At 59.9% G+C, this 57,671-nt stretch carries 46 protein-coding genes (1 of these 46 only partly in view); 13 read left to right on the forward strand and 33 right to left on the reverse strand.

What is annotated here, in order from left to right:
* On the reverse strand, nucleotides 1-724 hold the 5' portion of the coding sequence (locus LK493_RS02470) for a glutamine synthetase family protein (protein WP_227790008.1). Its footprint begins 614 nt before the window's first position; 724 of the gene's 1,338 nt are visible here — the first part of the coding sequence; its start codon is at nucleotides 722-724; its stop codon lies off the left edge, out of view.
* A gap of 134 nt (nucleotides 725-858) precedes the next feature.
* A complete protein-coding gene (locus LK493_RS02475) occupies nucleotides 859-1,881 on the reverse strand; it encodes a LacI family DNA-binding transcriptional regulator (RefSeq protein ID WP_227790009.1) in 1,023 nt (340 codons plus the stop codon).
* Between the two features lie 235 nt (nucleotides 1,882-2,116).
* Here LK493_RS02475 and LK493_RS02480 point away from each other — a divergent pair, with 235 nt between their 5' ends.
* Nucleotides 2,117-3,151 (forward strand): sugar kinase, encoded by a 1,035-nt coding sequence (locus LK493_RS02480; protein WP_227790010.1) that lies wholly within the window; start codon nucleotides 2,117-2,119, stop codon nucleotides 3,149-3,151.
* 253 nt (nucleotides 3,152-3,404) lie between these two features.
* Nucleotides 3,405-4,046, forward strand: coding sequence for a bifunctional 4-hydroxy-2-oxoglutarate aldolase/2-dehydro-3-deoxy-phosphogluconate aldolase (eda, locus tag LK493_RS02485; protein ID WP_227790011.1), 642 nt, complete (start codon nucleotides 3,405-3,407; stop codon nucleotides 4,044-4,046).
* A 370-nt stretch (nucleotides 4,047-4,416) separates the two neighbouring features.
* Here eda and LK493_RS02490 read toward each other — a convergent pair whose 3' ends face one another.
* Nucleotides 4,417-5,109, reverse strand: coding sequence for a GntR family transcriptional regulator (locus LK493_RS02490; protein WP_227790012.1), 693 nt, complete (start codon nucleotides 5,107-5,109; stop codon nucleotides 4,417-4,419).
* Between the two features lie 156 nt (nucleotides 5,110-5,265).
* Nucleotides 5,266-5,700, reverse strand: a complete 435-nt coding sequence (locus tag LK493_RS02495) for an HIT family protein (protein WP_117743206.1) — start codon at nucleotides 5,698-5,700, stop codon at nucleotides 5,266-5,268.
* A gap of 490 nt (nucleotides 5,701-6,190) precedes the next feature.
* Here LK493_RS02495 and LK493_RS02500 point away from each other — a divergent pair, with 490 nt between their 5' ends.
* A complete protein-coding gene (locus LK493_RS02500; RefSeq protein WP_227790013.1) occupies nucleotides 6,191-6,871 on the forward strand; it encodes a YczE/YyaS/YitT family protein in 681 nt (226 codons plus the stop codon).
* Nucleotides 6,872-6,984: 113 nt separating this feature from the next.
* Complete coding sequence (locus LK493_RS02505; protein WP_117743204.1) at nucleotides 6,985-8,076, forward strand: ATP-binding protein; 1,092 nt, start codon at nucleotides 6,985-6,987, stop codon at nucleotides 8,074-8,076.
* A gap of 79 nt (nucleotides 8,077-8,155) precedes the next feature.
* Here the strand turns inward: LK493_RS02505 and LK493_RS02510 are convergent, their stop codons facing one another.
* Nucleotides 8,156-9,409, reverse strand: a complete 1,254-nt coding sequence (locus LK493_RS02510; protein WP_227790014.1) for an ATP-binding protein — start codon at nucleotides 9,407-9,409, stop codon at nucleotides 8,156-8,158.
* Between the two features lie 244 nt (nucleotides 9,410-9,653).
* Here LK493_RS02510 and LK493_RS02515 point away from each other — a divergent pair, with 244 nt between their 5' ends.
* From LK493_RS02515 to LK493_RS02525, 3 genes are all read left to right on the forward strand, one after another.
* Nucleotides 9,654-9,935: an FCD domain-containing protein gene (locus tag LK493_RS02515; RefSeq protein WP_227790015.1), complete on the forward strand. Its 282-nt coding sequence runs from the start codon at nucleotides 9,654-9,656 to the stop codon at nucleotides 9,933-9,935.
* A 158-nt stretch (nucleotides 9,936-10,093) separates the two neighbouring features.
* On the forward strand, nucleotides 10,094-10,903 hold the full coding sequence (locus LK493_RS02520) for a gluconate 5-dehydrogenase (RefSeq protein ID WP_195535999.1): 810 nt from the start codon (nucleotides 10,094-10,096) through the stop codon (nucleotides 10,901-10,903).
* Nucleotides 10,904-11,026: 123 nt separating this feature from the next.
* Nucleotides 11,027-11,668 (forward strand): RpiB/LacA/LacB family sugar-phosphate isomerase, encoded by a 642-nt coding sequence (locus LK493_RS02525; RefSeq protein ID WP_227790016.1) that lies wholly within the window; start codon nucleotides 11,027-11,029, stop codon nucleotides 11,666-11,668.
* Between the two features lie 127 nt (nucleotides 11,669-11,795).
* Here the strand turns inward: LK493_RS02525 and LK493_RS02530 are convergent, their stop codons facing one another.
* The 6 genes from LK493_RS02530 to kdpA form a co-directional block, all read right to left on the reverse strand.
* Nucleotides 11,796-12,161 (reverse strand): HepT-like ribonuclease domain-containing protein, encoded by a 366-nt coding sequence (locus LK493_RS02530; RefSeq protein WP_227790017.1) that lies wholly within the window; start codon nucleotides 12,159-12,161, stop codon nucleotides 11,796-11,798.
* Entirely contained in the window at nucleotides 12,148-12,636 is a 489-nt protein-coding gene (locus LK493_RS02535; protein ID WP_227790018.1) for a type II toxin-antitoxin system RelB/DinJ family antitoxin, read from the reverse strand. Before LK493_RS02535 ends, LK493_RS02530 begins: the two co-directional genes overlap by 14 nt.
* A 129-nt stretch (nucleotides 12,637-12,765) precedes the next feature.
* Nucleotides 12,766-14,715 carry an NAD(P)/FAD-dependent oxidoreductase gene (locus LK493_RS02540; RefSeq protein ID WP_227790019.1) on the reverse strand — a complete coding sequence of 650 codons (1,950 nt, stop codon included), beginning with the start codon at nucleotides 14,713-14,715 and terminating at the stop codon, nucleotides 12,766-12,768.
* A gap of 247 nt (nucleotides 14,716-14,962) precedes the next feature.
* Nucleotides 14,963-15,553, reverse strand: coding sequence for a potassium-transporting ATPase subunit KdpC (gene kdpC, locus LK493_RS02545; RefSeq protein ID WP_227790020.1), 591 nt, complete (start codon nucleotides 15,551-15,553; stop codon nucleotides 14,963-14,965).
* Between the two features lie 12 nt (nucleotides 15,554-15,565).
* Complete coding sequence (gene kdpB, locus LK493_RS02550) at nucleotides 15,566-17,626, reverse strand: potassium-transporting ATPase subunit KdpB (protein WP_227790021.1); 2,061 nt, start codon at nucleotides 17,624-17,626, stop codon at nucleotides 15,566-15,568.
* Between the two features lie 16 nt (nucleotides 17,627-17,642).
* Complete coding sequence (gene kdpA, locus LK493_RS02555; protein ID WP_227790022.1) at nucleotides 17,643-19,466, reverse strand: potassium-transporting ATPase subunit KdpA; 1,824 nt, start codon at nucleotides 19,464-19,466, stop codon at nucleotides 17,643-17,645.
* A gap of 334 nt (nucleotides 19,467-19,800) precedes the next feature.
* Between kdpA and LK493_RS02560 the strand changes: the two genes are divergently transcribed.
* Nucleotides 19,801-22,536, forward strand: coding sequence for a sensor histidine kinase (locus tag LK493_RS02560; RefSeq protein ID WP_227790023.1), 2,736 nt, complete (start codon nucleotides 19,801-19,803; stop codon nucleotides 22,534-22,536).
* On the forward strand, nucleotides 22,529-23,233 hold the full coding sequence (locus LK493_RS02565) for a response regulator (RefSeq protein ID WP_117583373.1): 705 nt from the start codon (nucleotides 22,529-22,531) through the stop codon (nucleotides 23,231-23,233). Before LK493_RS02560 ends, LK493_RS02565 begins: the two co-directional genes overlap by 8 nt.
* A gap of 97 nt (nucleotides 23,234-23,330) precedes the next feature.
* On the opposite strand, the gene LK493_RS02570 is transcribed toward LK493_RS02565, so the two are convergent.
* From LK493_RS02570 to aspS, 18 genes are all read right to left on the reverse strand, one after another.
* Nucleotides 23,331-24,548: an FAD-dependent oxidoreductase gene (locus tag LK493_RS02570; protein ID WP_227790024.1), complete on the reverse strand. Its 1,218-nt coding sequence runs from the start codon at nucleotides 24,546-24,548 to the stop codon at nucleotides 23,331-23,333.
* 103 nt (nucleotides 24,549-24,651) lie between these two features.
* The gene (locus LK493_RS02575) at nucleotides 24,652-25,488 is read right to left on the reverse strand and encodes a sugar phosphate isomerase/epimerase family protein (protein WP_227790025.1); all 837 of its coding nucleotides are present in this window, start codon (nucleotides 25,486-25,488) and stop codon (nucleotides 24,652-24,654) included.
* A 70-nt stretch (nucleotides 25,489-25,558) separates the two neighbouring features.
* The gene (locus LK493_RS02580) at nucleotides 25,559-26,797 is read right to left on the reverse strand and encodes a glycoside hydrolase family 88/105 protein (protein WP_195543847.1); all 1,239 of its coding nucleotides are present in this window, start codon (nucleotides 26,795-26,797) and stop codon (nucleotides 25,559-25,561) included.
* Nucleotides 26,798-26,904: 107 nt separating this feature from the next.
* The gene (locus LK493_RS02585) at nucleotides 26,905-27,573 is read right to left on the reverse strand and encodes an SGNH/GDSL hydrolase family protein (protein WP_227790026.1); all 669 of its coding nucleotides are present in this window, start codon (nucleotides 27,571-27,573) and stop codon (nucleotides 26,905-26,907) included.
* Nucleotides 27,574-27,642: 69 nt separating this feature from the next.
* Nucleotides 27,643-29,808 (reverse strand): pectinesterase family protein, encoded by a 2,166-nt coding sequence (locus LK493_RS02590; protein ID WP_227790027.1) that lies wholly within the window; start codon nucleotides 29,806-29,808, stop codon nucleotides 27,643-27,645.
* On the reverse strand, nucleotides 29,805-30,614 hold the full coding sequence (locus tag LK493_RS02595) for an alpha/beta hydrolase (RefSeq protein WP_227790028.1): 810 nt from the start codon (nucleotides 30,612-30,614) through the stop codon (nucleotides 29,805-29,807). The genes LK493_RS02590 and LK493_RS02595 overlap by 4 nt, the downstream gene beginning before the upstream one ends.
* Nucleotides 30,615-30,718: 104 nt before the next feature.
* Nucleotides 30,719-32,314: a glycoside hydrolase family 28 protein gene (locus LK493_RS02600; RefSeq protein ID WP_227790029.1), complete on the reverse strand. Its 1,596-nt coding sequence runs from the start codon at nucleotides 32,312-32,314 to the stop codon at nucleotides 30,719-30,721.
* Nucleotides 32,315-32,429: 115 nt separating this feature from the next.
* A complete protein-coding gene (locus LK493_RS02605; protein ID WP_227790030.1) occupies nucleotides 32,430-33,989 on the reverse strand; it encodes an MFS transporter in 1,560 nt (519 codons plus the stop codon).
* A gap of 355 nt (nucleotides 33,990-34,344) precedes the next feature.
* Nucleotides 34,345-35,829 (reverse strand): UxaA family hydrolase, encoded by a 1,485-nt coding sequence (locus tag LK493_RS02610; protein ID WP_227790031.1) that lies wholly within the window; start codon nucleotides 35,827-35,829, stop codon nucleotides 34,345-34,347.
* A gap of 81 nt (nucleotides 35,830-35,910) precedes the next feature.
* Nucleotides 35,911-37,425, reverse strand: a complete 1,515-nt coding sequence (locus LK493_RS02615; RefSeq protein WP_227790032.1) for a tagaturonate reductase — start codon at nucleotides 37,423-37,425, stop codon at nucleotides 35,911-35,913.
* 96 nt (nucleotides 37,426-37,521) lie between these two features.
* On the reverse strand, nucleotides 37,522-38,949 hold the full coding sequence (gene uxaC / locus LK493_RS02620) for a glucuronate isomerase (protein WP_227790033.1): 1,428 nt from the start codon (nucleotides 38,947-38,949) through the stop codon (nucleotides 37,522-37,524).
* Nucleotides 38,950-39,409: 460 nt separating this feature from the next.
* Entirely contained in the window at nucleotides 39,410-40,489 is a 1,080-nt protein-coding gene (locus tag LK493_RS02625; protein WP_227790034.1) for a substrate-binding domain-containing protein, read from the reverse strand.
* Between the two features lie 144 nt (nucleotides 40,490-40,633).
* Entirely contained in the window at nucleotides 40,634-40,834 is a 201-nt protein-coding gene (locus LK493_RS02630) for a hypothetical protein (RefSeq protein ID WP_006234772.1), read from the reverse strand.
* A 204-nt stretch (nucleotides 40,835-41,038) separates the two neighbouring features.
* Nucleotides 41,039-43,366, reverse strand: coding sequence for a ferrous iron transporter B (gene feoB, locus LK493_RS02635; RefSeq protein ID WP_227790035.1), 2,328 nt, complete (start codon nucleotides 43,364-43,366; stop codon nucleotides 41,039-41,041).
* 123 nt (nucleotides 43,367-43,489) lie between these two features.
* On the reverse strand, nucleotides 43,490-43,711 hold the full coding sequence (locus LK493_RS02640) for a FeoA family protein (RefSeq protein ID WP_227790036.1): 222 nt from the start codon (nucleotides 43,709-43,711) through the stop codon (nucleotides 43,490-43,492).
* A 40-nt stretch (nucleotides 43,712-43,751) separates the two neighbouring features.
* Nucleotides 43,752-43,994 carry a FeoA family protein gene (locus LK493_RS02645; protein ID WP_022094360.1) on the reverse strand — a complete coding sequence of 81 codons (243 nt, stop codon included), beginning with the start codon at nucleotides 43,992-43,994 and terminating at the stop codon, nucleotides 43,752-43,754.
* 235 nt (nucleotides 43,995-44,229) lie between these two features.
* Nucleotides 44,230-44,478 (reverse strand): HPr family phosphocarrier protein, encoded by a 249-nt coding sequence (locus LK493_RS02650; RefSeq protein WP_227790037.1) that lies wholly within the window; start codon nucleotides 44,476-44,478, stop codon nucleotides 44,230-44,232.
* A 357-nt stretch (nucleotides 44,479-44,835) separates the two neighbouring features.
* Nucleotides 44,836-46,623: an aspartate--tRNA ligase gene (gene aspS, locus LK493_RS02655; protein ID WP_117862452.1), complete on the reverse strand. Its 1,788-nt coding sequence runs from the start codon at nucleotides 46,621-46,623 to the stop codon at nucleotides 44,836-44,838.
* Between the two features lie 256 nt (nucleotides 46,624-46,879).
* Between aspS and serB the strand changes: the two genes are divergently transcribed.
* From serB to LK493_RS02675, 4 genes are all read left to right on the forward strand, one after another.
* On the forward strand, nucleotides 46,880-47,515 hold the full coding sequence (gene serB / locus LK493_RS02660) for a phosphoserine phosphatase SerB (protein WP_117862451.1): 636 nt from the start codon (nucleotides 46,880-46,882) through the stop codon (nucleotides 47,513-47,515).
* Nucleotides 47,516-47,629: 114 nt separating this feature from the next.
* Nucleotides 47,630-48,412, forward strand: a complete 783-nt coding sequence (larB, locus tag LK493_RS02665; protein ID WP_227790038.1) for a nickel pincer cofactor biosynthesis protein LarB — start codon at nucleotides 47,630-47,632, stop codon at nucleotides 48,410-48,412.
* A gap of 10 nt (nucleotides 48,413-48,422) precedes the next feature.
* Nucleotides 48,423-49,340 (forward strand): nickel pincer cofactor biosynthesis protein LarC, encoded by a 918-nt coding sequence (larC, locus tag LK493_RS02670; protein ID WP_227790039.1) that lies wholly within the window; start codon nucleotides 48,423-48,425, stop codon nucleotides 49,338-49,340.
* A 2-nt stretch (nucleotides 49,341-49,342) separates the two neighbouring features.
* Nucleotides 49,343-49,882 carry a TetR/AcrR family transcriptional regulator gene (locus LK493_RS02675; protein ID WP_227790040.1) on the forward strand — a complete coding sequence of 180 codons (540 nt, stop codon included), beginning with the start codon at nucleotides 49,343-49,345 and terminating at the stop codon, nucleotides 49,880-49,882.
* A 319-nt stretch (nucleotides 49,883-50,201) separates the two neighbouring features.
* Here LK493_RS02675 and larD read toward each other — a convergent pair whose 3' ends face one another.
* From larD to hisS, 4 genes are all read right to left on the reverse strand, one after another.
* On the reverse strand, nucleotides 50,202-50,933 hold the full coding sequence (gene larD, locus LK493_RS02680; RefSeq protein ID WP_227790041.1) for a D/L-lactic acid transporter LarD: 732 nt from the start codon (nucleotides 50,931-50,933) through the stop codon (nucleotides 50,202-50,204).
* Between the two features lie 49 nt (nucleotides 50,934-50,982).
* Nucleotides 50,983-52,260 carry a nickel-dependent lactate racemase gene (gene larA, locus LK493_RS02685; RefSeq protein ID WP_227790042.1) on the reverse strand — a complete coding sequence of 426 codons (1,278 nt, stop codon included), beginning with the start codon at nucleotides 52,258-52,260 and terminating at the stop codon, nucleotides 50,983-50,985.
* 863 nt (nucleotides 52,261-53,123) lie between these two features.
* Nucleotides 53,124-55,937 (reverse strand): phosphoenolpyruvate carboxylase, encoded by a 2,814-nt coding sequence (locus LK493_RS02690; protein ID WP_408583385.1) that lies wholly within the window; start codon nucleotides 55,935-55,937, stop codon nucleotides 53,124-53,126.
* 257 nt (nucleotides 55,938-56,194) lie between these two features.
* Nucleotides 56,195-57,508 (reverse strand): histidine--tRNA ligase, encoded by a 1,314-nt coding sequence (hisS, locus tag LK493_RS02695; protein ID WP_227790043.1) that lies wholly within the window; start codon nucleotides 57,506-57,508, stop codon nucleotides 56,195-56,197.
* Nucleotides 57,509-57,671: the final 163 nt, after the last annotated feature.

Raw genomic sequence — 57,671 nt, forward strand, 5'->3', positions numbered from 1 at the left:
ACAGGAACATAGCGCTGCCGTCCTCGCCCGCCAGCGGCTTGGGCATAAAGGAGGCGTGGCACCCGCTCTCGTAAGCCTGCTGCTTAATGATGAGTTTGGCCGTGGTGATGGCGTCGGACATGCTCAGGGCCTCGGCGTGGCGCAGGCTCATGCCGTGCTGCGAGCGACCGGCGGCGTGGAAGGTGTACTCCACGGGCACGGACATCTTCTCGAGCGTGAGGACCGTGTTGCGACGCAGGTCGCGGGCGGCATCGCTTACCGAAAGATCGAAGTAGCCCACGTTGTCGAGCGGCTCAGGGGTGTGCTCGTCGGGGAAGTAGTAATACTCCAGCTCGGCGCCCACGTTGAGCAGATAGCCAGCCTTCTCGGCCTTGCGGAACATGCGGCGCAGGGCATCGCGTGGATCGCCGGTAAAGGGCTTGCAATCGGGAGTGCACACGTCGCAGAACACGCGGGCGACGCCGTTGTGGCTCGGGCGCCACGGCAGGATCTGGAAGGTCGAAGCATCGGGAAACGCCAGCATGTCGGCTTCCTCGGGCGTGGCAAAGCCCTCGATGGCGGAGCCGTCAAAGCCAATACCCTCCTCAAAAGCGACCTCGAGGTCCTCGGGGCTAATGGCAAAGTTCTTGAGGCGGCCGAGAATGTCGACAAACCACAGACGCACAAAGCGGATGTCACGCTGCTCTACGGAGCGGAGTACGTAATCGATGTTCTGCTGGTTCATGTCGCTCCCCTTTCTTTCGGGCGGGTTTCGACTGGTCTATATCGCAGATACTATCGCAGAAAAATGTTTCCGCAGGGTTAAAGCGTATCAAGCGCTCAAAAAACGTGCGCGAACAGGCAGTTGCGAACGAGCGGCTAACGTGAGGTCGATGCGCGGTATTCGATGCGGCCGGGGATCTCGATGCGTTTGGGCGCCAGCTTTGCGGCCTCGCCCACGGTGGTGGTAACGACGTCGATGCGCTCGGACAGGCGCTCGACTACGCGCTCGGCAATGGTAAGGGTGTCTTGCGCGGCCGTGGTCACACCGCCAAAGAGCACATGGTTCCAGGGATAATCGTCAAACGTCGCGATTTTGAGCCCCGCCGGCAGCGAGGGACCAAGCTGCGCCAGCGCCTCGGTCAGACGCAGGAAAACCAGGCCGTTGACAGCAATGAGGCCGAGCTTTTTGCCTGCATAGCCGCGGATGGTCTCGTCCAAGCGGCCGACGCCCGAGGCGCCACCGTCGGCCAGAGTGACGACCTCACCCGCAAGGCCGCGTCGCGAAAGTTCGTCGGCAAAGGCCTCGGCACGCTCGCGACGCACGGGGCTGTCGTCGCTTGCCTCGGTGAGCAGGCACAGGCGCTCGCTGCCAACGGCGGCGAGCTCGTCTACCAAGCCAGCGACCAGCTCACGGTTGTTAGATGTCACCAGATCGACACCGCCGTCGGCAACGTCGCGGTCGAGCAGCACAACGGGCAGGCGCCCCGCGGCCGCGGCGATCGCCTTGTCGTTGCCTCCGCAGGTGTTGACGACCAGGCCGTCCACGTCAGCATCGATAAGTCTGGCGAGCGACTCGGCCTCCTTAGCGGGGTCGTTGCCGCTAATGGCCGTCATGAGCGAGCAGCCGCGCGCGGCGGCGCTGGCGGAAAGTCCTTCAAGCATAGCGCTCGAGAACGGGTTGGCGATGTCGGCCAGAATCACGCCGATGAGGTTGGTGCGTGAGCTGCGCAGATTGCGCGCGGCAGCACGTGGGCGATAGCCGGTGCGCTCGATAACCGCCGCGATGCGAGCGCGGGTTTCCTCGGTCATCTGCCCGGGGCGGTTGTTGAGATAGCGCGAGACCGTGGCCGGGCTCACGCCCGCCTCGGCGGCAATGTCCTTGATTCTCATCTGCGCCATGGCGCACCCCGTTTCCCAATTGTCAGCAGTCTGAGCCATTTTAGGCATTTTTTTAAAAATCTCGCTTGCAAAACGCTGTAGGTGAGTATACTACAACTCGAAACGAAACCGATTTCGTAAACCGATTTCGGCAAGCGTTGGCGCGGAGGTGCAAAGATGTACCCTACCGTCTTGGCACCTCCGCGCCAACGCCATATCAAAGGTGTACGCACGAGCAAGAAGGAGCTGCGCGACCATGGGTAAAACGGTTCTTACCTTCGGCGAAATCATGATGAGGCTCTCGCCCAAAGACCACCTGCGTATTGAGCAGGCAACCGAGTTTGACGTCCGCTACGGTGGCGCCGAGGCCAACACCGCTCTTTCCCTGGCCTACCAAGGCGACAAGGCCGCTTACGTATCCGTTGTCCCGGCCAACCGCCTAGGCGAGTGCGCGCTGCGCTCGCTGAAGGCCTACGGCGTCGACACAACGCGCGTCGTGCGTCAGGGCGACCGTCTCGGCTCCTATGTGTTTGAGGTCGGCGCCTCGCAGCGCGGCAACGGCTGCGTCTACGACCGCAAGTTCTCTGCCATCAACATGGCCAAACGCGACGTCTTTGACTGGGACGAGATCCTCAAGGGCATCGATGTCTTCTATTTCTCCGGCGTGACCCCCGCCGTCTCCGATGAGATGGCCGCCGCCTGCAAGGAGGCACTCGCCGCCTGCCGCGCCAAGGGCATCACCACCGTGTGCGACGTGAACTATCGCGGCAAGATGTGGTCGCCCGAGAAGTCGCAGGCCACCATGAAGGAACTCCTGCCGCTCGTCGACATCTGCATCGCCAACGACGAGGATGCGCCCGCCGGCCTCGGCATGACCTGCGTCTCCGGCTCCCTTGCCCACGGCATCGAGGAGCGCGACACCTACGTCGAGATGGCCCGTCAGATCTGCGCCGAGTACGGCTGCAAAAAGGTCGCCTCGGTCGTCCGCAACATCTCCTGCGTCGAGCGCTCCATCTGGATGGGCATGCTCTTTGACGCCGAGAGCGGCGAGCACTGGTTCTCCCCTGCTCACGACGTGCACGTGCTCGAGGGCGTTGCCGCCGGCGACGCTTTCAACGCCGGCCTCGTCCATGCCCTCACCAACGACTTTGCCCCGCAGGACGCCGTCAACTATGCCATCGCGGCCTCGATCCTCAAGCTCACCATCAAGGGCGATTCCAACTTGGTGACCGCAGACGAGATCGCAGCCGTGGCATCCGCCGCCGACGGTGGCACCCGCGTCGCGCGCTAATCCGTCCCCATTCCGCGGGCCGCAGCTTTCCAATCCCATACCCCTGCGGCCCGCTCCCCGATTCCTCCGGTCGGGCAAAACCACCAGTCCCATTCCGGTTTTGCCTGGCATTCCCTACATGACTGGTCGAGCAGCTGGTTTTGGAATTGCTTGAACCCCAAGCAGTGCCTCCGATAACCAATCCAAAATCGGCTCCTGACCAGCATATTTGGCAATCACGCGCCCATGCGCGCCATACATCGAAAGGAACATCATGTTCGATCAGTTCTACACCACGCTTGAGTCCCTGGGCATCGTGCCGGTCGTCGTGCTCGACAAGGTCGAGGACGCCGCTCCGCTCGCCCACGCCCTTATGGCCGCCGGCATGAAGTCCGCCGAGGTCACCTTCCGCACCGCCTGCGCCGCCGAGTGCATCGCCGCCATGGCCGAGGCCGAGCCCGAGATGTGCGTTGGCGCCGGCACCGTCCTGACTGTCGAGCAGGTTGAGCAGGCCCGCGCAGCCGGTGCCAAGTTCATCGTCTCCCCGGGTTACAACGAGGACGTCGTGAAGCACTGCATCGACATCGACCTGCCCGTCCTTCCCGGCACCGTGACCCCCTCCGAGGTCACCGCAGCCGAGAACCTGGGCCTCAAGGTCACCAAGTTCTTCCCCGCGTCCCAGTATGGCGGCCTGAACACCATCAAGGCCCTCGCCGCTCCGTTTGTCGGTCACCGCTTTATGCCCACCGGCGGCGTGAGCACCGCCAACGTCGAGGAGTACCTGAGCTCCTCCGCCATCATCGCCTGCGGCGGCACCTGGATGGTCAAGCCGGCCCTGTTCGCCGACGGCAACTTCTCCAAGGTCGAGCAGATCGCTCGCGAGGCCATGGACGTCGTCAAGAAGGTCCGCGCCTAATCCAGCTCTCTATCGTGGAGGGCGCGACCTAGACCGCGCCCTCTTTTTTGAAGCGGCTCGGAAGCGTGCCGTTTCCGTCACGGACAAGAACCGAAACCGTCTTGTATGCTGATAGAACGTGACGGAAGCGACACGCCCCCGAGCCGCTTTTTCTTCGGCTAAATCTTTGCCCTAACATAATCCAGAGCGCCAAAACAAACGCGGTGCCGTCTGGAGGAATCGACCCCTTGCTTCCGGTCTGTTCCTCCAAACGGCACCGCGTTTTTATGCCTCGGTCACGCCCCAACGCAGTTGCGGTGAAATAGGGACTGTTTGCGCCACCTGGACCGCACAACAATCCCTATTTCACCACAACTTATGAGGGGATAGATTAGATGGACGAGTCTTTGGGCAGCTCGAAGTAATCGGGATGCAAGGCGATAACTGGGCCCTGCTCTTCGGGCATCAGATGCAGGTGAGTCTCTGCCAGATAGCTCGCTGTATCAGTGTCGCCCTCCTTAATGGCCTCAAGAATTCGACGATGCTGCCGACGAATCGGCTCCCAATCCAGATCCTGCGACACCGCGCGCAGCCAGTTATATCGCTCAAAATGCGTGTTGATGCTCTTCATCCAATCCCACAGCATGTGGCGACCGGCAATCTCAAAGCACGTCTCGTGGAACAGGTTGTCCAGGTCAAAGAAGCGACGCGTCTCGCTGTGGTCGAGCGACTCGGACTCGGCGAGAATCTGCTCAAGCTGGCGCTTTTGATCAGGCGTGGCGGCCGAGCAGCATTTGATCAGCACGCTTCTCTCGAGCTTCTCGCGCAAAAAGCAGGCGTTCTCGGCACGCTCCATGCTGATCTTTGAGACATAGGTGCCGCTCTTGGGGCGCGTTTCCACCAGCTCTTGCTCACGCAGGCGCACAAAGGACTCGCGGATGGGCGTGCGCCCGATCCCCGTCTCCTTTTCCAAGCCAATCGCCGAAAGGCGCGTGCCGGGCTTGAGCTCGGCATAGATGATCTTGGAGCGCAATGCGTTGTATGCCTGGTCTTGCAGGCTCTGATAATGCTGGTGCTGTTCCATAAAGCCCTCGGATAAGTCCTCGGTTAGTCGAATACCAACACGTAATACTATCGCAACGCCGCCCCCCCCCATAAGTTGCGGTGAAATACGGACTATTGGAGCCAGCTAAGCCGCTAAACAGTCCGTATTTCACCGCAACTTATAGGGGACGAAGTTTTACAGGTTGTCGATGATTGCCTGGGCGATTTCGTCGTACTGAGCCGGCTCGAGCGTGACGCGACCGGGGTTCATGGCAAACACGTCGCCAAACTCAAACGGGTCGCTCTTGTACTTGGGGACGATATGCACATGCAGGTGATGCATGGTGTCGCCGTAGGCACCAAAGTTGATCTTGTCGGGGTTGAACGCCTTGTGCAGCGCGGCGGCGACGTGGCGGACATCGGCCATAAAGGCGGCAGCGTCCTCCTCGGACATGCAGGAAATGTCATCGACGTGCTGCTTGGAGGCCACGATCACGCGGCCCTTGTGGCTCTGCTCCTTAAACAAGATGAGCTTGCTGGCGGGCAGGTCGAGCATGGGGATGCCAAAGGCATCGACGAGCGTGTTGTCGGTCCCGCACATGCAGTACGAGCAATCGGTGTGCTGTTCCATGGTGATCCTTTCGATCCGGGTGAAGGCGTTCGCCGCAATGCGACCGGCGGGCGCGACCAAGCTGCCCGGCAATCTACGACGAACGTACAATGCACTCTCTAACCGTTGCGAAATCGGTTTCGAGTATGTCCTTGTCATAATACAGCCAACGAGTTGTTGCGATTAGGTGAACGTTCACCTTTTTATTATTTTTCTCTTTGCAAATAGAATCCCGTGCGTATACTAAGGCTCAAACGAAACCGATTTCGTTAAGCGTGGGCAATAGGATGCTAAGACGCACCCTACCATCTTGGCATCCTATTGCCCACGCTATGTCATTTGCTTTCCTCCCGTCTCGTTGGCCCTTCAGTCCCATTCCGGCACAGCGAGACATTTCCTAGACGACTGACCGTGGGGCCGGCTTTTCTGCTTTTACAGCAGTGCCTCCGATAACCCTCTTTTGCCGGCCCAGGTCAGCCTTTTCTTCACAACCGAAAGGACGGGTAGCAGCATGCGACCGCTCATCATTATGAATGGCGAGAAGATCAATTGGTGCCATACCGTCATCAGGATGTTGATGTATTTAGCAGGCGTCGCGACGCTCGCCCTCGGCATGAGCATCCAGACTGCGTCGGGCCTAGGCGTGGCAGCGCTTACCTGTTTTGCCACGACGCTGTCCATGCTCACCGGCAAGACGCTCGACTTTTGGATTACCGCGACCTATGTCGCCTACATTGCCGCACAGGCAGCCATCTTGCGCCGCGAGTTTCAGCCGCGCATTTTGCTCGAGCTCTTTTTCTCAACGCTGATCGGCGGCTTTACCGATTTCTTTATGAACGTTAACCCTCTGCACCCCACCGCGCTGCCGGCACAGGTCGTAACCATGCTGCTCTCGCTTGCCATCACCGCGTTTGGCGTAAGCCTCGTCGTCAATATGGGCGTCGTTCCCAACGCACCCGACGGCTTGGTACAGGTCATTGCCGAAAAGCTCAAATGCCGCTTTGGCGATGTGAAGGTCGTATTCGATTGCTCGCACGTCGCCGCCTCGCTCGCGCTGTCGCTGGTCTTTATGCACAACCTGGGCGGCTTTGGCGTCACGACCGCCATCTCGACACTGTTCCTGGGCCATGTCATCAACGTCGCCAATAAGCTCTTCGCCCAGCGCTTTATCCGCGTGGCCTTTGGAAAATAGCGCCACCGCAAGAACCCGCGAGCAGCGCTATACGTTGCTATATCTCACTATACTTTGCTATATCTTGCTATACTTTGCTATATCTTGCTATATTTTGAGCAAAGGTGGCTCGCATGCAAACAAACCCTTTTAAGCCCACAGCAGGCAAAACACCTCCCACGATTATCGGCCGCGAAGATGTCCTCGAGGAATTCAATGAAGGCCTCGTCAACGGGCCTGGCGCCCCGGGACGCCTTATGCGCATAGCCGGCGTCCGCGGAACGGGCAAGACGGTCCTCCTTGACGAGTGCTCACGTTTGGCGCAAAGCCATGGCTGGACGGTCATAAAAGAAGTCGCAACCGAAGGACTTTGTCAGCGCATTCTCGAGCAGCTGCAGCCCAAATTCCAGGCCAAACACGCCAGATTTGAGCCAAGCGTAGCTGGCATATCCATCGGCAGCATAGACATTGAGCGAATCGGCCCATCGCTGCGTGACGCCATGAGGCAGGCAATATCAAAGAACGGCAATGGTCTGCTCATCACCCTCGATGAGGTCCAAGACGCAGAGCTCGAAGAGGTCCGAACGCTCTCCATTGCGATTCAGCAGGTTATCGGCGAAGACCTTGATATCGCCTTTGTTTTTGCGGGGCTGCCTTCGATGATAGAAAGCGTCATCAACGGAAAGACACTTACGTTTTTGCGCCGTGCCCTCCCCTTTGACCTGAAGGCTGTGGCAGTAACCGAAGTGTCGTACTCCCTCGAAGAAACCATTGAAGCGTCTGGCATGGAGCTGCAACCAGGTATTGCCGGCCAACTTGCCGAGGCAACGCAAGGCTACCCCTTTATGATTCAGCTCGTTGGATATTACGCATGGCAACTGGCACGACGCGCCCATACAACTGTAATTGGAGAGGAAGAGGCAAAGCGAGGCATCGCAACAGCACGCGAACGCTTCTGCGCAATGGTGATTGAGCCCGCGCTGCAGCGCATTCCGCCCACGTGCATCGCTTATCTGCTGAGCATGGCGTCCTTAGGGCAGACGAGCTCGACCAGCATGGTTGCCGATGACTTAAACAAGACACCTCAACAGGTAAGTTCCATCCGCAGTCGTCTGCTGAGAGAGTCGATCATTGAGGCGCCCTCGTACGGCAAGGTCTCATTTGCCATCCCCTACATGCGCGACTACCTCAACGAACACAAAGCCGAACTGGAAGCTGAACTGTAGAGGCGCCAATATCCCAGAGGACAGCAGGCCCCAAGCCGGTGTAGGCTTGGGGCCTGTTTTGTAGCTTTGCTCTTTTGAGCTATGCGCGCTCGTATTTCGTGGCGCGTCCTGTCCCCCGCCTTACGATCGAGTTTCGGTTGAGCAAAGATTCAAGCGCCGTCAACGTGCGCGTGCGGCTCAATCCCGTCTGTTGCTCAATCTCACCCCGCGACAGTATTCGTCCGCCTGACAAAACCTTGAGAACCTGGACCTCTTCCTCAGACCCTTCAAAGGCATCGATAACGGGCAACGTGACGGCCACCATGCCGCCGCGAACATCAAATACCGGCTGGCTCAAAGAATCTCGATACGCTCGCCTGATTCGCGCGATTCCCGTACCGAACTTCTCGATGTAATCCAGCTTTAAAAAGACCTCGGCGACAATTGGGTTTCTGAGCACGGATATCTGCCCATACAGGTATTGTTCCGTCGTCAAACCGGCGGGTAGCGATCCGGGGGAAGTCACAACGACGCGATCATCGTACAAAGCGATTTGAACATTCGCCCGAACGTCCCATGTCCGATGCACCAAAGCGTTTGCGACAGCTTCGCGGAACGCCTCAAGAGGAATTCGATCGGTTTGGACGCGTTCCATCCCCTCGATACGCTCATAACGGTAGTAGCGTGCAAACATAGCAACCGCCCTGTCCACCTGCTCAATTGCAGATAGACCTGTCGCCGTCTCACGATCTAAGAGAACGTCCTCGGTCTCACCAAACCGCACACAGTCGATGCCCGGAAAATCGTTTTTATCCGCCAATATCGCCGCGGCATTGGTATAGCCGTCCTTGCCGAGCAAGCGAAGCGTACGCATGATATCCGGCGTTAGCTCGGAAATACCAAGGTGTTCAACACACTTATGCTCGAGCGTGTGAAAACTCAAGTCCTGAAAAGCCGACGTGAGCGCATCGAACGTCAGGTTACTGCCCTCGAGCGTTAGTCTGCCATACTCAAACCGATCGACCTCCACCGTTGCCGAATCGTTACGCCTATATGCCTTTCCTTTGCTTCGATAGGGTTTGTCCTGGCCCTCATAGACCGTAAGGATTACGGTCCCGTGTTTCTCATCGGGCTCAAGCGAGTAACGGGGGGCTGGATCTAAGCTGTCATTAATCATATTTTCGATGCGCAGACATTCGGCAACCGGATCTGCAAGACCGACAGCAACGCCCTCGTCATCAACGCCAAACTCAATCTTGCCCGTCCCGTAGTTTGCATAGGCGCTCACCGTTTTAAGAAACGTCGGCGTAACGCTTTCCTTGTATTCGACTGTAGGGCTCTCTCTAACAACCATATGCACCGCACCTCTCTATTCATACTCATCTGAATCGTATTATAAGACGAAAACCGTTTGCGTACGGATTTCAGACAGACGCAAACGATTTTCGTCTTGATTTACGTCCGGAATTAAGACGCAAATTGCGCTTTCGTACGGCTAAATGCCAGACGCAATTCGTTTTCGTCCGTCAATACGTCCGCAATCCAGACGAAAAAGCCCCGAGCTCGTATGAACTCGGGGCTCTTTGTGCCGCGCATCTATGAGAGGAGAAATTCGATGCGTACGGGCGCTACTCCATGTAGTCACCCTGAATGGCGGCAACCTCGTCGTTCCCCGCCTGATGGGCGTGCTCAAGGCATCCGTTCCCCTCTTTATCGACGTTACGGGCAAAAAGCTCGTCGAGGAGACCATCCGCACGCACCGCGGCGTGGCCGACGCCATCGAGGCGCGCAACCCCACCGCCGCGCACGACGCCATGTATCTGCACCTGGTCTACAACCGCAACATGATCGCGGAAGGCGCGATGGCGAAAAGCGAGTAAGGGCATCGCGACAACCGATTTCAACCGTTCACCTTTTAAAAGTGAACGTTCACCTATTTTTAGGAGAATAGGGGCGTCAATTCCTCCGCTTCTCCTATACTGAGCTTGTATTAAAAGCAAGACTTATATAGATGAACGTTTCTTTTGAAAGGATCGCTATGTCTGATCTTATGGACAGCTTCCGCCTGGATGGCAAGGTCGCACTCGTGACCGGCGCCACCTACGGCATTGGCATGGCCATTGCCGAGGCGCTCGGCGAGGCCGGCGCCAAGATCGCCTTTAACGCCCGCCACGCCGACAAGGTCGCCGAGGCAGAGAAGCACTACCGCGAGCTGGGCTTTGAGGCTCACGGCTACGTGGCCGATGTCACTGACGAGGCCGTCGTCGCCGAGCTCGTCGCCAAGATCGAGGCCGATTTTGGCACCACGCCCGACATCCTGGTCAACAATGCAGGTGTTATCCAGCGCACCCCCATGCTCGACATGAGCGCCGAGGACTTCCGTCGCGTCGTCGACATCGATCTTAACGCCCCGTTCATCGTCTCCAAGGCCTGCCTGCCCGGCATGATCGCCAAGGGTCACGGCAAGATCATCAACATCTGCTCGATGATGAGCGAGCTTGGCCGCGAGACCATCGCTGGCTACGCCGCTGCCAAGGGCGGTCTGAAGATGCTCACCAAGAACATCTGCTCCGAGTTTGGCGAGGCCAACATCCAGTGCAATGGCATTGGGCCTGGCTACATCGCCACGCCGCAGACCGCGCCGCTGCGCGAGACGCAGCCCGACGGCAGCCGTCACCCGTTTGACCAGTTCATCATCGCCAAGACCCCGGCCGCCCGTTGGGGCACGCCCGAGGACCTGAAGGGCCCCGCTGTGTTCCTGGCCTCCGATGCCTCGAACTTCGTCAACGGCCACATCCTCTACGTCGACGGCGGCATCCTGGCATACATCGGCAAGCAGCCCCAGTAGGCGCTGCGCTCCCACATTTAGGTTCATTTAGTAGTTGCGGTGAAATAGGGATTGATTTTGACTTCTACCAGGCAAGACGGTCCGTATTTCACCGCAAGTTAGAAATAGGAAAGGTATTTCGCAATGAAGATCGCTCTCATCAACGAGAATTCTCAGAACTCCAAGAACCCCATGATCGAGGCTGCCCTTAAGAAGGTCGTCGAGCCCATGGGCCACACCGTCTTTAACTACGGTATGTATGCCGATGCCGACTCCAAGCCGCTCACCTACGTTCAGAACGGCATCCTTGCCGCCGTGCTGCTCAACTCCGGCGCTGCCGACTATGTCGTGACCGGCTGCGGCACCGGCGAGGGCGCCATGCTCGCCTGCAACTCCTTCCCCGGTGTGCTCTGCGGCCATGTCGCCGACCCGCTGGATGCCTACACCTTCGCCCAGGTCAACGACGGTAACGCCGTCGCCATGCCCTTCGCCCTCAAGAACGGCTGGGGCCAGGAGCTCAACCTCGAGTACACCTTCGAGAAGCTCTTTGGCTTCGGTTCCGGCAACGGCTATCCTGCCGAGCGTGTTGAGCCCGAGCGGCGCAACAAGAAGATCCTCGACGGCGTCCGCGCTGTGACCATGCGTCCGCTCGTCGACGTCCTGGGCGAGATCGACCAGGATCTGGTCAAGGGCGCCCTGGCTGGCGAGCACTTCCAGGAGTACTTCTTCGCCAACGCCACCGACGAGGCAATCATCGCCAAGGTCAAGGAGCTCCTGGGGCTCTAATCGCACGACCCATCGCAGCGAACGCAAGCGGCGGCCGCCCCAACACGGGACGGCCGCCGCTTTTTGCTATCAAATGGTGCAATGGGGTCAGGTTATCTCACACCATGTTGGCTCAAAGAGAGCAAGATTAGGATTCCTCGATAATCTGTCGGCATGCCGCTGCAAGAGCGGGAAACTCTGATGTCACCGCGTCCCAAACCACGGCGCGATCGACGTTGCCGTAATCATGGGCAAGATAGTTACGCATCCCCACTATACCGCGCCACTCAATCTCGGGATGTAGTCGCTGCGCCTTCTCGGACAGCTTACCCGCCTCCTCCGTCACCCTGAGGGCACACATAAGGAGAGAATCGGCGAGTGTCCTGGCCTTGATGTCATCCGCATGGAGGAACTCGTCTTCCGTCACACCGAACGCTTTGATTCTCTCGGTCGTCTCATCAATCGCCTCGAGAATCTCCTGGGCGCGCAACGCATCTGATTTACGGGCGAACATACAGCACCACACCCTCCCTCTCGATGGCATGCGCAATGTCTTCTCGCAAGTGTTCGCTCGAAACGACGTCGACCTGCTTGCCTGTTGCCTCTTTGATCTCCTCCGCGAACGAGGAAAGAGCGAATAACCCAAATGTCGCATCGGAATCGACCTCTATACGCAGGTCGATATCGCTATCGGTATTTGCGTCACGTCGAGCATACGAGCCGAACAACGTGACCGACCGAATCGCCTTTCGAGTACCCGCCGCGCGAGCAACGGCATCCCTGATTTCAGCAACGGTCAAAACGTCGGTCTTCGCCTCGTCCCGTTTGACTGAAAGAGAAGGGGTAAATGGAAGCGACCGCTCCCGCAGCATCTGACGCATGAACATGTTGACCGCCACGGAAGACGTCATGCCGAGCTCCTCGCAGAGCTCGGCAAACGATTCCTTAATTGATGCATCAACACGGACGCTCAAAACTGAAGCACTCATCTTAGCCTCCTGTATGACAGTAGCTATACAATATCATACAGAGAAGCAAGATGACTGGTGCAAAGGGGTCAGGTTTGTATGCACCAGATTGGTGCAAAGTAACCTGACCCCCATGCACCAAGGGGTTGACTAGAGTTCGCAGGCAACCTTGTAGCCATCGCCGATGGCATCGCGGATGTTGCCGCACTTGTTGGCATCGCCCAGCACGTGGGTGGCAACGCCGGCAGCGGCAAGGTCGTCGGCCAGCTTGGTATTGGGACGATAACCCATGGCAAGCACCAGCGTATCGGCATCGGCGATGGTGTGGATCTCGCCATCCTTCTCATAGCTGATGGCATCCTCGGTAATCTCGGTCACCTTGGCCTCGGTCAGCACGTGGACGCCCTTGGAGAGCATGCGCGTGATGAGCACCGCGCGACCGGCGCCACCTTCGTTGGCGGCGAGCGTCTTGGTCATCTCGATGACGGTGACGTCGCGGTTTGCCGGCGACAGGTCGTTGACCAGCGGAGCCAGATAGTCGGCCGTCTCGCAGCCGACGGTGCCGCCGCCCACGATGACGATCTTCTTGCCCGGGAAGGCATTGCCGCCCAGCAGGTCGTCAGCCGTCATGACCTGCTTAAAGCCCTGCATAAAGGCCGGAGCGATAGGCTCGGCGCCATAGGCCAGGACAACCTCATACCCGGCGTAGTCGCGCTGAATGTCCTCGGCAGTAAGCTCGGTGCCAAATACGCACTTCACGCCGGCCTCGGCCAGGCGACGATACTGATACTTGATCACGCGGGTGAGTTCCTGCTTTGCCGGCGGAACGGCTGCGATACACATCTCGCCGCCCGGCTCGTCCTGCTTATCCACGAGCACCACGTTGTGACCGCGCTTGGCGGCAATGAACGCCGCCTCCATGCCCGCGGGACCGGCGCCCACAACCAGTACGTTCTTGGCCTCGGCGGCAGGCTCGTAGCCGGCCTCGTCGCGCTCCACGTCCGGGTTGACGGTGCAGGAGATGCGCTTGCCGAACATAATGCCGTTCAGGCAGCGCAGGCAGCCAATGCAGGGACGGATATCATCGGCGTTACCGGCAGCGGCCTTATTGCAGAACTCGGCATCGCACAGATTGGCGCGGCCCATCATGCAGATGTCGGCAGCGCCGTCCTCGATCAGCTCCTCGGCAATCCATGCCTCGTTAATGCGGCCGACGGTAGCGACGGGAATGTTCACGTGCTTCTTAATCTCACGCGAGCAAGCGGCGTGCGAGGCCTGCTGCGTGCCAGCGGCGGGAATCGCAGAGCCGCGCTTGATGGTGGTGCCGCCCGACACGTGGATCATGTCGACGCCGGCCTTCTCCAAGCGACGCGAGACGTAGATCATGTCGTTGAGGGTCAGACCGCCATCGGTGTACTCGTCGCCCGAGATGCGGACGTCGATGATGAAGTCCTTGCCGCAGCGCTCGCGAATCTCGGCGATAACCTCGAGCAGGAAGCGCATGCGAGCATCGAGCGAGCCGCCGTACTCGTCGGTACGCTTGTTGTAGAGCGGGGTCAAGAAACCGCCGAGCATGCCGTGGGCGTGCGCCGCATGGACTTCGACGCCGTCGACGCCAGCCTTCTGCATACGCACGGCAGCGTCGCCAAACTGATGCGTGAGCTCGTGGATTTCATCGACCGTGATAGGACGCGGCGCCTCGCGGGCATAGGACGGGCCCACAAAGGACGGAGCGATCAGGCGCGGCGTGCCCGGAATGTTAAAGGCCATGTAGGCGGGGTGGAAGAGCTGCGGCATGATCTTGCAGCCGTACTCGTGAACGGCTGCGGCGAGCTTTTCCCAGCCGGGGATAAACGTGTCGTCGTAGCAGCACATGTCACCCGGCAGATAGGTATAGGTGGGCTCGACCGTCACGACCTCGGTGATGATGAGGCCCACACCACCCTTGGCGCGGGCGCGGTAGTGGTCGACCAAGTCGTCGGTCACATAGCCATGATCGGCCAGGTTCGTGGATACCGGCGGCATAAAGACGCGGTTCTTGACCTCGGTCGTACCGACCTTGATCGGGCTAAAGAGCATCGGGTAGGCGGATGACTCCATACAGGCTTCCTTTCGTTTGAGCCGCTCGGCGGCAGTTGCTAACGTACCTATCGTATCAGCAACCGCCGCGTCCGTACCCGCTCGCACTCCCCCGCCTTTAATCCGATCCCCACAAAAAGTTGCGGTGGAATACGGAGTAGATGAGGCTTTTGACAGGCAAAACAGTCCGTATTTCACCGCAACTGATGGGCGGAGTGGAATTGAGGGCTCAGGTAGTCAGTCATGCCCTCATCCGCCACTCCCTCACCTACAGCGCGCCGTCCAGCATAAGGTTCACCTTGAGCACGTTGACCGTGGGCTCGCCGAAGACGCCCAGGAATCGGCCCTTGGTGCACCGGGCGATGATCTCGCGCACCTCGCCTTCGCTCTTGCCCGTGGCCTTGGCAAGGCGCGGGACCTGGTACTCGGCGGCATCCGGAGAGATCTCCGGGTCGAGGCCGGACCCCGAACACGTCACCAGGTCGACGGGCACAGCGTCCATATCGGCATCGGGGTTGGCGGCGCGGATCTTCTTCACGCGCGCATCCACAAGCTGCCGATACTCATCACTCGCCGGGGACAAATTGGACGGGGCACCATACGCCATGAGCCCGCCATCTTCGCCTTCGACAATTGACACGTTCTGGATACGACCCCACATGTGGGCTTCGTCATCGAAGTTCTGGCCGATGAGCTCGGAACCCACAACCTTGCCGTCGACCGTAATGAGCGAACCGTTCGCCTGATACGGGAACGCAACCTGGGAGATGCCGGTCACGACGAGCGTATAGCCCAGGCCGCAGACAACGGTAAACAGCGCGAACACGCCCAGTGCGCGCGATGCAACACCTTTGAACATACATACCTCCGTCTACATCATGCCAATGCCGAACAAGGCCAGCAGCATGTCGATAATCTTGATGAATACGAACGGCGCCACAATACCGCCCAGGCCCCACACCAGCAGGTTGTGGGTCAGCAGCTGGCCGGACGAAAGCTCGCGGTACTTCACGCCTTTCAGGGCGGCAGGAATCAGCGCGACGATGACCAGCGCGTTGTAGATAATGGCGGACAGCACGGCAGTCAACGGGCTGGTGAGCCCCAGGATGTTGAGGGCGTCCAACCCGGGGTAGATCGGCGAGAATAGCGCCGGGATGATGGCGAAATACTTGGCGACGTCGTTGGCGACCGAGAAGGTCGTGAGCGAGCCGCGGGTCATGAGCAGTTGCTTGCCGATACGCACGATATCGATGAGCTTGGTAGGGCTGGAGTCGAGGTCGACCATGTTGCCGGCCTCCTTGGCAGCCTGGGTGCCCGTGTTCATGGCCACGGCGACGTCGGCCTGGGCCAGAGCGGGCGCGTCGTTGGTGCCGTCACCGGTCATGGCGACCAGGTGCCCCTCACGCTGGAACTCGCGGATCTTCTCGAGCTTGCCTTCAGGGGTGGCCTCGGCCAGGAAGTCGTCAACGCCGGCCTCGGCGGCGATTGCCGCGGCGGTGAGCGGGTTGTCGCCCGTCACCATTATGGTCTTGATACCCATGCGGCGCAGGTCGGCGAACTTCTCCTTAACGCCGGACTTGATGATGTCCTTAAGGTACACAACGCCCAGCACACGGCAGTTCTTGGTCACGACCAGCGGGGTGCCGCCGGCCTTGGCGATGCGCTCGACGGCCTCGTCGCACTCCTGGGAGAACACGCCGCCGGCTGCCTCCACATAAGTGCGCACGGAATCGGCAGCGCCCTTGCGGATCTCATTGCCCTCGTAGTTCACGCCGGACATACGCGTTGCCGCGGTGAACGGGATGAACTCCATACCCTTATCCTCGAGCGTGCGACCGCGCAGACCGAACTGCTCCTTGGCGAGCACGACGATGGAACGACCCTCGGGGGTCTCGTCGGCCAGCGAGGAAAGCTGGGCGGCATCGGCCAGCTCCGCGGGATCGACGCCGTCGACCGGGATGAACTCGGCGGCTTGGCGGTTACCCAGGGTGATGGTGCCGGTCTTGTCGAGCATGAGGATGTCGACGTCGCCGGCGGCCTCGATGGCGCGGCCGGACATGGCCAGCACGTTGGCCTCGTTCAGACGGCTCATGCCGGCGATACCGATGGCGGACAGAAGGGCGCCGATGGTAGTGGGAGCCAGGCACACGAGCAGTGCCACGAGCGTGGTCACGGCCGTGGGGTTGACCATGTCGTTAAGACCGGCCGAGAAGCAGGAGTAACAATACAGGGCCAGCGTGACCAGGATAAAGACGATAGAGAGGGCCACCAGGAAGATCTCCAGAGCGATCTCGTTAGGGGTCTTCTTGCGCGCGGCACCCTCGACCATCGCGATCATCTTGTCCAGGAAGCTCTGGCCGGGTTCGCTGGAGATCTTGACGATGATCCAGTCGGATAGCACCGTGGTACCGCCGGTAACGGCAGAGCGGTCGCCGCCGGCCTCGCGGACCACGGGGGCGGACTCGCCGGTGATGGCGGACTCGTCAACGGAGGCAGCGCCCTCGATGACGTCGCCATCGCCGGGAATCTGCTCGCCGGCGCGTACGATCACCAGGTCGCCGCGCGTAAGCTCGGTGCCGGGAACGACGGTGAAGTGCTCCTTGTCCTCAACGGACTCGATGCGATGGGCCTCGACATCCTTCTTGGCCGCACGCAGGGAATCGGCCTGAGCCTTACCGCGGCCCTCGGCAAGCGCCTCGGCGAAGTTCGAGAACAGGTCTGTGAGCCACAGGATGACCGCGATGGCGACCACATAGTAGGTGGGCACACCCGCGTCCTGCACACCGAAGATGGAAGCGACGGCCAAGACGGAGGTCATGCCGGCGGAAAGCCACACCAGGAACATGACCGGGTTTTGAATCTGGACGCGAGGATCCAACTTGGCAAACGAGTCGCGGACCGCGCGGCCCATCATGTCTTTTTGCATAGCCATAAATCTGCGCCCTCCTTTACGCAATCATCTGGAAGAACTCGGCAACGGGGCCAAGCGCCAGGGCCGGGAAGAAGCTCAGGGCACCGATCAGCAGAACGATGAACACGAGCAGGAATACGAACATGCCGTTGGTGGTAGACAGGGTACCGGCGCTCTCGGCGACCTTACCTTTCTTGGCCAGCGAGCCGGCGATAGCCAGCGTACCGATGATGGGCATGAAGCGGGCGAACAGCATCTCGAGGCCGAGCATGACGTTGATCCAGGGAATGTTGCAGTTCATGCCTGCAAACGCCGAGCCGTTGTTGCCGCCGCATGAGGTGAAGGCATACAGCACCTCGGAGAAGCCGTGCGCGCCACCATTGTTGAGCTGGTCGGCAAGACCGGGCACCATGCAGGCGATGGCCGAACACACCAGAATGGCAAACGGAGTTGCCAGGCACAGGACAACTGCCCAGCGCATCTCGCCCGGCTCGATCTTCTTGCCCAGGAACTCAGGCGTGCGTCCGACCATGAGGCCGGCGATGAACACTGTGAGGATGGCGAAGCCGATCATGCCGTACAGGCCGCAGCCCACGCCGCCGAAGACGACCTCGCCCAGAGCCATCTGGAGCATCTGGACAAAACCGCCCAGCGGGGTGTAGGAGTCGTGCATGGAGTTAACCGAGCCGTTGGAAGCAGCCGTCGTGAAAGCGGACCAGGTGGAAGAGGAGGCGATACCGAAGCGGCTCTCCTTGCCCTCCATGTTGCCGCCAGCCTGGCCATCGGTCATCTCGATGTTGACCGCGCCGCCATCTGCCAGCTGCGGGGTGCCCGCATGCTCGTTGAGGGCGATGATGCCGGCGAAGATCACCAGCAGGATGAACATGGCGGCAAAGATGGCCTTGCCCTGCTTGGTGTTTTTGACGCCGATACCGAAGGTGAAGCAACAGGCGGCCGGGATCAGCAGCAGGCTGGTCATCTCGATGATGTTGGTGAAGGCACTGGGGTTCTCATACGGATGAGCGGAGTTCACTCCGAAGAAGCCTCCGCCGTTGGTGCCGGACTGCTTGATGGCGACCTGAGGAGCCGCGGGACCCTGGGGCAGGAACTGCTCGGTGACCACGCGCGCGCCCTCGACAACCTTGCCGTCGACCTTGACCGTGTCGCCCTCGATCTGGGCGCCGTCGATGACGCTCCAGCCGCCGTCTGCATTAGGCTGGACAGCGACGGGCTCTACGAGCTCAGCCTTCTGAGCCGGCTGGAAGTTGGAGATGACGCCACCGGCAGCCAGGCAGATGCCGAACACGAGGTTCAGCGGGATGAGCACATACAGGACGGTGCGGGTGAGGTCGACCCAGAAGGAACCCAGACCCTGCTCCTTGACCTGACGGAAGCCGCGGATCAGCGCGAACATGACCGCGATACCGGTGCCGGCGGAAACGAAGTTCTGCACGGTGAGACCCATGAACTGCACAAGGTAGGACAGGGTGGTCTCACCGGAGTAGGACTGCCAGTTGGTGTTGGTTATGAAGGAAGCAGCCGTATTGAACGACAGGTCCCATGACACACCCGGCAGGTGCTGGGGATTGCCTGGCAAGAAGGACTGAAACGCCTGGAGTGCCACAAGAGCCACGAGGCCGATCCCCGAAAAGACCAGCACGCTCGCCAGATAGCGCCTACACCCCATCTGCTCTGCCGCGTCGATGCGAAGCAGACTATAGACGCCACGCTCCACAGGAGCAATCACAGGCGACAGGAACGTATGCTCACCATCCATGATATGGGCCATGAACCGACCGAGCGGAACGGCCAGGACGACGAGCACGGCAAAGTACAAGATGTACTGAATCGCAGCGTCCATAGTTTACGAATCACTCCTCATCAGAATGTAGATGTAATAGATAAGGAGTCCAATGCAGACGACTCCGATGATGGGAATGAGGATGTCCATTTACCGCCCCTTTCACGCGCGGTCCGATGTCTCGGACGCCTGCTCTCGCAAGCGTCTGGGGACAGTAAACGCTTCTAGGGATTAAAGAGGCGTGAGGGCCGGGGCTCACGTCCTTAAGATGCCGTAAAGATGCAGGTAGAAAGCACTATTGCGGCTGCAGTGCGCCTATACTCGACCTCGCGAGCATACAGTGGCGTCCTCACCGCGTATGCACGCATGGACAACGTTTCAGAAAGGCTACGCTATGCAACGCGACGCATCGGACACTCGCGTCAACCCAGACCTCATCCTCAAGGCAATTGAGAAAGACGAGGCCGCCGATGACGCTCGAACCAGCCGGGGACACCTCAAGATTTTCTTTGGCTACGCTGCTGGCGCAGGCAAAACCTATGCGATGCTTCAAGCCGCCCACGCCGCCAAGCGGCGAGGTGTCGACGTCGTCGCGGGATACATCGAGCCGCACGAACGTCCGGCAACTGCCAATCTTGCACAAGGGCTTGAGAACGTGCCCTGTAAACTCATCGAGCACAACGGCATTGCGCTCAGCGAGTTCGATCTAGATACGGCTATCGAACGCGCCCCTCAGCTCATCCTTGTCGACGAGCTTGCTCATACGAATGCGCCGGGGTCTCGCCACGACAAACGCTATCAAGACGTCGAGGAACTTCTACATGCGGGAATCGACGTCTATACGACCGTGAACGTTCAGCACATCGAGAGCCTAAACGACATGGTTGCATCCATCACCGGCGTTGTCGTGAGCGAACGAATCCCCGACCGTATCTTCGATGATGCCGACCAGGTCGAGCTCGTCGACATAGAGCCCGAAGACCTACTTGAGCGCCTTCGCGCCGGCCTCGTCTACCGTCCCGCACAAGCCGACCGAGCGCAACAGCATTTTTTTACCGTCGAGAACCTCACCGCACTCCGAGAAATCGCGCTGCGCCGCTGCGCCGATCGCACCGGCCACCTCACAGATGCCGCACGCGTGCTGGGAAACCGTGACTACTACACCAGGGAGCGTATCTTAGTCTGTGTCTCCCCGGCGCCGACCAATCCCCGCATCGTCCGTGCCGCCGCACGCATGGCGAAAGCGTTTCGCAGCGAGCTCGTCGCCCTGTTCGTAGAGAGCCCGCGCACGCAAGCCATGAGCGATGATGAGCGCGCCAAGCTTGCAGCCAATATCGCCCTAGCCGAGCAGCTCGGAGCACATATGGAAACCGTCTATGGCGACGACATCGCGTTTCAGATCTCCGAGTTCGCGCGCCTGTCGGGTATTTCGAAGATCGTCATGGGGCGCACGGGCGAGCGCAGCAGCGTCCGTCAGGCCCTCTTCGGCCGCAAATCTCTCGTAGAACAGCTCATAACATTCGCCCCGAACCTCGACATTTACATCATTCCAGACCAGTCGACTCCGCCCTCCCGGCCCAAAGGACGCCGCCGCGCGGTCGCCCTGCAGCCGCCCAACAGCCGAAACGTGCTTCGCACGCTGGCCCTCTCTCTTGTCGCCACGGCGATCGGCACGGCTTTCCGCCATCTGGGATTTGCCGATTCCAGCATCATATCCCTCTATATCCTCACGGCCCTGCTGACCGCCGTCACCACGACGGGGCGTATCTGCACGATCGTATCGAGCGTGCTCTCTGTAGTGCTTTACAACTTCTGCTTCGTCACGCCTCTGTTTTCGCTCGCCAGCTACGACCGAAGCTATCTGGTCACGTTCGGCATCATGTTCGCTACCGCTATGGTCGCCGGCGAGTTAACTGCGCGCATCGCCGACAACGCCCGTACCTCCGCCGAGAACGCATTCAAAACGCGCGTACTCCTCGAAACGAACCAGCTCTTGCAGCAAGCCCATAGCGCGGAGGAGTGCGCCCGCGTCGCCATGAACCAACTCGTCAAACTGCTAAAACTCGACGTGGTCTTCTACCCCGCCGAACACGGCACGCTCGGCAAGGCGCTCTATGAGTCCGCTGGCACCGAAAACCGATCCGCGTCGCTGCTCACCGACTACGAGCGCGCCGTTGCAACCTGGACCTACACCAACAACAAGCGCGCGGGCGCAAGCACGCGGACCCTGCCTGAGGCGCGCTGTCTCTACCTCGCGGTTCGCACCGGCGACAAGGTATTCGGTGTCATCGGCATCGCCCTGGAGGGGCGCGAGATCGAAGCCTTCGAGCATTCGATCGTCCTATCTATCGTAGGCGAATGCGCCTTGGCGCTCGAAAGCGACCGGGCGGCGCAAGAGCGCGAAGAGGCTGCGGTCTTGGCGAAAAACGAGCAGCTGCGCGCCAACCTTTTGCGCTCCATCGGCCACGATTTGAGGACACCCCTCACGGCTATATCCGGATCTGCGGCAATCCTTCGGAAGAGCGACGAGAAGCTCAGCCTCGAACAACGCTGCGATCTTGCCGATGCCATCTACGACGACTCCCTCTGGCTTATCGATACCGTGGAGAACCTCCTCGCCATCACACGCGTCGAGGACGGCACCATTCGCCTCAACTTAACATCCGAGCTCATCGACGAAGTCATCGAGGCCGCCCTCAGCCATGTCGCCCAAGCATCGCATGGACGTGCCGTCACCATCGAGCACACTGACGACATCCTGCTGGTACGCATCGACGTCCATCTCATCATGCAGGTGCTTACGAATCTCATCATGAACGCCTTCAAGTACACGCCCGAGGACTCGACTGTCACCATCAGCGCGCGTCGCGAGGGTGCGTTCGTCGTGGTGGACGTCGCAGACGATGGGCCGGGTGTGGCAGACTGCGACAAGCCTCATATCTTTGAGCGCTTCTTTACCTCAGGCAATACGCGGCCCGTGGATTCGCGTCGAAGCATCGGCCTTGGGCTGTCGCTCTGCCGCTCCATCGTGGAGGCGCATGGCGGCGTCATCGAAGTTCGCGACAACCACCCCCATGGGGCCGTCTTCCGTTTTACCCTGCCCGCTGAGGAGATCGAGATTCATGAATAATGCCGCTAAGCCACGCATCCTCCTGGTCGAAGATGACCTGACCGTTCAAAACCTCGTTTCGACCGCGCTTGACCTCCACGGCTATGTCGTGAGCAAGGTTTGCAACGGCCAGGCCGCCATCATGGATGCGGTGTCGCACGGCCCCAGCCTCATCATGCTCGACCTCGGCCTTCCCGACATTGACGGTATCGAGGTCATCACGAAGATCCGAAGCTGGTCGGCAGTCCCCATTATCGTCATTTCGGCGCGCACCGAAGATTCCGACAAGATTGCAGCACTTGACGCAGGGGCAGACGACTACCTCACCAAGCCCTTTTCTGTGGATGAGTTGCTCGCGCGCGTCCGCGCGAATTTGAGGCGCTCCTCGATGGCGTCGAGCGAGTCGACAGAAGCGAGCACGTTCGACAACGGTCCGCTGCATATCGACTACGCCGCGGGATACGCGACGAAAGACGGACGCGAGCTCTCGCTCACCCCAACCGAGTACAAATTGCTCGTCCTTCTGGCGAAAAACGTCGACAAGGTGCTCACCCACACCTTCATCACCCGCGAGATATGGGGCACGAGCTGGGACAGCGATCTGGCGAGCCTGCGCGTGTTCATGCGCACCCTGCGCAAGAAGATCGAGGCAGACCCCTCTCATCCCAAGATGATTCAGACGCACATGGGTGTCGGGTACCGCATGCAGCGTCTCTAGCCCACCCCACAAAAAGTTGCGGTGGAATACGGATTAGATAAGGCCTTTGACAGCCAAAACAGTCCGTATTTCACCGCAACTGATGGGTGGGATGGAGTTAGAGGCCCAGATAGGTAGTCATGCCTTCGACGGCGAGCTTGGCGCCGGCTACGGCGTGAACAACCGTCAGCGGGCCGTTAACCACGTCGCCGGCGGCAAAGACGCCAGGCACGGTGGTCATACCGTACTCGTCGACCGAAAGAAGGCCGCGATGATCGGTCTCCAGACCGCCCGTCGTAAGCACAAGCTTGTCCTTGGGCACCTGCGAAGCCGCGATCACAACTGTGTCGGCGGACACATGGTCGAGCTCTTCCTCATAGCCCACCACGTTGTTGTCCTCGTCAAAGATAGCCGTCTCGAACACCGGACCGTTATCATCGATGGCGCAGATCGCCTTGCCGCGCACAATCTCGGCACCGTCAAGCTCGGTCAGCTCCACCTCGTCATCGATGGCAGAGATATGGCGCGATCGGGCATACACAGTGACCTTGCGGGCACCCGAGCGCAGGGCCGTGCGGGCAACATCCATGGCCACATTGCCGGCGCCGATAACCGCCACGTTCTGCCCGATTGCCACGCTCGTGGGATCGACCAGATAATCGATACCAAACAGCACGTTGCCGCGCGACTCGCCGGGAATACCCAGCTTTCGAGCTCGCCAGGTACCAGTACCGACAAAGACCGCATCGTAGCCGTCGCGCAGCAGGTCGTCGATATGCAGCGCGCCACCGATGGTGGTCGAGGGACGCACGCGCACGCCAAGCGAGCACATCACGTGGCGATACTTTTGCACGAGCGCACGGGGCAGGCGGAACTCGGGGATACCGTACTCCAGCACACCGCCGATCTCGGGCCGCTGCTCAAAAACAGTGACGGCGCAACCCAGCTGCGCCATCTTAATTGCCACGGTAATGCCGGCTGGGCCGGAGCCGACCACAGCGACCTGCTTGCCACACGACGGCGCGGGCGTCCACTCCTTACGATCCAAATACGCTGTCGAGATATAGTTCTCGATGCTCGAGAAATGCACCGGCGCGCCCTTGCGGCCCTGGATGCAAGCGCCCTCGCACTGGCCCGAATGATTGCACACCATGGAGCAGACCGCGCTCATGGGATTGTTCTGGAACAATAGCTCGCCCGCCTCTTCTAGACGACGCTGTTTGAACAGGTCGATGACCTGCGGAATAGGCGTCTGAACCGGGCAGCCCTTAATCTGACAGAACGCCCTTTTACAACCTAGGCAACGATTCGCCTCTTCGACAATGTGGATAGCCACGCAACTCCCCTTTTTAATGCAATCCAATGGGGCGACGATAAAGACCCTTCACCGCCGCCCCCATGCAGGTAATCTCAATCTGCCGACACGGCAAAAGCCAATGCTATAGCTCGCGATGCGAAGCCCCGCAGCGAGCGGACATGTGCTCGAGTGTCGCCAGGCAGTCAGCCGCCGTCGCCGGCACGCTGTTCTCGACCACGCAGGGAATCCCAGGACAGGCGGCGGCAGCCCAGGCCACCACGGGCTCAAAGTCATAGCGGCCCGTCTCGCCCACGCCGTGGCACACCAGGCGTGAACCCGTACCGTCGCACCATCCGGCTTCGTCCTCGTTATCAACGACCTCAAAATCCTTGGCGTGCAGCACGCGGATCTTACTGCCGCATAAGTAGAGCATGCACGCGGTGATTTCCTGCGCTTCGTCAACGACACTGGGGTGCAGCAGCGATACCGGGTCGTAGATCACGCCGAGCGACGGGCTCGAGACGCGCTCCAGCACCTCACGGCAGCGATCCGGCGTGTTGACCGTCTCGTTCCAGCCAGGCTCGATCAGTATTTGCCCGCCCACGGCCTCGGCCCGATCGCAGACGCGTGCAAGCCCGTCTGCAAACGTATCGAGTGCCTCGTCGGTCATGCGGTCGTCCGCGACGCGGTTCTGCGCATTGGGGCGACCGGTCTCGGTACCCACCGGGCAGCCGCCGAGCATCTGGGCAAAGTTCAGGCATGCCTCGTACTCGGCAAAGTTATCCATGAGCTGTTGGCGATCGGGCGTCGCCAGATTCTTATAGCACCCGAGCACGGCGACCGAAACGCCCGCCTCGTCGAGCACCGCGCTCAAATGGTCGGCAAGCTCGCGGGTCAGGCCGCCTCGATCGATCCCCATCGATGCGTAGAGCACCTTGCTCGGCAGCTGAATGCACGAAAAGCCCAGCTCTCCCGCCATACGAATGCGTTCCTCGACGGTCCCCTGCGGAAGGTCGTGCAAACGTACACCCGGAGTAATAGCCCCCACGTTATTCACATCCCTTATGAGCGTTGATGCCCGGGGTGTATCCGCCAAACGGGTCCTCGATGGAGCACACGCCCGAGGGGGCGAGCGGATCGCGCTTACCGGCCAGCTTGTCGTGATGCATGGTCTCGATATAGGCAAGCACCAGCGGCGCCACACCCTTTGCATCATTTTTGACCACGGGCTCGCTCATGTAGTAATCAAACGTGCCCTCGCGGTGCGCGGTGTTTCCCAAGCCCGCAACCAGGCAGATGTTGTCGAGCGCCAGCTGCCCGTCATACTCGGACAGGCAGGTCTCGCAGATGCCGTCGAAGGCGCGACGGCCGTACTGGTAGTAACGCTCGCCCAGCACGCCCAGACGCACGCCCTTCATGATGGCATTGGCAAAAATCGCGCTACCGGACTCCTCCAGGTAGTTGGGGGCGATATTGGGCAGGTTGATGACCTGATGCCACATGCCGGTCTTCTCGTCCTGATACGGCAGCATGGCGTCGATCAGGTCGTGGAACATCTTGCGAATCTCGTCCTTCTCGGCTGACATCGAAGGCGGCATGAGCTCCCAGGTATCGATGAGTGCCATGGCAAACCAGCCCTCGGCGCGCAGCCAGAAGTTAGCCGAAAGGCCGGTGACCGGGTCGCACCAGAACTGTTTGCGGCTCGCGTCGTAAGCGTGATAGTACAGACCGTTGAGGGGGTTGCGCATCAGGTCATGCACAACCTGGAACATATGGAAGCTGTCCGAGCAGGCACGACGGTTGTGGAAGCTCAGCTCATACTGCATGTAGAACGGCTGCGCCATATACATGCCGTCGAGCCAGATCTGGTTGGGGTAGACGGCCTTGTGCCAAAACACGCCCTCTTTGGTACGCGGCTGGGTTTCGAGCTGACGATAGATGGTATCCATGGCGGCGCGATACTTGGGCTTGCCCACCAGGTCATAGAGCTTGTAGAGGGTCTTGCCCGCATTGACGTTATCGAGGTTGTACTCCTGCGGGTTGTAATGCTTGATGGTGCCGTCGTCCTGGACAAAGAAATCGATATAGTCGTCGGCAAAGGTCAGGTAGCGCTGCTCACCCGTGATCTCGTACAGTTCGATGAGCGCCTTGATCATGCAGCCGTCGATATAGTTCCAGGTGTTCTCCTTGCCGGCGCGAATCTTTTCGATATTCCAAGCCGGCGCCTGCGGCGTAGAGGTTTCGATCAACTGCTCGATATAACGGTCCAGGATTTGATTGCAACCCATTGCTGCCCCCTCTGACATAAACGATAGGTGAACGTTACCCCTAGTGTAACGCGAACGAGGAATATAGGGTGAACGTTAACCCTATATTCCTCGCGAACGGCAGACTTTTAGCGGCAAACGGCGGTGAGACCCGCGGCGATGCGATGCGCCAGGCGCTCATAGCCAGCCGGGCTGTAGTGCAGACCGTCCGGCATATAGAGCTCGCGGTGCTCCGGCAAAAACGAGCTGATACCGCTTTGCGCATACAGGTCAATCACCGGCACGGAGTAGCGGTCGCAGACCTCGAGCATCGCTCGCACGTAGGCGACCTGCGTCAACCCCAGGTGGTTGAGCTCGTCGCTTGCCGGGATATCCTTCTCGTGCTTGCCGCTCGTCTTGCACGGCGTCATAAACACGAGCTTTGCCCGAGGCGAGCGCGCCGTGATGGTACGGATCAGGTAATCGAGTGCACCATAGAACTCATGCACGTCCGTGCTGCCGAGCTCTCCAAGCGGCACGTTGCGGCTAAAGTCGTTGACGCCGCCAAAGACGATGTAGATATCGGCCGCATCGTCGATACCGTCAAGGCGCTCGACAAACGAATCGGTACGGTCGGCCTTGATGGCGATACGCGAACCCTTGATGCCAAAGTTCTCGACGACCGCGCCTCCCAGCAACGCGCCCAGATGCGAAGTCCAAGAGATGTCGTTGCCGCCTGCGCCGCATCCGTTATCGCCCCATGTGGTCGAATCGCCAAAGCAGCAAATGGTCGATTCACTCAAACTCTTCGTTTCCATAATCTTCTCCTCATCCGCCCATCGGCGGTCATACAGGAACGTACCGTTTATTCGCAGCATGCCGAGGGGCTATGCACGGGCGCATTCCGCAACGTGCGAATCGAGCCATTCGATATCCTCGACAAGATGTGCCACGCCCAGATGGTGTTCACCCGGACACACCTCGTGCCGCAGGCCATCTCTGCGACCCAGCAACTTGTAGGCATCGCGCACGATCTCGAGCTGCTCGTCAACATTTTTCAGCCCGCGCGAACCGTTCAGATGATCCTCTTCGCAGCTTTGCACTAACAACGGGCGCGGCGCAATAAGCGAGGCAATATCGCCCATGTCGAGCAAGCGCCAAAGTCCGGGTGTGTAGTTGCAGCTGCAATTGCCATTGAGATGCAGCAGCGAATCGTCGACACCGTACAGATAGCCCGAGACAAACGTCTTGCATACGCGTGGGTCGAGCGCCGCCAGATACAGCGTCATGTATCCGCCGCCCGAAAAGCCAAAACAGCCCAGGTCGTCCATGGCAATGTCGCCGCGCGCCTCTAGGTAATCGATCAGACGCATGTTATCCCAGGCGTTGAGACCCGCAACGGTAAGTCCCAGCGGCTCGGCCATGCGCGCCTGGTTTAGGCACGTGCCGCGCAGAAAGCTGTTCTCGTCATCGCCCTGGCCCTTCCAGTCACGACGGTATCCCCAACCGCGTGCGTCGGGGCAAACGGTCACGTAACCCATACGCGCCAAACGCAGACCGTAGTCGTAATTGAACTTACGCACAGCATCATCGACCGCCGGCACGCCCGTCACGCCCGCAACACTTGCGGCGCCTGCTCCCTGATGGCCATGCGGGCAGATATAGCAACACTTGCGGCCGTGTGCATCGAGCTTAGGCGACTGCGGCTCGAGCAGGTAGAACGGCATCCAAACATCGCGCTCGACCTGCAACATCGCATGGGTGCGCACGATGCCGCCGGCAACCCGCACGCGGCTGAGCTCACGAATCTCAATCGGGACGCGGTCCATAAGCGAAAGGCCCAAAACATCGTACAGACGAGTCCTGGTCGCAATCTTCCATGCCTCAAAATCTGCAGGAGTCTTGCCCGTAAAAGCAGCCGAACGCCCCTCGCGCTTCAGCCGGGCACGCAGCGCAGGTTCGTCTTCGCAGCACGTCTCGATGTGCACGGTGCGACCGTTGGCAGACAGTTCAGCCGTCTCAACCGCATCACCGTCGCCGCCCTCGGGATCCCAGCCATCCACACCGGCAAGCACCTGCTCGCGAGCGTACCCGGCGGCAGCCATCACATCGAGTTCATTCGCCCACGGCACCCAGTCGGTAGTATCACCCGCCGGCCCATGCAGAATCGCGCCAGCATACTGCACGCAGCTGTGTGCCGCCGGCTTATTCCAATCCCACCAGCCTTCGCGCTTGATATGTCGCCCCAGCCAGCAATCGATCAGCACAGTTTGCGCCCATTCGCGCCAAGGACGACCCAGGTAGACCGAATCCGGCGCCACGCCATCCGGAGCTGTAAACGAACAGCCGTGGAACACAAAGCCGTGCGGCTCGCCTTCGGGCGTCGACGCCGCCGTCACGTAGCCGTTCACGTCCATATCGCGGTTGAGCGAGCGAATCTCGCACCCCTCAAAGTAGGCACGCGCGCCGCCAAAGATAAAGTCGACATCGCCCTCGATCCGGCAACGTCGAAAATACTGGCGCCCCACCCGGCGCGGCGCATACTGTTTGGGTCCTATAAACCCGCCCGGTTTGGCCTCATGCGGCGGCAGCGGACCCAAAAACAGCGTGTCCTGGTGTCCCTTAATGCAGCAGGCATCGACAACCAGACGGTCGCCATCAGCATACAGGGCAATCGCCTGACCGACCTCGCGCCCATCGCCCGCATCGTTTTCGATCGTGAGGTTTGCAAGCGTCACGTCATCGGCATCGACCAGCACCGTATAAGTGCGGAAGGTGCCGAGCTTTCCGTCCTGGCCGCTGCCGTCCTCCGAGGGCATCTGCGCCGCAAGGCCGCCAACGATACGCACGCTGTCGGCCGTCTCTCCCTCAATCGTCACATGCGAGCGACGAATCTCGACCCGTTCGCGGTACTCACCCGGATCGACGCGAATCATCACCGGTTGCTCGGCATCCGGATAGAGCTGATCGGCTGCCGCCAAGGCATCGGAAATCGTTGGATACGCTCCTGCCGCAGCCCTCGAAACACGCAGCGTATAGATACTTTCGCTCATCGTCCATCACGCTCCCATGCAACGAACTGTTCAGGCCAGCCCTGAACCTGTGGCTGAATATGCTCGGCGCAGCCCTTAAATGCCGTTAGGGCCGTGGCGAGCGATGCCCCATGCTTTCCATGCGGAAAGACATGTAGGCTAAAGCCAATCCCGTGGTCGGCAAGAGCCTGCGCAAGAAGGAGGCTATTTTGAACTGGTACCGATGCATCCTCGGCGGTATGCCACAAGAACGTACGGGGGAAGCCCTCGCCCACCATATTCTCGATCGACAACTTTTGAGCCAAAGCGCCATCGGCACCCGTTAGGTGTTCAAATGAACCACGATGAGCATAGGCCCCCGAGCTTACGACCGGATAGCCCAAGCAAAGTGTGTCAGGCCGAATCGACTCAGGCGACGACGCAATCGACTCTGCAAGCCAGGGTTGGTCCCAAAGCGCCCCGAGCAAGCCAGCTAGATGCCCACCGGCCGAAAAACCCATGACCGTAATCCGATCAGGATCGACACAGTACTCTGCCGCATGGCTTCGGACGGTATCGACCGCCCGCGCGAGTTCTTGCAATGCCAGCGGATAGACAGCCGGAGCAACCGAATAGTTCAGTACAAACGCTTGGTAGCCCATCGCCAACAAACGGAGCGCTACCGGCTCGCCTTCGCGCGGCGAAACGTGATCGTAGCCGCCTCCTGGCACGACCACAACTGCAGGCAGCGGTTTTAAAGCATAAGCATCTTCGGTCGGGGCAAAAACATAAGACGTAATCGTGGCAGACGAGCCATCGACCCCGACAGGAATCGTTTTATTGAGCATGTATTCCCTTTCACCATGATGCGTAGCGCAGCGCACACGGCCGTATCGCACAAGGGCTGCATTGCCGATTTATCCGACAATGCAGCCCTGGTCATCAACCCGAGTTAGGAGCGGACAACCTTGTCGACGTTCTGGAGCTGCAGCTCCTCGCCGTCCTGGCCCTCGATCACCACATTTTGCAGGTCGAGCACCTTGACGTTTTGCGCAATGATGCCCTGACGCACCATGGGCTCAACGCCGCAGGCCATGGCCGGAACAAAGGGCTCAGCATCATCGGCAAAGGTCACGTGGACATCCTGGAACGTCAGGCGCGTCACCTTGCTCTCGGGCAGACCCGTGATATAGGCCGCGGCAGCATGGCAGTTGGTGGCCTCGATATCGCAAAACGTCGTGGCACCAAAGCCGGGCGTGCGGTCGTCGACAGGCAAAGCCTCGCGAGACTGCACGTAATCGGTCTTGCCGTCCTTGTCACAGAAGTAGAACGAATTGACCACGAAGGGCGTGAGCACCTCGTCCATGCGAATGTGCTCGAAGGTGATGCCCTCGTTGACGGCATCCTTGCCGCGTCCACGGCGGGTCTTGACGCGCAGGCCACGGTCAGTGCGCTCAAAGAGGCACTTGCTCACGGTAAGGTCCTTGATGCCGCCGGCAGCCTCTGAACCCAGGACCACGGCGCCGTGACCATCGTGCATGTAGCAGTGAGAGATCAGCACGTCGTGCGTGGCGGGACGAAGCTCGGGCTCAATGCCCAGCTTGCCGCTCTTGACGGCGATGCAGTCGTCACCCACTGAGAACTGACAACCAAGGATGCGAACAAAACCGCAGCTCTCGGGATCGAAGCCGTCGGTGTTGTGGGAGTTCTTGGGACCCTCGATGGACAGGCAGAGCGCATCGACGTGCTCGCACAGGTCGGGGTGGATGTTCCACGCCGGGCTGTTGCGGACAGTGAAGCCGGCCAAGCTCACGTTCTCACACTCGGATAGGAAGATCATGCGCGGGCGGGCGACCTCGCGGCCCTCCTCGGGACGGAAGATGTTCTTAAAGTCCTTGTTCCACCAGTTGTCCTCGGCAAAATCGGTCTGACCGTCAATCGCGCCGCGACCATAGATGCACACGTCGTGCACGCCCAGACCCGTAAAGGTAGAACAGTAGGTCGAGAAGCTCTCCCCCTCCCAGCGGCCCAGGGGCAGCATATCGGTACCGGCATAACCGGCGCCCTCGTTGCCCGTGACCGTGCCCGGAATGTAGGCAAGCGCGGCACGATCGTGGCGGGCCAGCAGCACTGCCCCGTCGACGAGCTCGATGTTGATATTGCTCTTAAGGAAGAGGGACTTGATACGATAGCTACCGGCGGGAATCAGCACGCGCCCGTCCTTGGGACAGGCCATGATGGCAGCCTGGATGTTGGTGGTGTCGTCGTGCTCGGCATCGCCCTTGGCGCCACAGTCGCGAACGTTGATGGTAAAGGGCTCAGCCGGCGTGGTGACACCTACGCTCAGCTCACGCTCGCCACAAACAAAACGAACCAGGTTGCGCTTGCCGGGGATCAGGCCGTCGACATAGGTCTCGACCGTATTCGTGGTACCGGCGGGCTCGTCGTTGACAAAGATCTCCCACGTATCGGCACAGGTAAAGTAGCCGCCGTCGTCAAGCTCGATCACGGCCGCGCGGGCGTTGCGCCAGATAACGTTCGTCTCCATGGATTTCTCCCTCAAAAAGATGCTCTAAAGGCAAATTGTACGCTGTTAAAAAAGGGCCGTGCCTGCCGGCGGAATTCCGGTGGCACGGCCCTGTGATTTGGACGATATGTCGGCCTTACTCGGCGGGGGTTACGCTACCGTCCTGGAAGCCAACGTTGTTGTGGGCAAAGCAGTCCTCGTACTTAAAGCCGGAGAGCTCCTCGCAAAGCGCCTTGACCTCGGGCTTGACGTCGGCCATCTTGCCACCCTCCTTGACGCGGTGAATCTCGTCGCAAAGGATGTCGCACTGCTCCTTGTCGATCTTGATGCCGCGGGCAAGGACGGCCGCAAGCAGGAAGAAGCCGGCGCAGCCGATGATCATGTAGCCGCAGATATACAGAGGCACGGTAGCGGGCTGGGTCACGGCGTCGCTATTGCCGGCGGTCTGAATGAAGCCGGAGGCAGCAAGGACGATAGCCCACACGTTGACGGCGATAGCCTGGGCGATCTGCTGGCAGAGCTGCTGCGCGGAGCTGTAGATGCCCTCGCGACGACGCAGGGTGATGAGTTCATCGACATCGGGGATGTAGTTGAGCAGAACATCGGGCAGGTACTGGAAGCCGACGTAGAAGAACTTCCAGATGGCGAAGATGATGGGGTAGGCGATCATGGCGATGGCGACCGTGGAGGTGCCGTTGATCTGACCAAAGGCGAAGTAGTTGTAGGCAATGATGCACGCAGCGCAACCGGCATTTGCGAGGTACCAAGACTTGTGGAAGCCCTTCTTGGCCATGAGGGCGACCCAGATGGCGGTGCAGACGATAGCGACGACCTTGCCAGGCATCTCCATCACGGACTCGTAGGACTTAGGAATCTGCAGGCAGTAGACGATGAAGAAGGACAGGCAGGCAGACCAGCAGGCAGCAGCAAGCTTCGTGGAGACCTGTGCATACAGGACCTTGCGGAAGGACTTGTTGCGGAAGGTGGAGATAACGTCGATGAAGAACTTCTTGATGCCCTCGCCGACGCTCTCGATCTTCTCCTGAGCGACCTCCTCGGGGGTGTGCTCCCACGTGGACAGGTACACGCAGAGCAGCGAGATTGCCATGACCGAAGCGTTGATCGTAGCGATGATGAAGTAGCTAAACGGGTTGGTCTCGCCGAAGGTGCCAAAGCCAAAGCCGACGAGTGCTGCCATCAGGAAGCCGGCGGCGTTACCAAAGAGATGCTTGTAGCCGGTAAGGTACGTAAGCTCCTTAAAGTCGTCGGTCATCTCGATGGTAAGCGGCGACAGGTTGGCGGTGCAGAACGTGTACGCGACGTTGTAGATCAGGTACAGCACAAAGTAGTACGGGAAGCCAAACGGCGTAGCCACGAAGATGAGCGGCTCGGCGATCATCATCGGGATGGCCAGCAAGATCCAGAAACGACGACGACCAAAGATGCGGCCAATCTTGGTGGCATAGAAGTTATCGGCCACAAAGCCCATCAGCGGGCAAAGAATGGCGTTGACATAGATGGCAAACGAGCTGATCAGTGCAGCCTCGCCTGCGGACAGGCCACACTCCGTGGACAGGAACAGCACCATGTAGCTGTGCGTAAAGGTCAGGGCACCGGAATTGAGCATACCGCCCATACCAAAGCCCAAGCGCGTCCAGAATGTGATCTTACGCTTTTTTCCGATCTTATTAGTCATCGAGCTCCCTCTCTTTTCTCGATTGTCTTGTAACAAGACAGTTGAGTCCACACTGACATCTGTCTGCCCAGCGTTCAGGGTGAACGTTTAGTTAGATTATGCGCGATTGCTTACGACAGGTGAACGTTCACTTGAATAATATCCTTGAACGGTCGATTTTTACCGCTGAACGGACACAATTGAGATCCTCACACCTATTTTCTGCTGGTAAAGGTGCCATGCTGGACAGCCATGAGATAGGTGAACGTTTATCAGACATACCAACATATTCACTTAACCATGAAACGAAAAGGCCCCGCCGGGAACACTCCCGATGGGGCCGATGACATCTCGCTATGCTTGGGCGCACTTGCCGCTACAAGCAGACGCCGTCCTTCCAGATACTGATCTCGTGACAGCCACGGCGCTCAGCACTCGTGAGCTTACCGCTCGCCGTCTCCAGCACCAGCTGGTACAGATCGTGGGCAGCCTCGTCGAGCGTGCGCTCACCCGTGGCAATCACGCCAGCGTTAAAGTCCATCCAGTTGGCCTTGTGGTCGCACAAACGCTGATTGGTGAACACCTTGAGGGTAGGCGCCGGCGCGCCAAACGGTGTGCCGCGGCCGGTCGAGAACAGAATCACGTGGCAGCCGGCAGCCGTCAACGCCGTGGTGGATACCATGTCGTTGCCCGGACCGCACAGCATGTTCAGGCCGTGTTTATTTGCCTGGCCGGCATACGGCAGCACGTCGACGATGGGGGCAGATCCGCCCTTTTGCACGCAGCCGCAGCTCTTGTCCTCGAGCGTGGTAATACCGCCGTCCTTGTTGCCGGGACTCGGGTTCTCATAAACGACCTCGCCGTGGCTAATAAAGTAGTCCTTAAATCCATTGAGCATGTCGGAGGCAGCGTTAAAGACCTGCTCGTTCTCGCAACGGTCGAGCAGGATGCTCTCCGCGCCAAACATCTCGGGCACCTCGGTAAGCACCGACGTGCCGCCACGGGCGACGACCATATCGCTCACGCGACCGATCGTGGGGTTGGCGGTAATGCCCGAAAGACCGTCGGAGCCGCCACACTTAAGACCAATGACCAGCTCGGAGGCCGGAATGGGCTCGCGCTTGGACTGCTTTGCCAGGTCTGCCAGCTCGGCCAGAATCTTGTGGCCCTCGATTTGCTCGTCGGCTACATCCTGGCAGGTGAGAAAACGAACGCGCTCGTGATCGAAGTCACCGAGCTCGTCGAGCACCTGCTGATGCGTGCAGTTCTCGCAACCGAGCGACAGGAACAGCACGCCCGCGGCATTTGCGTGACGCGACAGTGCCACCAGCAGACGACGGGTCTGGGCATGGTCGGCGCCGGTCTGCGAGCAACCGAACGGATGCGGGAAGTAGTAGACGCCCTCCAGCGAGCCATCGACCAGATCCTGGGCCTGCTCGCACATGGCACGGGCGACTTCGTTGACACAGCCGACCGTGGGGATGATCCACAGCTCGTTGCGCGTCGCGGCACGACCGTCGGCGCGGCGGAACCCCATAAAGGTCTCGGGCTCAACCGGCTCAACGACCGGATGTGTGGGGTTGTAGGTATACTCGACCTCGCCCGAAAGGTTGGTCTTCACATTGTGCGTGTGGAGCCACTGACCGGGCTGGACATCGCCCGTCACATGACCGATAGGAAGGCCGTACTTAATGACGTCCTCGCCGGCGGCAATCGAGCGCACAGCCATCTTGTGGCCTTGCGGAATATCCTCTGCGGCCACGACCTCGCCCACCCCGGGAACCGCGACGGCAGTGCCCTTGGCAAGCGGCGACAGCGCAACGATCACGTTATCGGCCGGATTGATCTGGATAGTATTCATTACAAATGGTCCTAACCCTACAGGTTGAGCAGAAGTCGAGACGCGGGCACGCCGTCCCGCGCCCGCGTCTGCGCCGGAAATTTACGCCTGAGCGTTGGCGAAGGCCTGCTTGGCGCCCTCGGCACGCACGACAGCGAGCGCGCTGACGACAAACTCCTCAAGACCTGCGATCTGCGTAAGGTCCTCGCCCCACATCTGCTCGTTGGTGAGCACGTCGTGCACCAGCTGGGCATCGTCGGCGCCGGCATGGGCGGCGTAGAAGTCGAGCACGAAGGCGTCGTCCTGAGCGGTGTACTCGGTGCCGTCGGAGCGACGCAGGTGCAGGCCGTCGCCCTCGCGGGACACGAGCTCCTGCGTGTAGAAGGAGATGAGCGTAGCGAGGCTCGTCGCCAGGCACTTGGGCAGGTTGCCGGTCTCGGCAACGTAGTCCTTGAGCGTGGGCAGGTCACGAGCGCGCCACTTAGCCGTGGAGTTGAGGCAGATGGAGAGCAGCGCATGATCAATAAACGGGTTGTCGAAGCGGTTTTCGACGGCGGCGGCAAAGGCCTTGCAGTCCTCGACATCCAAGTCGGCGGCAAGCGTCGGAATGACCTCGTCGTAGAGCATGGTGTTCATGAAGCCGCGAATGGTCTCGTCATGCATGCAGTCGCGCACGATATCAAAGCCGGCAACCCAGGAACCCGGAACGAAGGCGGTATGGGCACCGTTGAGGATGCGGACCTTGCGCTTTTTGTACGGGGTGACGTCGGGAGTCACAAAGACACCCGGAAGACCAGCCTTCACAAAGGGAAGCTTCTCGGCAAGCGACTCGTCGCCCTGGATGCCCCACATCTGGAAGGGCTCGCGCACGGCCAGGAAGGGATCCTCGTAGCCCAGACGCTCGGCAACCGCCGCGGCCTCCTTAGGATCGCGGATGCGGCCGGGGACGATGGTGTCGACGAGCGTGGTGCAGACGGTGCAGTCGTTAGCCATCCACTGCGCAAACTCGTCCTCCCAGCCCCAGTCGCTCACATACTGGTTCATGATGCGCAGCAACTCCTCGCCGTTGTGATCGATGAGCTCGCAGGCGAGGACGATGACGCCCGGCTTACCGGCAGCCCAGCGGGTGTGGAGCACCTGGGCAAGCTTGGCGGGGAAGCTCGCGGGTGGCATGTCGTCGGCCTTGCAGGACGGGTCATAGGCGATACCGGCCTCGGTGGTGTTGGAGACGATGATCTCTAGGTCGTCGGAGACGGCGACCTCCATCATGGCGCGGTAGTCGTCCTCACGATACGGGTTAAGGCAGCGGCTGCAGGCGCTGATCACGCGGGACTCGTCAACCGTGTTGCCGTTCTCCTTGCCGCGCACCAGCACGGTGTACAGGTCGTCCTGGGCATTGATACCGTCGGCAAAGCCAAAGGCACCGTTGATGGGCTGCACCATGACGACCTTGCCGTTCCAGCCGGTGGCCTCGTTGCCCATGTCAAAGAAACGGTCGACGAAGGCGCGCAGGAAATTGCCCTCGCCAAACTGCAGAACCTTCTCGGGAGCATCCTTGGGCAGCAAATAGCCCTTGTAGCCGATCTTCTCGAGCGCATCGTAGCTGATGTTCTCCATCTGTGTCTCTCCTTAGATAGCTGTTAGCGTGCAAGCAAAACGGGGGCGCCGCGTGTGGCAACGGCGCTCCCGAGTTCGATGTGATTCGATGCAGGCTTATGCCTCGACGGTGTCCAAATCAAAGCCAAAGTAGCGGACCGCGTTGTTGTAGCTGATGTCACGCACAACCTCGCCCAGCAGCTCCATGTCGGCCGGGTACTTGCCCTGCTCGACCCACTCGCCGATCACGCTGCACAGCACGCGACGGAAGTACTCGTGGCGCGGATAGGACAGGAAGGAGCGGGAATCGGTAAGCATGCCCACAAAGTTGCCCAACACGCCCTCGTTAGCCAGAGCCGTGAGTTGCTCGCGCATGCCGACCTCGTTGTCGTTGAACCACCAGGCGGAGCCGTTCTGGATCTTACCGGCGGTCGGAGCCTCCTGGAAGCAGCCCATGACGGTATCGATCATGGTGTTATCGATGGGGTTCAGGCTGTACAGGATGGCCTTGGGCAGGCCGCAGGTCTCCTGGATGGAGTTGAGGAAATCGGCGAGCTGGTCGGACGGCGTGTAGTTGGAGATGCAGTCGTAGCCGGTGTCGGGACCGAGCTTGGCGAACATGGCGCGGTTGTTGTCGCGCTTGCAGCCAAAGTGCAGCTGCATGGCCCAGCCCAGACGGACATACTCGCCGGCAACGAACTGCATAAAGGCAGTCTTGTACTTGAGGACCTCTTCCTCGGTAAGCGGCTCGGCAGCCAGACCCTTGACAAAGATAGCCTCGATCTCGTCGGCGGTAGCCGGGACGTACATAACGTAGTCGAGTGCGTGGTCGGAGGCGCGGCAGCCCAGCTCGTGAGCAACGTCGTAGCGCTTGGAAATGGCAGCCTTCATGCCCTCAAAGTCGCTGACCTCAACGCCGGCAACCTCGGAAAGGTGCTTGCAGTAGTCGGCAAACTCCTGGCCGCGCTCGATGCGCAAAGCGGCATCGGGGCGCATGGCGGGAACGACCTGAACGTCAAAGCTGTCGTCGGCGGTAATCTTCTTGTGCCACTCAAAGCTGTCGGCGGGGTCGTCGGTAGTGCAGATCATGCGGACGTTGGACTGCTTGATCAGGTTGCGGCAGGTAAAGCTAGCCTCAGCGAGCTTGGCGTTGGCAAGGTCCCAGACCTCCTGGGCAGTCTTGCCGTTGAGGACGCCCTCGTAGCCAAAGTAGCGCTTAAGCTCCAGGTGGCTCCACTCAAAGACGGGGTTGCCAACGCAGCGACCCAGGGTCTCGGCCCACTTTTGGAACTTCTCGCGAGCAGGGGCGTCGCCAGTGATAAAACGCTCGTCGACGCCGTTGGCACGCATCAGGCGCCACTTGTAGTGGTCGCCGCCCAGCCAAACCTCGGTGATGTTCTCGAAACGCTTGTCCTCCCAAATCTCCTTAGGAGAAATGTGGCAGTGATAGTCGACGATGGGCATGCCCTCGGCAAAGTTGTGGAACAGCTCCTCGCCGGTCTTGGTGCTCAGCAGGAAATCCTGATCGTCCATAAAGTTTTTCATCAAACAGCCCCTTTGCTGGCAAGGCGGGCGCACGGCGCGCTCGTTATCCTTTAGGTGAACGTTCACTATACTAATCCATTGCACCTCAAAAGGTGAACGTTCACCTAACCACCACGGGATGAACGGTAGATTTTGCCCGTTCAACGGTTGCTGGGGATGTGACTTGCATGTATTGCGGACTGGTTGGCGTCCCCGAACACCGAACTTGAGCGCTTTTGCTCAGGTGGGTCATGTCCCGACGTACATTTTTGGGAGTATTCAGCATTGGAGCGCGCCGTGCGCCATCCTCAGCGTCCTATTTGGAACGCAGATAGCGCCCGATCGGCATAAAAAGTGCCCCCGATGGCAAATTACGCCATCGGGGGCACTTAAAACAGTCGTTCTGCACCTCATTCAGGGCATGCCAATGCTGAATACTCCCAAAAATGCACGTCGCAAGAGGGGGTACCTGCTCAATCGGCTAAATACCCGCAAGTTCGCAGTAGCGATCGACATTGCTGGCAAATACCATCTCGACGGCGCCCTTCTGGACGGGCACCGTCGGGGTCCTTCCCCACAGCAGATAATCGCCCAGCGTCTTAGCGCCGCGATACGCCAGGCTCGTCGGGTCCTTATAGACAATATTGGTAAAGATACCGCGGCGCAAGGCCAGAGCACTTTCGGGAAACAGGTCGTTGCCGATCACCATGACCTGACCGGCCTTGCCGGTCGAAACGAGCGCGTCGGCAACCACTTCGGAACCAACGGCAAAAACGCTACAGATAAGTTCGGGGGCGTCCGGCGCACTCAAGCGCTTTTCGAGCTCATGCTCGAGTTGTTTGACTTGCGCATGGGCACCTGCAAGATCCTCAACCTGCCATGGAATATCACGTTCGCGCAGGTAATTGTGGAAGGCGCGGGCGGTTAGATAGTGCGAATCGGTATATGGGTCGCCTGTCAAAAGGAGCACGCGGGCGTCGGCCCCAGAAGCATGGACCAGGTTTGCCGCCTGCTCGGCCATAAGGCTGCCTGCCGTCGAATAATCGGCCAAGCTCGCACCCAAACGATTCAAATGCGGACGGTCGCCGTCGACAAGCTCAATCGTCACGCCCGCCTCGGCGATCTGCCCCAAAAGCTCAGTCGCACGATCGTCGCCCGGCGCATAGGCGAGCAAGCCATCGATCTTCTCGCCCACCTGCAGACGCTCGTCGATTTGCTCGAGTGCATCAGCGTAGCCGCCCACGCCAAATTCAACGCGTTCAACCGTAATGCCCCGGTCGATGACCTCCTGTTCAAAGCGATTGCAGCCTTCCCACAGGTAACGGAAAAAGTACGCTCCCTCGCGCGATGCGCGGGGCAGGCAAAACACCAGATTGATATCCTTACGGCGCAGGCTTGAGGCACTTGTGTTGCGGTGATAGCCCATGGCCTCGGCCTTAGTGTTCACCTTGGCGCGCACGGATTCGCTCACGCCGGCCTTTCCCGTCAGGGCCTTGTGCACGGTATTGATGGAAACGCCAAGCTCGGCGGCTATGTCCTTCATGGTTACGCGAGCGCTCATGGGATTACTCCGTTATAGATAAGTTGCCAATTAATAGTCCAGTTAACGATACCCCAAAAATACTCTTCGACTCGCCGTGCTCTCCCTCAAATGCACAAAGCGCCCCGCGAACGGATGCCCGCGGGGCGCTTGGATGTCCAGACCTTATTTGATACCGCGGCCCAAGTCTTCGGCGATTTTGTCTACGCCCTTAAGTGCGGCGCACGTCTTTTTGTTGGAGCAATGCCCCGTGCAAACGCCACCCTGAGCGCAGTCGGCGCAGGTGCCCTTGCGGTAGATGCGCACGCACACGGCGACAAACGCAACGCCGATAACAGCCAGTACAACAATATCGATAGGTGCCATAGCAAGCCTCCTCTAGTTAACCAGCACTTACTTTACCCCATTCTCCACCTACCAAATAGGGACAGGTTTATTTTGGTCGGTTTTATCTGCGGAAACGCCACATCTTACTTCTGGAGCAAAGCAATCTGTCCCCCATTGCGTCAAAAAGCCCGAGTGTCACTGAGACACCCGGGCTCGTGGAAAGGGGTTGATCCTTATTCGGACTTAGGCGGAAACTGCAGCGGAAGCAGTGTTGGTCTCGTCCTCGTCGGTCCAAGCGTGCTTGGGCATAGGACGGAAAATCTGGAAGAGCATCGCGACCAGCAGCACGATAGCCACAACCGTCCAGAAGCCAAACTGCCCAAGGACAAGCAGGTTATAGAACTGGTTGATGAACAGGCCGATCACCCAAGCGAAGGCGCACTCGTAGCCGAGGGCAATCGCGGTCCACTTGCCGGAATCCATCTGGTTGCGGATGGTACCCATAGCGGCAAAGCACGGAGCGCACAGCAGGTTGAACGCGCCGAAGGCAACGCAGGCGCCCATGGTGGGGAACATGCCGGCAAACGCGGTCCACAGGCTCGGGTCGGTCTCGCCCGCGTCGGCGACGGACAGCAGCGAGCCGGCGGTGGCGACGACGTTCTCCTTGGCGACGAGGCCAGAGACAGTCAGCGCGGTTGCCTGCCAGGTGCTAAAGCCGAGCGGGGCGAAGATCCAAGCGACCAGATTGCCCAGCATGGCGAGCACGGAGTAGTCCATGAACTCCTCGGGGATGCCGTCCATCGCAGGCAGGAAGCCAAAGGAGCCGTTGTAGCTACCAAAGTTGGAGAGGAACCAAACCACGACGGTGGACGCGAAGATGACCGTGCCGGCCTTCTTGATAAAGGCCCAGCAGCGCTCCCACACGTGCAGCGCCCAAGAGCGGATCGCCGGGAAGTGGTAAGCAGGAAGCTCCATAACAAACGGCGTCGGGCGACCGGCGAAGAGCTTGGTCTTCTTGAGCATGAGGCCCGAGGCGATGACGGCAAAGACGCCCAGGAAGTAGAAGAGCGGGCTGATCCACGCGGCGGTGGTGGAAGAATCGCCGATGATGGAACCCATGAGCAGGGCGATGATCGGCAGCTTAGCGCCACAGGGAATGAACGTGGTGGTCATGACCGTCATGCGGCGGTCCTTCTCGTTCTCGATGGTCTTGGTAGCCATGACGCCGGGGACGCCACAGCCCGAGGACACGAGCATGGGGATAAAGGACTTACCGGACAGGCCAAAGCGGCGGAACACGCGGTCCATGATGAAGGCGACGCGGGCCATGTAGCCGCAGTCCTCCAGGAAGGACAGCATGACGAACAGCAGGAACATCTGCGGCACAAAGCCGAAGATGGCGCCCAGGCCGCCGACGATACCGTCGCAGACCAGCGAATCGACCAGGCCACCGTCCTCGGTGCCACCCGCCACAAGGGCATCGTGCACCATGGTGGTAATGCCGGGAACATAGGGGCCATACTGAGCCGGATCGACCGAATCAGCGTTGTCACCCGCGGCCTCGACGGCAGCGTCGTAGGCATCGCGGCCCTGACCGAGCACATACCAGCCGTCGGTACCGAAGAGCTGGTCGTTGGTGAAGTCGGTCACCGTGCCGCCCAGGGTGGAAACGGCGATGTAGTACACGCAGAACATGATGACCACAAAGATCGGCAGACCCAGGATACGGTTGGTAACCACGCGGTCGATCTTCTCGGAGGTGCTCATCTTGGCCGGAGCCTTGGTGAGGCACTCGTCAATGATGTGCGCGATGACGCCATATCGCTCACCGGTGATGATGGACTCGGCGTCGTCGTCGCAATCCTGCTCGCACTGGACGACCAGTTGCTCAACGCGAGCGGCCTTCTCCTTGGTGAGGTTGATGAGCTTGCAGGCGTCCGCATCACGCTCAAACAGCTTGACAGCGTAGTAGCGACGCTTGTTGGCGGGAACGCTCGCCGGCAGGTTGTTCTCGATGTGGCCCAGAACGTCCTCGATGGAGGAATCGAACTTGTGCTCCGGCACCTGGCCCTTGGAAGCAGCGGACTTCTTGACCTGCTCGAAGAGCTCCTTGATACCCTTGTTCTTAAGGGCCGAGATCATCATGACCGGGCAGCCGAGCTTCTTGGAGAGCTTGTCCGTGTCGATCTTATCGCCGTTCTTCTCGACCAAGTCGGCCATGTTGAGGGCGACGACCACGGGCAGGCCGGTCTCGATAACCTGAAGCGCCAGGTACAGGTTGCGCTCGAGGTTGGTGGCATCGACAACCTGGACGACCACATCGGGCTCGCCGCTCATGAGGTAATCGCGCGAGCATTGCTCCTCGGGGCTGTAGGGGGAAAGCGAGTAGATGCCAGGGAGGTCCGTGATGGTAACGTTCTTGTCGCTTAGGAGCTTGGCCTCCTTTTTCTCAACCGTGACGCCGGGCCAGTTGCCAACGTAGCCGTTGGCGCCGGTGATCAGGTTGAAAAGCGTGGTCTTGCCGCAGTTGGGGTTACCCGCCAGCGCGACATGGATCTGAGAATCCGCCATTCAATCCTTCTTCCTTGTGTGCCCGCGCTGCTTTCTCCGCACGGGCTGGATAATGTGCTTCAAAGTTGCTGCATTAAGTTAGAAAAACCTAACTTTATCTGCAGAAATATGCGCCACGAGTCCTTACTGAACCTCGACGACGGCGGACTCCTCCTTGCGGATGGAAAGCTCGTAGCCGCGAACGTTGATCTCGACCGGATCACCGAGCGGTGCAACCTTCACGACCTTGAACGAAGTGCCCTTGATGAGTCCCAGGTCCATAAGGTGGCGGCGAAGCGCACCCTCACCGTGAAGCTTGACGATGGTAGAGCTCTCGCCCACCTTAACGTCACCCAACGTCTTCATTTACTTGTCCCCCTTTCAGTGCGTACAGAAATACCGACGACTAACCGACGGTCATGATGTGCATGGCAACCTTGGAATCGATGCCAAAGCGTGCGCCCAGCACCGTGACGATGATATTGGCGCCACTCGAGCTCACCACGTGGATTTCGTTGCCCTCGACAAAGCCGAGGTCCTTGAGGTGGTGCTTCATGTCCTCATTGCCCTTTACACGAGACACGCGCACGGTTTCGCCCGCTTTTACCATCGAAAGCGGCATGGCCGGCATCTGCGGTCCGCAAGACATGAGTGGCTCCTAACGTCAGTTCGTCCTCAACATCGACGCGATAAAAGTTAACCACGTCTATGTTCGCTTTAGTAAACTAGCACGTGGTTAACTTTTTGGAAAGGGTCCCCATTCAGATTTCGAAAAAGTTTCCTATACGAAACAAAAGAAGCACCACAAAGACCATCTCTTTGCGGTGCCTTGTCATACCAATTTATGCAACAAAGGGGACTGTCCCCTTGTCACATTGATGCGCTTAGAGCGAGAGGTTTCTGATCGACGTGATGCAGGAGGCCTCATCCACGCCCGAAACGCGGAACACGACGTCTTCGCCACATTCGCCGCAGAGTGCCATGAGCCCTATAACGTCGCGGCCATCGGTGTAGCGGTCACCAATCGAAACCGACACGTCACTACGGTGCTTGGCAATGATGTCATAGAGCAGCGCAACCGGGCGGGCGTGAAGTCCCAACGGATCTTTAATCGTCTTTGTAAACTCGACCATGTCCCCTCCCACGACATCGCACATTCGGCCGGCAAAACCCAGCCACGTGGTAGTTATTGTACCGTTAGATGCTTGTTGAGGGCGGGACGGAAATCGCATCCCATTTCGAGCGTCAATGATGGGACACAGTTTCCGCCAGAAGGCTCAACCGGAAAGTGCGACCCGTTATTTGGCTGGATTCTGGGACGCAGTTTCCGCTGAGCGACCCTGGCGGAAAGTACATCCCATTCTGGACGCAAATTCCGGGACGCAGCTTCCTCGACGTCCGGTCACCCCATGCCCTCACAACCTCGGCGCATAAAAAACGAGGGAAGGCACACGTCCTTCCCTCGTTACAGGCAATAGGTAGCCGCTTGCCTACATCAAGCGCAGGCTGACGTCCTTGAGCTGGGCGCCGGAAACGGCACTCGGGGCGCCCGACATGAGGTCGGAGCCGCTGGCCGTCTTGGGGAACGCCATGACGTCGCGGATGGAGTCGGAGCCGGTGAGCAGCATGCACACGCGGTCCAGGCCCAGGGCGAAGCCGCCCATCGGGGGCGCACCAAACTTGAGAGCCTCCATGAGGAAGCCGAACTGCGACTCGGCGCGCTCCTCGGTAAAGCCCAGGAGCTTGAGCATGGACATCTGCATTTCGGCGTTGTGGATACGCATACCGCCGCCGCCGGCCTCAAAGCCGTCCATGACAAAGTCGTAGGTGCAGGAACCGGCTGCCAGCGGGTCGGCCTCGATCTTGGCGATGTCGGTCTCGGTCGGCAGGGTAAAGGGCTGGTGCTCGGCAGCATAGGCCTTGCGATCCTCGTCCCAGTGGAACAGCGGGAAGTTGACGACCCACAGGAAGTCGTGGCCCTCGCGCTTGACCTCGAGCGCATTGGCCATGTGGGAACGCATGCCGCCCAGGATCTCGTCGGAGAGCAGGCGCGGGCCGGCGGCGAACATCACAAGGTCGCCGGGCTCGACGTCCATGCGCTCGCGCAGGGCAGCCATCTCCTCGTCCGAGAAGAACTTGACGATGGGGCTGTTGATGGAGCCGTCCTCGCGGAAGGCGATCCAGGCAAGGCCCTTGGCGCCAAACGTGGAGGCCACGCCGGCGAGCTTGTCGATCTTGGCGCGAGCCCAGACACCGGCACCCTTGGCGTTGATGGCCTTGACGACAGAGCCCTCCTCGTTTGCAGCAGTCGCAAAGACCTTGAACTTGGAGTTGGCAAAGATGTCGGTCAGGTCAACCAGGTGCATGCCGTAGCGAGTATCGGGCTTGTCGGAGCCATAGGTGTCCATGGCCTCCCAATAGTCCATGCGGCGCAGCGGCGTGGGCATCTCGACACCCATGCGGCCGAAGGCGTCGGCCAGGACCTCTTCGAGCGCGCTCATGACGTCGTTCTGGTCCACGAAGGACATCTCGATATCGACCTGGGTGAACTCGGGCTGACGGTCGGCACGCAAGTCCTCGTCGCGGAAGCACTTGGCGACCTGGTAGTAGCGCTCGACGCCACCGACCATAAGCAGCTGCTTCAGGAGCTGCGGGGACTGCGGCAGAGCGTAGAAGTTGCCCGGCTGGATGCGGCTGGGGACGATGAAGTCGCGGGCGCCCTCGGGCGTGGACTTGAACAGGGAGGGCGTCTCGACCTCCATGAACTCACGGTTGTGCAGCGCCTCGCGAATGGCAAAGGTAAAGTCGGAGCGCAGCTTGAGGTTGGCCATCATCTCGGGACGACGGAGGTCCAGATAGCGATAACGCAGGCGGGTGTCCTCGCTGGTCTCGATGCCGTCCTCGATCTGGAACGGCGGGGTGACGGACGTGTTGAGCACCTCGGCGTGGTCGGTCAGGACCTCGATCTCGCCGGTCGCGAGCTTGGTGTTGGTGGTCTCCTCGCCACGGGCGCGCACGACGCCGTGGATCTTGATGGGCCACTCGGGACGCATGGTCTCGGCGATCTTAAAGGCGTCGCCGTCGGAGTGCTCGGGGTCGAAGGTGAGCTGCGTGATACCCTCGCGGTCGCGAAGGTCGCAGAAGATAAGGCCGCCGTGGTCGCGGCGACGGCTCACCCAACCGGTGAGGGTGACCTCTTCGCCCACGTTCTCGCTGCGAAGCTCGCCGCAGGTACGGGTGTGCATGGAATGCTCGTCGATGGGACGGGTCTGGCTCATACCAGTGATCCTCCTTTATGGATCTGTGCCGCCCCGTGTCGTTCCGGGCGGCGTCGTACAGATTTGCCCGGCCTGCGTAAACCGCGCAGCCAGACATGGCGTTCTATCTTATCGCACCTGTGTCGATGTGCCGCGGAAAAGTAGCTCCTGCCCAAAGACTTGACGGAGACGAAACAATTGACGCGCCGCGGCACCCGCCCGCGCTCGTCACGTGCGACAATGTGCCCCAATACAACTGCACTCGGAAAGGCCCGTCATGACCGCACACCTCATCGTTATGGATATCGACTCCACGCTCATCAACCAGGAGGTCATCGACCTGTTGGGCGAGGAGGCCGGCGTAGGCGAGCAGGTGGCACAGATCACTGAGCGCGCCATGCGCGGCGAGCTTGACTTTAAGCAGGCACTCGAGGAGCGCGTGGGGCTGCTCGCCGGCCTGGACGAGAGCGTGTTCGAGCGCACCTTTGAGCGTGTGACGTTTACCCCCGGCGCGCTGGAGCTTGTGCGCTCGGCGCACAGCAAGGGCTGGAAGGTCGGCGTGGTAAGCGGCGGCTTTCACGAGGTCGCCGATAAGATCGTGACCGCCGCGGGCATCGATTTTTGCCTGGCCAACCGCCTGGAAGTCGTGGACGGCAAGCTCACCGGAAAGCTGGCGGCAGACATTGTGACCAAGGAGTCCAAGCTCATCCAGCTGCTAGATTGGGCAGTTGAGTGCGGCGTCGATATGGCCCACACGGTCGCGATCGGCGACGGCGCCAACGACATCCCCATGATTCAGGCCGCGGGCACGGGCATCGCGTTTTGTGCCAAGCCCAAGACGCGCGAGGCGGCCCCGTTTGCCATCGACGAACGCAACCTGATGCTCGCCATGGACATCATCCTGCGCGACTAGTCGATCCATCTAACAATTGAATCAGTCTGTCCTATAGTTTCCGAACAATTTTGTCTTAGTGTTCGGAAACATACCCTTTGAGTGCTAGACTTTGCGCCGTCGAAGGGAACATATATGGATAAGCGAGATCTTGAGCAATTGCTGAGCGATGTTGCCGGCGGGGCAGTCACCCCTGCCGACGCCCTCACGCGCATCCAGACGGCTCCGACCGCCGATCTGGGCTTTGCACAGCTCGATCTTTCGCGCGGGGTGCGCCAGGGTGCCGGCGAGGTTGTCTACGGCGCCGGTAAAACCGCCGAGCAAATTGCCGCCATTATCAAAGCACTGCGCGATGCCGGCCAGGAGCGCGTCCTGGTCACGCGCCTGGATGCCGAGAAGGCAACCCGTACCTCGGAGTTCCTCGACAACTGCATCGACCTGGGATATGTCCCGGACGCACAGCTCGCCCTCGTGGGCGGCAAGCCCTCCCCCACCGGCAACGGACGCATCGTCGTCGCCTGCGCCGGCACGAGCGACTTACCCGTCGCCGAAGAAGCCGCGTTGACGGCCGAATTCTATGGCAACGAGGTCGACCGCCTCTACGACGTAGGTGTCGCCGGCCTGCACCGCCTGCTCGCGCATGCCGAGGAACTTGCTCAGGCGCAGGTGGTCATCGCCATCGCCGGCATGGAGGGCGCCCTGGCGAGCGTTATCGGCGGTCTGGTGAGCTGCCCGGTCATCGCCGTTCCCACCAGCGTGGGCTACGGCGCAAATTTTGGAGGCGTAGCCGCGCTGCTCGCCATGCTCAACTCCTGCGCCAGCGGCGTTTCGGTCGTCAATATCGACAACGGCTTTGGTGCCGCCTACCAGGCAAGTCTTATCAATCATCTGAGCGCCGGCACATCCTGCGCCCGTTAAGGAGCATTCCATGTCCAACCATCAGCACACGCTTATCATCGACGGCACTTCGGGCATCAGCGGCGATATGACCGTCGCGGCCCTGCTCGACCTGGGCGCCAGCGAGGAGCACCTGCGCGAACAGCTCGCCACGCTGCCGGTCGACGGCTTTGAGATTGCCGTCACGCGTGCAAACAAGCATGGCATCGACGCCTGCGATTTCGACGTCCAGCTTGCAGAGGAGCTCGAGAACCACGACCACGACATGGCCTGGCTCTACGGCAACGAAGCAGCTGCCGAGCACGCGCACGAGCATGAGCACCACCATCATGACCATGGCGAGCACGAACACGAGCACTGCCACGAGCATGACCATGAGGCCCATGGTCATGGCCATGAGGACCATCATCACGCCCATCACCATCACCACCGTTCTTTGGCGGACGTCACCGCCATCATCGATGGCTCGCAGCTAAGCGATGGTGCCAAGCGTCGTGCCCTCGCCATTTTTTCCGCACTCGCTGATGCCGAGGCAAAGGCTCACGGCAAAACGCCCGACACCGTCCTGTTTCACGAGGTGGGCGCCGTCGACTCCATCGTCGACGTCTGCTCCGTCGCCATCTGCCTCGACGACCTGGGTATTGAGGATATCGTGGTCGAGTCGCTCTCCGAGGGCCACGGAACCATCCGCTGTGCCCACGGCCTTATGCCCATCCCGGTGCCCGCCGTCGTCAACCTATGCCAAGCAGGCAATATCGCCCTCACGCCCGCACCGGTCGCCGGCGAGCTCGTGACGCCCACGGGCGCCGCCATCGTCGCCGCACTGCGCACGTCCGAGCACCTGCCGGCCCGCTACCGCATCGAGGCCGTCGGCTACGGCACCGGTAAGCGCCCCTACGAGGGTTGCTCCGGTACGCTTCGCTGTCTGCTCGTTCACGCGGACGCATAGCCATGGATGCCCGCAAGGCAAAAAGCCGCGCTGCCATCGTTGCGGCGTTCTCCGAGCTGCTGCGCGAAGAGGACTACGGCAAGATCACCGTCGGCGACATCATCGCTCGCGCCCATGTGGGTCGGGCCACGTTCTACGGCCTCTTCAAGAGCAAAGATGACCTGCTCGCTGAGCTCGTGTGCGATATCTGCACCCATGCCCTCGACGATGACGGTACGCCCCTCGACGACCCACTCGTGCAGGTCGAGCATATTCTCAACAATCTATGGGAACGTCGCCAGGGCGTCCGAGCGCTGGTAGCCGGCGCCGGCTCACGCGTCTTCGCCGACTGCTTACGCAAGACCATCATGTCACGGGCAGCCGAAACCGTCCCTACCGACCCAAACGGCCCCGCCGCCACCATGGACCGAAGCTTCCTACTACACCACATAGCCTCAAGCTTCGTAGGAATGGTCCAATGGTGGGCCTGGCACAACTTCCAAGCAGCCAAAGCCGACGTAGCCAAAGACTACCTATCAGCCATTAAGCCTCTCTTCAACTGAGTAAACCCCTCATCCCAAAGTTCCGACCTCATCTCAAAGCGCCGCCCCAACCCAAAGCACAATCCATCCCAAAGTGTCGACAGAAGCCCAACGCCCCTACCAGCAACAAGCCCCTCCCATCCAAATTCAGATATATATTGGGTTGCTTGTACGAACGCAACAAAGACCCCGCAGCCGTCCGCATGGGGTAACTTCCCAGCGCACTCCGCAGGACGCAAAAAGGCTCGCCGCACAAAGTGCGCAGCGAGCCTTTTTGCATGTCCGAGGACGCGCTGGGAAGTTACCCCATGCGGACGGCGGACAACTATGTAGCCTCAGACTAGAACATGCCCAAGAAACCATGCACAAACAGCGCGGCCAGAGCGGCACCGACAAACGGCGCGATACCAGGAACAAGCAGGCCGTACTTCCAGTTGTTGTCAGCCTTGTTCTTAATCGGCAGCACCTGATAGGCCATGCGAGGACCAAGGTCACGAGCCTGATTCATGGCGAAGCCAGTGATGCCGCCCATGCCCATGCCAACGGCCCAAACGATCAGGCCGACGCAGATGGCGAGCATCAGGACGTTCTCGCCAGCACGGTTAGCAGCAGCAAGGATGGCGCTGATGAACACAAAAGTGCAGATAGCCTCGCAGAAGAAGTTACGAGCATAGTTGGTGCCCTCGGTGGTGGGGTTGGTCGAGAAGATGTTGCGCTGGGCAATGGGGTCGACGACGCCCTCGGAAGCCTTGAACTCATCGGCATACATAAGCCAAGCGATTACGGCGCCCACAAAGCCGCCGAGCATATCGGCAATCATGAAGGGGATGCAGCTGCCCCACGGCACCAGGCCGACGATGCACTGGGCAAGCACCATGGCGGGGTTCATGCACACGGCACCGCCAAAGACAAACAGGCAGACCGAGATGCCAAAAGACCAAGTGGTGATGGCAAACATGTGGCCGGAGCCCTGATACTTGGTGCCCTTGAGCACGGTATCGCAGTGCACGCCCACGCCAAAGATGATCATGAGGGCCGTTGCGCCGAATTCGCAGAGGAGTTTGGTAAGCATAAAACCTTATCTTTCTTGTCGGTTATAAACGATTCGTTTAGGCCGCGCACTAGTGCTGCGCGACGACAACGCCCAGGCCATCGGGAATGACGGCCACCTTGGCATCGGCACCCTTCATCTCAAAGGCGAGCTTGAGCGCCTCCTCGAGGGTGTTGACCGGCGTCATGTGCATATCCTTGATCATCTGGTGATCGCACAGGTCGGTGACCATGATCACAGGGTGATGCGCCAGGATGCGGGCAAAGATCTGGCTCGTCCACTGGTCGGGCAGGGTCTCGTCCTTAGGACGGTCGATACAGGCGCGCTCAAACTCTGCCGGATCGTTGTCGGCGATGTTGTGATAGAAGCCCTCGCCGCCGTGACCGTCGGCACAACCGGCGACGTCGATGATCACACCGCCCTCGGGAAGCGTGGCCTCGGCAGAGCACATGCCCTTCACGGCCTGGTAGATGTTCTGGTCGAGCGGGTAGCCGCCGTTGGTGGTGATGGCAATCTCGCACTCGACGGGCTCAACGCCGGCAAGGCTCTTTACGAACTCGCAGCCAGCCTCGTGTGCCTTGTGGATGTCGCCGGCGAAGGAGCCAATGACCTCGTGCTTGCCGTTGAGCACCACGTTGAGCACAAAGGCAAGGTGAGCCATCTCGGCGGCGGCGAACATGTCCTCGCTCACGTGATTGTGGCAAAGGTTGCCGGCACGCGAATGAGAATCGTTCACAAACTGGCCGTTGTGGTTGTACATGATGGTCTTGTAGCTGGCGATGCCAGGCAGGACGGACTTGCGGCTGCCGGAGAAACCAGCAAAGAAGTGCGGCTCAATAAAGCCCTCGGCAAGCAGCAGATCGCAATCGACGGCAATCTTGTTGATGATGCACTCGCCACCAGAAGGCAGGGTGCCGATCTTTTTCATCATGCTGTCGTCAGTCGCGACGTGCATAACGATTTCCTCGTTGGCAACGATCTCCTCGCCGTACTTGTTGACGAGCTCCTCGTGCGTCGACGGACGATGCATACCCGTAGCAACCAGAATGCGAACGCGCGCCTCAGTCGCAACTGAATGGATGTGATGCAGCAGAATAGGCATCGTCACACGCGAGGGAACGGGGCGCGTATGGTCGGAGCTGATGATAACGATATCCTTCTTGCCAGCACAAAGCTCCTCGAGCGAAGGCGAGCCATAAGGGTTGGCAAGCGACTCCTCCACCAGCTCTTCCTGCGATTTTGTAGTCTTAAACTCGTTTTGATGACCTTCCATCACACCCGCGAAGTTCTTATCCTCGAGCTCCAGATGCAACGTCTTGTGGTCAAACGGCAGTTCACATTCAAACAATGACGAGCGCCCTCTTCCTTTCAACTGACACACTAGATAAACCGTTGGAAGGATACGCCGCTCACCGAAAAACACCACCGTCCACCGACTCATTAACACAACGTTCATATTTGACCCACAACAAAACGGCCGCGATCCCAAAGGGAACCGCGGCCGCCTGTCAAAGACACTATAGACAGGATGATTTACGCAGCGCCGAGGCAAACATCTACTCCGAGACGTTCGCACGTAAGCCATTTTGCATAAATGCGTTAATTAATTGCATAAAATGGCGAATGGATTTCTAGCCGTAACAGGGTGGTACCCTCCGGAGCGTGCATTTTTGCGAGTATTCAGCATCGCGAGATAAGATTTTGGTGTCAAAAGTCTTTCAAAAAGTAGATAGTCCTCATGACTCGACCCATCTGGATAGCATGCGGCGAGAAACCAGCCATATATGATCGTCGCCAAAGCCCAATCGTCGTGCAAGAGCATCAACAGGGGCCGCAAACGTCACCCATAGCCTTATGCACCAATCTTTGGCTGCTGAAAACTCCGTATTTTGCACGTCACCCCAAGCACCACCCTCACCCAGCGGCTGATCCGCCGTAAACCGAGGACGAAGGGACCCGATGGGTTTCCCTCTGAATGCATTCCGCAGCACGAAGCCCTTTCCAAACGCGCGAAGCGCGCCATTATTCCCCCAGCAGTAATCCACTGAAGACCGGACATCGCAGGGCCCGCCATAGGCTTACTTTTAGGCACACTCTGCAGGACGCAAGAAGCCCTCGCCGCACGAAGTGCGCAGCGAGGGCTTCTTGCATGTCCGAGGACGTGCCTAAAAGTAAGCCTATGGCGGGCCCGAACGACTCCAGGGCTATCGATTACCCCGTGTTTTGCAAACCTGCCGAAACTCCGGTCACAGTCGAAAGAATCAGGCTCATGTACTCGGCCTTCTTCTCCTCGGCCATCTCGTCCTGGTTCATACGCACCTCGCGAAGGGCGCGAACCTGGGCAATGGACAGGGCGTCGACGTAGGGGTTACGCACGCGAACGGCGCAGCCGAGCACGCGGCGGCGCTGCAGCGGCCACTCGTCACCGACGATGGCAAGGACCCACTTACGCGTGAGCTGCATCTCGGTGAAGACCTTCTCGGACAAATCATCGCGGTCGCCCAGGTGCAAATACATCTTGGCGATGCGCTGGTCGGTCTTGGCGATCGACATCTCGATGTTGTCGATAAAGGTGCGGAAGAACGGCCACTCCTGGTAGGCAGCCTTGAGCTGGTCAAGATCGCCCAGCTGCTCGCAGGCGGTGCCCAGGCCATACCAAGCGGCCAGGTTAATGCGTGCCTGGCTCCAGCTGAAGATCCACGGAATGGTACGCAGGTCGTCGAGCGACTTGGCGCCCAGGCCGCGCTTAGCGGGACGCGAGCCGATCGGCAGCAGACCGACTTCGGTCAGCGGCGTCACGGTCGAGAACCACGGTGTAAAGTCCTCGGTGTTCAGCAGGTCCAGATAGCGCTCGTGGCTTGCAGCGTTAAGCTTCTCGGCCATATCCCAGAACTTCTGCGTGGTCTCTGTGTTGGTCTTCTCGACACTCGGGGCCGACTGCAAAAGCGTTGCGGCGGCAACGGACTCAACATGGCGCTGAGCCAGCGTGCGGTTGCCGTAACGGGCAAAGATGACCTCGCCCTGCTCGGTGAGCTTAAAGAAGCAGTTGACCGAACCCTTGGGCTGCGCCAGCACGGCCTTGTTGGCCGGGCCGCCGCCACGGCCAACGGCACCGCCGCGACCGTGCATGAGCACCAGGTCGATATCGTTCTTCTCGGCCCACTTGGCAATGCGCTCCTGCGCGGAATGCAGCGCGAGCATGGCCGTGGTAGGACCGGCGTCCTTGGAGGAGTCGGAATAGCCCAGCATAACCTCCATGCGGCGGTTGGTCTGGGCAAGACGCTTCTGCACCACGGGCAGCGTAAGCATCTGGTCGAGCACGTCGACGCAGCCCTCGAGGTCCTCGAGCTGCTCGAATAGCGGGATCACGTCGAGCTCGGGGACATCTTCCTCGTGTGCGAAGGACAGGTGGGCCAGCTCGAAGACGTCAGCCACATGCTGGGCGCTCTTGGTAAACGAGATGATGTAGCGGTGCGCCATCTTCTTGCCGTAGCGCTTTTGGATGGAGCCGATGGCACGGAAGGTATCGATGACTTCGCGCGTCATGGGCTGCAGGTCGCCATGGATACCGTTCTCGTGGATATCCTTGAGGGCGCGGGCATGCACCACGGAGTGCTGACGGAACTCCATCTCGACCATATGGAAGCCGAAGGACTCGACTTGCCAGATGATGGTCTGGACCGGGCCGTAGGCGGCACGGACGGCACCGCAGGCGGCCAGCGAACGCTGGACGACGCGCAGGTCATCCAGGAACTCGTCGGCGCTGTGGTACATGGTGTCGGTGATACGGCGCACGGTGGCGTTCAGACGGTCGGCCATGACGAGCATGACGGCGCGATGCGGCTCGTGCTCGGAGATCAGCTCGGCGCGGGCCGTGTACCGAGGGCTCATCTCGACCTGATGGTTCCACAGGTTAATGAGCTCGGCCGACGGCTTGCTGTAGGTAGCCTCGAGCGTGAGGTTGCGGCCGATGTGGCGGCACTTGTCCTCGAGCTTGAGCACCATGTGCGTAAAGTACTTGGCGGCGACCTCACGGCTCACCTTGGCGGTGACGTTGGGGTTACCGTCGCGGTCGGAACCGATCCAGCTGCCGGGATGGAAGAACGCCGGGCACAGCGGCGGCACAGTACCGGCCTTGTCGCCCAGCACCCAATCGTCAAAACGACGATAGATAACGGGGATAACGTCGAACAGCGTGTTATCGAAGATGTCGATGATGGTATCGGCTTCCTCGACCGGCGTGGGCTTCTTGAGCGCGATGGGGCTCGTACGCACCAGGGCGTCGATCTCCTGCAGCATATGGCGCTCGTTCTCCACCAGGTCGGAGCCGCCCAGACGCGGACGCTCCTCCAGCAGGTTGGAGATACGGCGGATCTTGCCCTCGACGGCCTTACGACGGGCCTCGGTGGGATGTGCGGTAAAGACAGGGTGGAACTCGAGCTTGTCGAGCAGCTCGTTGGCACCCTCGACACCCAGCTCATTCACCAGCTGGTGATAGGCAACGGTAAGCTCGTTGGCAGGATCGACCTCGGTATCGGTCGACGCACCGGCCTCGCGCTCGCGCAGCTGCGCCACACGGTAGTTCTCCTCCGACAGGTTTGCCAGATGGAAAAAGCTCGTAAAGGCGCGAACGATGACCTGCTGCTTATCGAGCGGCAGGCTGTCGATCAAATCGACGACCTCACGAAATGCCACGGCAGTGGGCTCGTCGGCGGTGGGCACGCCCTGCTCGTCGACGGCTTCGTCGGCAGCGCAGGTACCGGGGTTGCCGGCATTGACCACAATCTCGGCTGTCAAAATCTTGTCGAACAGGTCCGCGATCTCGGGATCATACTCGCTAAGCACACGGCGCTCCAGGCGCAAGAACAGCGCCAGATTGTCGCGCAGCTCCTCGGGGATCTCGATCTCGGCGAGACGCTCCCTGGACTCGGCATTCGAGCCGATTCGGTTAACGAGGCGGTTGACCACGGCAGCGACGCGCGCCGCGGCTTCGGGTACAGACTGGTTGCTTAGGTTCTCAGCCACGTTTCCTCCCATTCCTCCTTCTATGCACGTAACATGCGGTATTCATTATAGGCGCTTGAGAAATACTTTCGACACTGATTGCGCTTTACCACACAAAAGTATTTTCTGCATTGCAAAGGTTTTTGCCCTAAATGGTCGTATTTCTCGGTGGGCGGCATACGTAAACGGGGGCATTCCGCATAAAAGCGAAACACCCCCGTAACAATCGCTCTCCATGAGCAGGGCACGTTAGCAGGCCCGAAGCTCAAAAAGATGCGCTACAGGCGCTCGCGAACCGCCTCGACGACGTTGTCCAGATCGGCGAGCACCTCGTCATGGCTCTGCATGTCGCGCACTTTGACCTTGCCGGCGGCAAGCTCGTCGCCACCCAGGACCAAGATGAGCTTGGCGCCTACCTTATCGGCTTGCTTAAACTGGGCCTTGAGCGAACGGCCCTGATAGTCGGCCTCGGTCACGATGCCTGCGGCGCGAAGCTCCTGCGTGATGGCAAAGACGTTCTGGCGCAGCTCTTTGCCGGCGTTGGCGACATAGACGCACGGAGCCTCATCGGCACCCAAATCGCTGCCAAAGGCCTGCAGGGCCAGGAGGGCGCGCTCAAAACCGACGGCAAAGCCGACGCCCGCCGTGGGCTTGCCACCCTCGAGCTCGACCAGGCCGTCGTAGCGGCCGCCGCCACCGATGGAGCCGACACCGGCGCCGGGGGCCTCAACCTCAAAGACAGTACGGGTGTAGTAGTCCAGGCCGCGCACCAAGGTGGGATCCTCGACATACTCGATACCGGCGGCATCCAGATAGCGCTTGACCTGCTCGTAGTGCTCTCGGCACTCATCGCACAGGTTGTCGCCCATCAGCGGTGCGTCGGCCATGATCTCGCGGCAGTGGTCGTTCTTGCAGTCGAAGGCACGCAGCGGGTTAAGCTCGGCGCGCTCGCGGCACTCGTCGCACATCTCGTCTGCGTGATCGAGGATAAACTGCTTAACCTGCTCGCGGTAAGCCGGACGGCACTGGGCGTCACCCATCGAGTTGATGAGCAGACGAAGCTTGGAAAGATCGAAGCCCAGGCGCTTGTAGAACTCCATGAGCATGATGATGCACTCGGCGTCTGCCGCCGGATCGGGAGCGCCGAGCCACTCGATGCCCACCTGGTGGAACTGGCGCAGGCGGCCCTTCTGGGGACGCTCGCCGCGGAACATGGCCTCGGCGTAGTACGCCTTAAACGGCGTGGAGCCCTGGGGCACCAGATTGTTCTCGACGACGGCGCGCACCACGCCGGCCGTGCCCTCGGGGCGAAGTGCCAGGCGCTGCTTGGGCTTGAGTTTGGTGTCGGTGCCCTCGGTAAAGACGCGCTCCAGGTTGGCACCGCTGAACACGCGGAACATTTCCTTGCGCACGACGTCGGTCGACTGGCCGATGCCGTGGACAAACACGTCCACCTGCTCGATCGCGGGTGTCTCGATGGGTTTAAAACCAAACGGCTCGAACACGCCGGCCGCAATCTGCTGCATCTTTTGCCAGGCGCGCATCTCGGCGCCGATAAGGTCGCGGGTTCCCTCCGCCTTCTGTGCCTGCATGGGCAAACACCTTTCTTTTGTATCGCGTCATAGGTAGTGGTCATTATACGGCACAAAAACAAAACGCGGTGGCGCGTCTGACCGAACGAGGGTATGGGGGCTCGTTCGGCCAGACGCGCCACCGCTGTTTGTGATCCGCTTTCCTCCGTCCCCTTCGAATCAC

Origin of the sequence: Collinsella aerofaciens, assembly GCF_020709435.1 — a bacterium.
Classification (GTDB): Bacteria; Actinomycetota; Coriobacteriia; order Coriobacteriales; family Coriobacteriaceae; genus Collinsella; species Collinsella aerofaciens_AU.

Bases quoted from the DNA above. Each gene is read 5' to 3' on its own strand.
- LK493_RS02495 (WP_117743206.1), bottom strand. From the start codon at position 5,700: ATGGAACAGCACACCGATTGCTCGTACTGCATGTGCGGGACCGACAAC.
- kdpA (WP_227790022.1), bottom strand. From the start codon at position 19,466: ATGGACGCTGCGATTCAGTACATCTTGTACTTTGCCGTGCTCGTCGTC.
- LK493_RS02580 (WP_195543847.1), bottom strand. From the start codon at position 26,797: ATGGGTTGCAATCAAATCCTGGACCGTTATATCGAGCAGTTGATCGAA.
- LK493_RS02650 (WP_227790037.1), bottom strand. From the start codon at position 44,478: ATGGTCGAGTTTACAAAGACGATTAAAGATCCGTTGGGACTTCACGCC.
- LK493_RS02520 (WP_195535999.1), top strand. From the start codon at position 10,094: ATGTCTGATCTTATGGACAGCTTCCGCCTGGATGGCAAGGTCGCACTC.
- uxaC (WP_227790033.1), bottom strand. From the start codon at position 38,949: ATGAAAAACTTTATGGACGATCAGGATTTCCTGCTGAGCACCAAGACC.
- serB (WP_117862451.1), top strand. From the start codon at position 46,880: ATGACCGCACACCTCATCGTTATGGATATCGACTCCACGCTCATCAAC.
- LK493_RS02605 (WP_227790030.1), bottom strand. From the start codon at position 33,989: ATGACTAATAAGATCGGAAAAAAGCGTAAGATCACATTCTGGACGCGC.
- LK493_RS02540 (WP_227790019.1), bottom strand. From the start codon at position 14,715: ATGGAGTCATCCGCCTACCCGATGCTCTTTAGCCCGATCAAGGTCGGT.
- LK493_RS02630 (WP_006234772.1), bottom strand. From the start codon at position 40,834: ATGGCACCTATCGATATTGTTGTACTGGCTGTTATCGGCGTTGCGTTT.
- LK493_RS02615 (WP_227790032.1), bottom strand. From the start codon at position 37,425: ATGGAGAACATCAGCTACGATGCGCTCGAGAAGATCGGCTACAAGGGC.
- LK493_RS02560 (WP_227790023.1), top strand. From the start codon at position 19,801: ATGCAACGCGACGCATCGGACACTCGCGTCAACCCAGACCTCATCCTC.
- LK493_RS02530 (WP_227790017.1), bottom strand. From the start codon at position 12,161: ATGTTCGCCCGTAAATCAGATGCGTTGCGCGCCCAGGAGATTCTCGAG.
- kdpB (WP_227790021.1), bottom strand. From the start codon at position 17,626: ATGGCTATGCAAAAAGACATGATGGGCCGCGCGGTCCGCGACTCGTTT.
- LK493_RS02600 (WP_227790029.1), bottom strand. From the start codon at position 32,314: ATGGAGACGAACGTTATCTGGCGCAACGCCCGCGCGGCCGTGATCGAG.
- aspS (WP_117862452.1), bottom strand. From the start codon at position 46,623: ATGAGCCAGACCCGTCCCATCGACGAGCATTCCATGCACACCCGTACC.
- LK493_RS02525 (WP_227790016.1), top strand. From the start codon at position 11,027: ATGAAGATCGCTCTCATCAACGAGAATTCTCAGAACTCCAAGAACCCC.
- hisS (WP_227790043.1), bottom strand. From the start codon at position 57,508: ATGCAGGCACAGAAGGCGGAGGGAACCCGCGACCTTATCGGCGCCGAG.
- larC (WP_227790039.1), top strand. From the start codon at position 48,423: ATGTCCAACCATCAGCACACGCTTATCATCGACGGCACTTCGGGCATC.
- LK493_RS02500 (WP_227790013.1), top strand. From the start codon at position 6,191: ATGCGACCGCTCATCATTATGAATGGCGAGAAGATCAATTGGTGCCAT.
- LK493_RS02510 (WP_227790014.1), bottom strand. From the start codon at position 9,409: ATGGTTGTTAGAGAGAGCCCTACAGTCGAATACAAGGAAAGCGTTACG.
- LK493_RS02610 (WP_227790031.1), bottom strand. From the start codon at position 35,829: ATGAATACTATCCAGATCAATCCGGCCGATAACGTGATCGTTGCGCTG.
- feoB (WP_227790035.1), bottom strand. From the start codon at position 43,366: ATGGCGGATTCTCAGATCCATGTCGCGCTGGCGGGTAACCCCAACTGC.
- eda (WP_227790011.1), top strand. From the start codon at position 3,405: ATGTTCGATCAGTTCTACACCACGCTTGAGTCCCTGGGCATCGTGCCG.
- LK493_RS02575 (WP_227790025.1), bottom strand. From the start codon at position 25,488: ATGGCGGGAGAGCTGGGCTTTTCGTGCATTCAGCTGCCGAGCAAGGTG.
- LK493_RS02475 (WP_227790009.1), bottom strand. From the start codon at position 1,881: ATGGCGCAGATGAGAATCAAGGACATTGCCGCCGAGGCGGGCGTGAGC.
- kdpC (WP_227790020.1), bottom strand. From the start codon at position 15,553: ATGTTCAAAGGTGTTGCATCGCGCGCACTGGGCGTGTTCGCGCTGTTT.
- LK493_RS02645 (WP_022094360.1), bottom strand. From the start codon at position 43,994: ATGTCTTGCGGACCGCAGATGCCGGCCATGCCGCTTTCGATGGTAAAA.
- LK493_RS02480 (WP_227790010.1), top strand. From the start codon at position 2,117: ATGGGTAAAACGGTTCTTACCTTCGGCGAAATCATGATGAGGCTCTCG.
- LK493_RS02585 (WP_227790026.1), bottom strand. From the start codon at position 27,573: ATGGAAACGAAGAGTTTGAGTGAATCGACCATTTGCTGCTTTGGCGAT.
- LK493_RS02490 (WP_227790012.1), bottom strand. From the start codon at position 5,109: ATGGAACAGCACCAGCATTATCAGAGCCTGCAAGACCAGGCATACAAC.
- larD (WP_227790041.1), bottom strand. From the start codon at position 50,933: ATGCTTACCAAACTCCTCTGCGAATTCGGCGCAACGGCCCTCATGATC.
- larB (WP_227790038.1), top strand. From the start codon at position 47,630: ATGGATAAGCGAGATCTTGAGCAATTGCTGAGCGATGTTGCCGGCGGG.
- LK493_RS02535 (WP_227790018.1), bottom strand. From the start codon at position 12,636: ATGAGTGCTTCAGTTTTGAGCGTCCGTGTTGATGCATCAATTAAGGAA.
- LK493_RS02595 (WP_227790028.1), bottom strand. From the start codon at position 30,614: ATGCTCAATAAAACGATTCCTGTCGGGGTCGATGGCTCGTCTGCCACG.
- LK493_RS02590 (WP_227790027.1), bottom strand. From the start codon at position 29,808: ATGAGCGAAAGTATCTATACGCTGCGTGTTTCGAGGGCTGCGGCAGGA.
- LK493_RS02565 (WP_117583373.1), top strand. From the start codon at position 22,529: ATGAATAATGCCGCTAAGCCACGCATCCTCCTGGTCGAAGATGACCTG.
- LK493_RS02625 (WP_227790034.1), bottom strand. From the start codon at position 40,489: ATGAGCGCTCGCGTAACCATGAAGGACATAGCCGCCGAGCTTGGCGTT.
- LK493_RS02675 (WP_227790040.1), top strand. From the start codon at position 49,343: ATGGATGCCCGCAAGGCAAAAAGCCGCGCTGCCATCGTTGCGGCGTTC.
- LK493_RS02515 (WP_227790015.1), top strand. From the start codon at position 9,654: ATGAGAGGAGAAATTCGATGCGTACGGGCGCTACTCCATGTAGTCACC.
- LK493_RS02505 (WP_117743204.1), top strand. From the start codon at position 6,985: ATGCAAACAAACCCTTTTAAGCCCACAGCAGGCAAAACACCTCCCACG.
- LK493_RS02640 (WP_227790036.1), bottom strand. From the start codon at position 43,711: ATGAAGACGTTGGGTGACGTTAAGGTGGGCGAGAGCTCTACCATCGTC.